Source organism: Picosynechococcus sp. PCC 73109 (assembly GCF_001521855.1).
In the GTDB taxonomy this organism is placed as follows: Bacteria; Cyanobacteriota; Cyanobacteriia; order Cyanobacteriales; family MRBY01; genus MRBY01.
The window spans coordinates 283284-340954 of sequence record NZ_CP013998.1 but is presented as its reverse complement, the minus strand read 5'-3'; the positions used below and the strand labels follow the sequence as shown (position 1 = coordinate 340954).

The following is a 57671-nucleotide window of genomic DNA, read 5'->3' as shown; positions in this document are numbered from 1 at the left end:
TTGAGGGCCTGTTGATTCCGCTTGCGTTCGATGGCGTAGAGAATTGAGCGGAGTAATGTCTCTTGGTCAAAGGCGATATTTTTTTTGATTAAATAATCCTGAGCCCCTTGGTGCACCGCTTCGAGGGCTAACTCGGCATCATTGGTATTCGTCAGCACCACAATGGGAACGTCCGGAGCAATGCCCATCAGCATCGGGAGGGAGCTGAGGCCTTGGCTGTCGGGCAAGCTCAAATCGAGCAAAATCACGTCAAAGGTTTGGTCTTCGAGACAGGCGATCGCCTTTTCGAGGTGGGCAAAATGCACAATATCGCACTGCACCATCTCAATATCTGCCAGTAGATCCCCTAACAATTCAGCTTCCGCCAAATTATCTTCAATGAGCAGAATATGTAGATCATCTAAGTGCATAGTTTAGTCGCGACAGTTGGGGAAGTCAGGCCAAATTCACTTGCAATCTCGCTTTTTCACCCCAGGCTTTTCCCTTGAAAAGTGGCCGTTACTCGCCTACTTGCATCGATATTAGGAATCCATATCCCTTCGATTTACAACTGGTGCTGAATTTTCACGAGGATGATTTTTCTGGGAAAGTCACTATCTTACAATAACCTATTTAGGCTTTCCCCCATTGGTTAGATATTGATTAGATATCGTCATACTTTGTTTTGCTAATCTCAAAATAATACGAAAACCAGCCAAGATAGCAGTGTGGTCTTAAAAATTAAACTTAGAAAATTAAAAACCTGCATTGACCACCGAATACACCAAGGTGCAATCTTTGCGGGTGAATACAGCTTTCCTTTGGGCATTCACGCCCGACGAACTTCTTAGCCAATGACCCAAGCAGTAGAAGCGACTACCATAGAAAACCAAAGGAGTGATTAAAATGTAAAGGAGTATGCTTACCCCTTTGCCAGAGTAAGTCACAGTTTAAATTGCACTCAATCACGTATAGAGATATAGCATCATGGGATTTTTAGATCGTCTTGGTCGTGTTGTTAAAGCCAACCTCAATGATATGGTCAGTAAGGCCGAAGACCCCGAAAAAATATTGGAACAGGCCGTTGCCGATATGGGGGAAAGTTTGGTGCAATTACGCCAGTCGGTGGCCCGGGCGATCGCCGCCCAGAAAAAAACTGAGCAACAGCTGATCAAAAACCAAACCGAAGCGACCACTTGGCAAAAGAAAGCAGAATTAGCCATTAAGAACGGTCGAGAAGATCTCGCCCGGGAAGCCCTAGTCCGGAAAAAAACCTTTGCGGACACCGCAGCAGTCCTCCAACAGCAACTGACCCAACAAAACGCCCAGGTGAAAACCCTCAAGGAAAACCTCCTTGCCCTAGAAAGCAAAATCCAAGAGGCCAAAACCAAGAAAGATATGCTTAAGGCCCGGGCCAACGCTGCGAAAGCGAATGCCCAACTCCAGAGCACCATGAACAACATCGACACCAGCAGTGCGATGAGTGCCTTCGAGCGGATGGAGGACAAAATCATGGAACTCGAAGCCCAATCTGAAGCAACCAACGTCTTGGGCAGTGCCAGTTTAGATCAAGAATTTGCCCAACTCGAAGCCTCCAATTCCATTGATGATGAGTTGGCGATGCTCAAAGCAGCTTCCCAAGAAGCACCAGCCCTAGAAGCGGCCAAGATGGTGGATGAAATGGAAGAAGTATCCGATACTCCCGTCGAAACTCCCGAACCAACGGATGCTGATTTTGCGGCGGTGGATGCTGAGCTGGAGGCCCTACGCACCCAAATGAAAAATCTTTAGGGTCTTGCCTTGAGGGGGGGGATCTTTATCCTGGTTTTTGGGTCTTGAAACCTTACAAACAGATTACTTGGCTGGGTAGAAGTCCAAAGAACTCCTACCTGGCTCACTTACGGAGTTTTGTGGCTGTTCGTAAATCCATTGATCCAGCGATCGCCGAAAACTGTTAACGTAAGGAACTGTCTTCATTTTGTAAGTAATCAAGGAGTTCACCCCCTGTGAGTGGCAGCGTTTTGGAAATTACCGATTCCCAGTTTGAGCAGGAAGTCCTCAACGTCAATCAAGATATCTTGGTCTATTTTTGGGCCAGTTGGTGTGGGCCTTGTCGGTTAGTTTCGCCTTCGGTCAGTTGGGCCGCCCAGGAGTATGGCGATCGCCTAAAAGTCGTTAAGCTCGAAGTAGACCCCAATCCGGAAGCCGTTGCCCAATGCCAAGTGGAGGGGGTGCCGGCCCTGCGCTTTTTTAAGGCCCAGAAGGTTGTGGCGAGCCATGAGGGGGCGATTACGAAGCAGGGTCTTAAGGATTTTGTTGAAGCCCAACTGTAATATTTTTCAGCGATTTGATTTGCCCCTATGCATTTTTCCCAGCGGTTATCACGGCTTTCGGCAAATGTGTTTGCAGATATGGACCGGGCCAAGGCCAAGGCGGTGGCGGCGGGTCGGGATTTAATTGATCTATCCCTCGGCTCTTCTGATCTCCCTGCTTCAGCGATCGCCACGGAAACCATTGCCCAGGCATTAACCGATTCCCAAACCCATGGGTATGTCCTCCACCGCAATACCCAGGCTTTTCGGGAGGCGATCGCCACTTGGTACACCGAGCGTTATGGGGTTGCTGTTGATCCGAATACCGAAGTCTTGGCACTGATCGGTTCCCAGGAGGGGACGGCCCACCTGCCGCTGGCCTTGCTCGACCCTGGAGACTATGCTCTACTGCCGGATCCGGGTTATCCATCCTATGCGGGTGGGGTGGCGCTGGCGGGTGGCGAAAGTTACTTTATGCCCTTCACCGCTGAACATCATTTTTTGCCGAAATTTGCGGCGATCCCCCAGGATATTTTGGCGAAAAGTCGTTTGATGATTCTCAGTTATCCCCACAATCCCACGACGGCGATCGCCACGCTCGATTTTTTTCGGGAAGCGGTGGCGTTTTGTCAGGCCCATGATCTGGCGCTGATCCATGATTTCCCCTACAACGACATTTATTTTGCTGGGGAAACGGCACCACCGTCAGTATTACAGGCCGATCCGGAAAAAACCTGTAGCATTGAATTTTTTACCTTTTCAAAGTCCTTTAATATGGGAGGCTTTCGTACTGCCTTTGCGGTGGGGAATGCCCAACTGATTGCGGCCCTACGCCAAATTAAGGCGGTGGTTGATTTTAACCAATACCAAGGGATTCTCAACGGGGCGATCGCCGCTCTCCAACGAGATCAAGCCACCATCGCGGAAAACGTACGCGTTTACCAAGACCGCCGGGATGCCCTCGTCGAAGCCCTCAATGACCACTGTTGGTCTGTACCCAAGCCTGGGGCGACCCTCTATGTGTGGGCCAAGTTGCCAGAAGCTTGGTCAGGAACTTCTTTGGAATTTTGTACCCAATTGGTGGCTCAAACGGGCATTGCCCTGTCGCCAGGATCGGGGTTTGGTAAAACAGGGGAAGGCTATGTCCGCTTTGCCCTCGTTCAGGAACCAGCGGTACTGCGGGAAGCCGTGCGCCGGATCCAAACATTCCTTTCGCCACAACCATGACATTGACGCAGGTCTGGGGTTGTCTACTCATCTTTACTTTAATCCCAACCCTCGGTGCAGTTTGTATTTTGCCCTGGGGCGATCGCCATCCCTCTAGGCAACTGTTGGGAGATTGTCTCCTGGGGATAATTGTGGTGCTCTTCACCCGGTATTTTTTCCCGTACCAATCCCCTTGGGAACTCATTAGTCTGTTGGCCTTGATGATGGGCCGCTATTGGCGCACCCAAGACCTGGCCTTTGCAGCGGTGTGGGGCGGTTTGTTACTCCATGATTGGCAGATTACGCCCATTGTCAGTTTTATTGGCTTGGTGGGCTTGACGGTATTTCGACAAATTCGCCTGGGGATCTGGGCCGTTTTAACCTTGATTTTTGTGGCTCTCACGATCCGCCACGGTGCGGTACCGGGCTATTGGGTCGCGGCGATCGCCCTGGGGGGACTCCTGGGCTGGTTAAGTCAACAGACAACAAATAGTCGGCAAGTTTGGCAAATTTTTCGGCCTGAATCCGGCTTTCTCTCCCTCGATCAGCGCCTCAGTAGCCCCCAAGTGGGCCAGGATGCGGCGACCCTCAGCCAATTGAAATATTTGGGTTATCCCGTTTTGCCGGGGTGGGTTCTAAAACCAGGGGATGATTTTAAACGACTGGTTGATTTACTAAAACCCAGTGGCGATCGCCCCTATATGGTGCGTCTCTCCAGCGAAAAAGTCCTTCCCAGATTTCAGATTCCCACGGAGCAACTCACCAGCCCAGAAGCCTTGGAAGTTGCCCTGGTGAATGGCTTTAGTCAAACGGCAGTGGGAAAACAAGCGCTGCTGGTGCAAGCCCAACCCACGGTGCAATGGTCGGGCATTACCTACAGTCGTCCACCGCTACCCTACACGCGCCAGGATCCGCTCACGGAAGTTGTCCAGGATTTTATTACGCCGCTCGTGATTGGGGAAGGCCAATTTTTGCTGTACTACGGATTGGATTCACCCCAGCCCCTGGGCGGGAAACCCTATGTTAACCACCCTCCCCTAGATATTTTGCAGGAAGTGGCCCACCTCAGTCGTCAGTTGGAACATCAACAGGGTAGTCCCCAGGCCCTTGAATGGTGTTTTACGGGCCAGGATATTTGGATTTTGCGAGTGCGGCCCATCTATCACCTCCATCCGGTCTGGACGAGGGAAGAGATTGCGAGCCATTTCCCCAAACCTTTGTCTCCTTTAAGTGCTTCTCTATTAGAGGTCACGGCACCAGGGGCGATCGCCAGTATCTACGCTGCCCTGTGGGAAGGGCGCGAAAGCCTCCAAAACATCGCCTTAATTTCCCACCATCGAGGGTATAGCTATCTCAACCGCAGCTTTTGGGAGCGGGTCTGCCGCCGGGAAAACTTTGAATTTAGCGATCTCCAATCCCGGTGGGGAGGGCTGCTGTTTGGTCTACGCCATCCTTTATTTTGTTACCGCTATTTGCGTTGGGATTGGCAATGGTACCCAGAGTTTCAGCAGGAAGCGGATCGTCTTTGTTACCCGCTGCTAAAAACGATCAAGATGATCAGCCGCAATGATCTTTCGACCCTCAGCCTGGCGGATTTGGTGCAAAATGTCGAGCAAATTACAGAGATGCTGGAACTCCTGCTCGGCTATTGGCTCCGGGGGGAAGTAATTCTGTGGCGTCGCCGTCTGACCACGGGATTATCCCATTTTCTGCCGCCGTTCCCCCCCAAATTCCAAGCTCTCAATCAGTTGGCCGTGGATATCCGGGGCACCCTCCGCACCACAGGGGAATCGCGCCAGGGGGCTGTTGAACCCTTTACACGGGCGGCTTTATTTGCCCAACTCGCAGAGCTGCCCGATGGTGAACATTTATTTGGTCGTTTAAATCAGTGGCTGAAGGAGCATGGGGATGGGGCAGATTTCCCTTGGGAGTTGGCCCAGCGGCGCTGGCGAGAAGATTTGGGGACGATCCGCCAACAATTAACGGATTTAGTGAACCAGCCACGCACCGCCATTTCTCCCCCTGACCTTAGCTCCGCCCAGCGCCAACTCCAGCAGATCTACTGTCAACAGGAAGTAGTAACGGGGCTTTGTGAAACGTTCTTGGCCCAGTTGCGCTGGCATTTTTTGGCGATCGCCCAGATTTGGCAAAACCAAGGTTATCTAGAGCAGCCCCAGGATATTTTTTGGCTCAAGCTCCCGGAGGTAAAGGCCTTAATTAATGCCCCCCAATCCCAGGAGTTTTCCCGCCTCCAGCTCAAAATTCAATATCGGCGATCGCAAATGAGTGTGAACCAAGAGCAGGGGCCTCCCCCAGAGATTATCTACGGTCAATTGACCACGAAAGAAGATGTTTCGAGTAGTTGTTTTTTACAAAAACTCCAGGGTCAAGCGGTGAGTAGTGGCTCGGTGATTGGCCGCGTCCATCGCTGTTTACCTGGGGAACGGGTCTCGTCCTGGAGTCCCAATGATATTTTGGTGACCACCTACATTGATGAACATTTTCTAGAGCATCTCAAGGAGGTCAGCGGCATTATCACGACCCAGGGGGGCATGCTCTCCCAGGGGGCAAGTTTGGCCCGTCAACACCAAATTCCGATGGTTGCCAATGTCACCATGGCCCTTGAGCTTCTCCAACCAGGCCAATGGGTACGCCTCGACGGTCGCCTGGGTCAGGTGGAACTTTTAGATCCAGAAGCCCTGTCTACGGATGCGAATTAGTTGCCCACGTAGCAGGTTACAATCGCTGAAGTTTTTTACTTAAAATCCTCCAATTTGCCCATGTCGCCCCTTGATTCTGTTCGTCGTTGGTACTACAGCTATGAGAAATTCCCGAAAACCACGGGGATCATTTCGGCGATCGCCTTGGGTCTCCTGGGGGGACTCGCTTTTTTTTGGCACCTTGGCGCTGTGGGCCTCGTGGATGAAACGGAACCCATGTTTGCGGATGCGGCCCGACGGATGTTAGCCACAGGGGATTGGATTACGCCCTATTACAACGATGCCACCCGCTTTGATAAGCCGCCCCTGGTGTATTGGCTGATGGCGATCGCCTACAAAATTGTTGGGGTGAATGCTTGGGGGGCTAGATTACCCTCTGCCTTTGCGGCCCTCGGTTTAATGGTCTTGGTTTTTGTGGTGCTGCGTCAGTTTGGTTTTGGCACAATAACGGCGGCCCAAAATCCCGAGGCCCCTAACACCCAACGCAAACTCTGGCTGGCAGCTTGGATCGGCAGTAGCTTAATCGCTTTGAACTTACAAACCATTGTCTGGGCGCGGCAGGGGGTCTCCGATATGCTCCTTAATGGTTGCTTTAGTGGGGGCTTGATTTGTTTTTTCTATGGTTATGGTAGCGGCGGACAGCCGATCAATCGCTGGTTACCCAATAGCTGGTACATGGCGGCTTACGCGTTATTTGCCTGTGCAGTCTTGACCAAAGGGCCGGTGGGGATCGTAGTGCCGGGACTCGTGATCATGCTCTTTTTGCTCTATGTCGGCAAGTTCCGTGAGGTACTGCTGGGGGAAGCGAAACCCTTGACTGGGGCTTTGATCTTCACGGCGATCGCCTTACCTTGGTTTGTCCTGGTGACCCTCCGCAATGGCCAAGCGTACATTGATAGTTTTTTTGGTTACCACAATTTTGATCGGTTTACGGGGGTAGTCAATGGCCACGATGCCCCGTGGTATTTTTACTTTCCAGTGGTATTGGTGGGGTTTTTGCCCTGGTCTGTGTATCTACCAGCGGCGATCGCCCGACTCAAGTTACATCGTCCGGCCCGTTGGCGTCAGGAGGCGCGTTCTACCCACCTTGCCGTCTTTGCAAGCATTTGGTTTGGGGTGATTTTTGGCTTCTTTACCATCGCCGTCACCAAACTACCGAGTTATACAATTCCCCTCTTGCCCGCCGCCGCAATTTTGGTGGCGTTGTTTCTCAGCCATGTTATTGAAACGCCCCGGCAACCCTCGACAGGATTCCGTTGGAGTGCGATCGCCAATGTGGGGCTGTTGCTGATTCTCAGCGGGTTTATGATCTATAGCCCCCAAGTCATTGGTTATGATCCTGCGGCCCCGGATCTGGCTACGACCTATGCCCAATCAAACCTTGCTTGGTGGGGCTTTGGGATTTGGCTCCTGGGGGCGGTTGTTCTTGCGGTTTGTGTGTGGCGATCTCGCCTGGGGATCTGGCTAGCTAATGGGGCGATTATGGTGGCATTTATTGTCCTTGTTTTACTACCTGCCAGCACTTTGCTGGATCAAGCTCGCCAAGCCAGTCTCCGGGAAATTGCCGATACCATTACAGCCCAGCAGCGGCCTGACGAAACAGTGATGATGGTGGGGTTTGAAAAGCCGAGCCTCGTCTTCTATACAGGCCAAGATATTCTCTTTATTGACGATGATAAAGAAGAGGAACTCGCCGCCATCGACAGCACCTTAACCCAGGCCAATTCTTCTTTTCTGTTGGTGGTGCGCACATCCACCCGCCCAGAACTTCCCCTAGGGGACAAAACCCTTGATCTCCTCCTGGAAAGATCGCCCTACGAACTGTTGCGGGTACAAAAATAATACTGGCGCTAAATTTCCGGTAAAATCTCAGCCTATTTTGACAAAAGATGTTACCGTAACCCCAAGCAAGCAAAAAATTAAGCTTATCTTTATAATTGTCCCATTATTAAAAGAAAGCTATCCTTTAACTTAAGCTTATTTCGATGTTGGTCGGTCTACTTTGGTTTCTAAACTCTCCCTTTATCTAGTTACACCTCCTGGTTTTCAACCCGGAAAAATTGAAGCTCAATTGACAGGCGATCGCTATCAGATCAAGCTCCTTGACTATGGCCAAAAAATCCTGGCATTTCTTGAGGCTAATAAAGAACAAATTGACTGCCTTGTAGTTGTTCAAGGAAAAGAAAACCAAGACTATTTTGAGCGCTTAACTCAGAGTGGAATTTTACTCCCCTGTGTCTTTCTTGGGCCGACCACCGCCTGTGAAATTTCCCAAGAAGATGTCTCCGAGCAGCTTTACCATAGTGCCGAAAAATACCTAGATTTTACCAATCTCGAAAACTTATCGTTGACCATCGACCAGGCGATCGCCCAATTTTTGCACCTCGCCCCAAGCTGTGCCCTGAGCGACAAACCCCAAGATCCCCACCACAGCGATCCCGATAAAACCCACCAAGCTTTTTTACTGTTACAACAGCGCCGTCTCGCCGAAAAATTACGGGAACGATTAGGCTATCTCGGCGTTTATTACAAACGCAATCCCAAATATTTTTATCGCAGTCTTTCCCCCGAAGAACAGCAAGAATTTCGGGAGCAATTTGTCGCCGATTATCGCGATATTGTCCTAAGCTACTTCAGTGGCGATCTCCCCACAAATCAAGCCATTGATCAATTTGTCAATCAGGCTTTTTTTGCCGATGTTTCTGTCTCCTATATCCTCGAAACTCACATGAAGTTAATGGACGAATTCGCCCAACAGCTCAAACTTGAAGGGAGAAGCGAAGAAATCCTTCTAGACTATCGCCTTACCCTCATCGATATCGTCGCCCACTTGTGTGAAATGTATCGCCGTTCTATCCCCCGTGAAGATCTACCTTTTGAACTTCTATTTCGGATAGACTAGGATGAAATCATTCCCCTCCACGACGCCTAGCACCTAACCCTATTCCTACCCACATCAGCCTTGTCTATGAACCTCCTAAAGAAAACTTATGTTTTAAAGCTTTATGTGGCTGGCAATACCCCCAACTCTGTCCGCGCCCTCAAAACCTTAAAAAATATTTTAGAAACCGACTTTAAAGGGGTCTATGCCCTAAAAGTAATTGATGTCCTCCAAAACCCCCAACTAGCCGAAGAAGATAAGATTTTGGCGACACCAACCCTCTCCAAAGTGCTTCCACCCCCCGTCCGTAAGATCATCGGTGACCTCTCCGACCGAGAAAAAGTATTGATTGGTCTCGATCTCCTTTACGAAGAGTTTTTAGAACGGGAAGAAGAGCTTTAAGAACAGGAGCACTTTCTAGTAGGATAAAGCCATTTGATTTCGTATACTTCCTTCGTCTCGTTGGATTATCAGGCTACGCCGTCCAAAAAAATGGCGTTTCAAGCGCTTGCTCTCCCTGCATTAGGACAACCTTAGTTAAATCTCTTCATTTTTTTATTTATATCTCCAGTCCCTAAGTCGTAATGAATCAGCCCACCTCCTCTAATAACGGTGCCATCAAAGGCGTCCAAAAAATCCGTACCCTCATCGAAGGTCTCGATGAGATTAGTCATGGTGGTTTACCCTCCGGCAGAACAACCCTAGTGAGTGGTACTTCGGGGACTGGGAAAACCTTACTGGCAATTCAGTTTCTTTACCATGGCATCAAGCACTTCGACTATCCAGGGCTTTTTGTCACCTTTGAGGAATCTCCCCGGGATATTATCCAGAACGCCCATAGTTTCGGCTGGGATCTCCAAAGTCTCGTTGATGAAGGTAAGCTCTTTATTCTCGATGCTTCCCCAGATCCCGATGGTCAGGAAGTAGTGGGTAACTTTGATCTCTCTGCTTTGATTGAACGGATTCAATACGCGATTCGCAAATACAATGCCAAGCTTGTTTCCATTGACTCGGTGACAGCGGTGTTTCAGCAATATGATGCCGCCCCCGTCGTCCGCCGGGAAATTTTTCGTCTGGTTGCCCGCCTAAAGCACCTTGCAGTCACCTCGATCATGACCACGGAAAGACTGGATGAATATGGCCCTGTAGCCCGCTTTGGGGTAGAAGAATTTGTCTCAGATAACGTGGTGATCCTGCGGAATGTCCTAGAAGGGGAACGGCGGCGACGCACCATCGAAATCCTTAAGCTGCGGGGAACAACCCACATGAAGGGGGAATATCCCTTCACGATCACCAACGATGGGATCAATATTTTCCCACTGGGGGCAATGCGTCTGACCCAGCGGTCTTCTAATGCACGGATTTCTTCTGGAGTGGAAACCCTGGATAAGATGTGCGGCGGCGGTTTCTTTAAAGATTCGATCATCCTAGCCACGGGAGCCACAGGAACCGGAAAGACTTTACTCGTAAGTAAGTTCCTCGAAGAAGGTTGTCGGCGCGGCGAACGGGCGATCCTGTTTGCCTATGAAGAGTCCCGGGCACAGTTATCGCGTAATGCCTCTTCCTGGGGGATTGATTTTGAGGAGATGGAACGCAAAGGGCTGCTCAAGTTACTCTGTTCCTATCCAGAGTCGGCGGGCCTGGAGGATCACTTGCAGATGATTAAGTCAGAAATTTCTGAATTTAAGCCGTCCCGGATTGCGATTGACTCTCTGTCGGCGTTAGCGCGGGGCGTGACCAATAATGCGTTTCGCCAATTTGTGATTGGGGTAACGGGCTACGCGAAACAGGAAGAGATTACGGGCTTCTTTACGAATACGACGGATCAGTTTATGGGGGCCCATTCGATTACGGAATCCCACATTTCGACGATTACGGACACGATTCTAATGCTGCAATATGTCGAAATTCGTGGCGAGATGTCCCGGGCGATCAACGTCTTTAAAATGCGGGGCTCTTGGCATGACAAGGGCATTCGGGAATACACCATCAGTGAAGGTGGGGCAGCGATTAAGGATTCTTTCCGAAACTACGAACGGATTATTAGTGGTTCGCCGACGCGGATTGCCGTGGATGAGAAGTCGGAGTTGTCGCGGATTATGCGGGGTGTTCAGGATAAGACCTTGCCGGAATAAACCCCTCTGCCTGACGGCATCTCCCCCAGGGGAGAATATTTTTGGGGGAAAAGAGGCGATCGCCTCTTTCTTTTTACGCAGATTTAATCCCGACTATTTTTATCGGGTATGATTGACGACAGTTTTGGAACTGTTTATTATGGCTTTCAATTAAGCATTCAGCATTCATGGAAACGGAGAAAACCCTAATGACGCAAGCAACCCTTGATACCGCCGTCGCCTCCCTCGACACCGCCAACTTCACCGCCCTCGCCTGTAAGGAATGTGGCGCTGAGTACGAACCCAAAGCCCTCCACGTGTGTGAGTTTTGCTTTGGCCCCCTCGAAGTGAAGTATGACTACGAGCAAATCGCCAGCAAAGTGAGCCGTGAAAGCATCGAAGCTGGCCCCAAGTCCATCTGGCGCTACAAAGAATTTTTGCCCGTTGCCGGAGAACCCATTGATGTGGGCACTGGCTTTACGCCCCTCCTCAAAGCGAACCGTTTGGCCCGTCGTCTCGGCATCAAGGAGCTTTACATTAAAAATGACGCGGTGAATATGCCCACCTTGAGTTTCAAGGATCGGGTGGTATCCGTTGCCCTGACCCGCGCCCGCGAATTAGGTTTCTCGACTGTTTCCTGTGCCAGCACTGGTAATTTGGCAAACTCCACAGCGGCGATCGCCGCCCATGCCGGATTAGACTGTTGCGTCTTTATCCCCTCCGATCTCGAAGCCGGAAAAGTCCTCGGCACGCTGATCTACAATCCCATTCTGATGGCCGTTCACGGCAACTATGACCAGGTGAATCGCCTTTGTTCTGAAGTTGCCAACTCCCACGGTTGGGGCTTCGTGAATATCAACCTCCGCCCCTACTACTCCGAAGGTTCCAAGACCCTCGGCTATGAAGTCATCGAACAACTTGGCTGGGAACTCCCCGACCACGTGGTTGCGCCCCTGGCTTCCGGTTCCCTCTTCACCAAGATCTACAAAGGCTTTAACGAATTTGTCAAAGTCGGTCTTGTTGAAGACAAAGCGGTTCGTTTCAGCGGTGCCCAAGCTGAAGGTTGCTCTCCCATTTCTCAAGCCTACAAAGAAGGCCGTGACTTTATTACTCCTGTGAAGCCCAACACGATCGCCAAGTCCATTGCGATCGGCAACCCGGCCGATGGTGTCTACGCCGTAGAAATCGCCAACAAGACCAACGGCAACATTGAAGATGTCACCGATGCTGAAATTGTTGACGGCATCAAACTCCTTGCTGAAACCGAAGGCATTTTCACCGAAACTGCTGGTGGCACTACCATTGCCGTTTTGAAAAAACTCGTAGAAGCAGGCAAGATTAACCCCGACGAGAAGACAGTCGTCTACATCACTGGGAACGGCCTGAAGACCCAAGAGGCAGTACAAAATGCTGCTGGTGAACCCCTCACCATCGAAGCCAACCTCGAAAGTTTCGAGCAGGCTCTTGATCGTGCCCGCACCCTTGAGCGTCTAGAGTGGCAGCAAACTTTGGTATAGTTGCTGTTCTAAATTGGGTCTTTTCTCATTGTCACTGCACGGTAGATCTGACCCAATCCCTGTTCCTTATCGTTTAGTTTTAAAAAAATTTGTCTGACTCAAAATGGTAATTAAAGTTTTAGTTCCAACTCCCCTCCAAAAGTTTACGAAGGATCAACCCACCGTTGAATGCGCTGGTTCTTCCATTAAAGAATTGCTCGATTCCCTAGAAGCAAACTGCCCCGGCATTAAGGCTCGCCTCTGTGATGAACAGGGCAATCCTCGACGCTTTTTAAACCTCTACGTCAATGAAGAAGATATCCGTTTTCTGAACGGTGTCGATACTGCTCTAAATGACGGTGATGAGGTCAGCATTGTACCCGCTGTGGCAGGGGGCTAAAGTTTCGAGTAATAACCATGAATGCTTTTGTCCGGGGGAAGAATACTTCCCTCGTTTTTTTATTTTTTGATTTGTTGATGACATTTGATTCGATTAAAAATAGGCTGATTTTTAGCTGACTTTATAAGCAAAAGTTGACCTTGAAATTAAAAATTGATCTCATAAAAAAGCCATAAATGCAAGAACGTCATGATACATTTAAATAATTGCATGGAGCAAGGTTATTAAAATCCAGCAATCCTATCGATCTTGATTGGAAGTTTTATGTCATCATTTCCCCGGCGGGCATCTATTCGATTAAAAAAACGTTCTAATACAGCAATTTTGAGGCGGTGGCGACGCAAATTTTATACGCTGCAACAGAGCCGTAGACATCAACCCAGCTTCTCCCGACAACATATTGGTTTGTCATTTTTAGGCAGTTTTATTGGTATTTCGACCCTGGCTTACATCTCGGTTTATAGTTCTTATCCTTTGATTGCGGCTCCCTTTGGGGCCACGGCCGTGCTGGTATTTGGGGTGCCGGATAGTCCATTAGCCCAGCCCCGCAACGTAATTGTGGGGAATGTAATTGGGGCTTGCAGTTGTGTGGTGTTATTTCACTTGTTCGGGGATGCTCCCTGGGTCATGGGTTTGGCGGTGGCAGTGACGATTAAGCTCATGCAACTGACCCGAACCGTCCATCCGCCTTCGGGGGCCGTAGCCTTAATTGGTATTTTGAGCCATGCGTCTTGGCAATTTATTTTGACGCCTGCTTTATGCGGTTCTGTGTTGATTGTGTGGTTGACGGTAATTTTTAGTCGTGTGGTGCCGGGGCGTCCTTATCCAAAACACTGGCTTTAGGTTGAACTTTAAAAAACGCTACTTTTGTTAGGCGAATGAGGGTTAGAGTTCGTTAAAAATGACGACGGATGTTTGGATTTGGCTCGAAATTTTTGTGGTGACATCGCCCACAGCTAGGCCTCCGGCGGTACGGTAACGGGTAGAGTGCAGAATGACAAGGTCGAAGTCTTTGGCGTCATGGAGAATTGCCTTGGCCACGTCGTGGTAACGGATAATCCGAATCTGCATTTTGGTGGTGATTCCGGCATTTTGCAGGGCATTTTCTAGGTCGGCTTTGAGTAGGTTGCGTTGGTCTTTGGTCATCCAGGTTTCGCACACATGGAAGACGGTGACTTCGGCTTGGTTGGCGATCGCCAAAAGTTCAGCAAATTGCACCATCTGTAAATTTTGAGCCGAGATCCCTTTAAAGGGCACCATAATCCGCCGCAAATTTTTCGGATCATCCAAGAGACGCACCACCGCCACCGGACAATGGGCCGACCAACAGACATTATGAATTAAAGTCCCCAGGAGCCTTGCTTTGAGACCTTCGGTTTTTCCCCAGCCCATCAAAATTAAGTTGGCATTTTCTTCCCGGGCCACGCGACTGATCCCGGCGGCCACATCGTCATCGATGCGAATTTTTGGTTGCATCGTAATTTGCAGTTGCTCCCCCTGGGCGATCGCCTCTTGGAGTAAGCTTTGACTCCGGTCGATCCCCATCATCACTGCCGGATCATCCATGTGGGCATGGCCCGTCACAATCGACACAGGCATCACAACCCCTTGACGAATGCGGGTTAAAAGCCCTGCTGCTTCGAGTAAATAGTCCTTGGTGCTGGGATTGGCAATGGGTACAACAATTTTGAACCGATCCGTCGATGGCGACACCGTAACCGTTGTCAGGGCAATATCCTTGCCACTACTGGGTAATAAACGACCAAAACGACGGGTTAACACCGGCCCCAGCATCGAAGTGACTAGCATCAGTACGATCACCGCATTAAATACCGATTCGCTGATCAGTCCCACCCGGAAACCAACCAAGGCCGCCGCCAGGGTTGCCGCCACCTGGGGGATCGACAACGACCACATCGTGAGGGTTTCAGCCCAGCTATAGCGATAAATCTGTTTGGCGATCGCCGCCGCAATAAATTTAGACAATAACAAGCCACCGACAATCGAAAACGTGAGGGGAAACTCATAGAGCAAATTATTAATAAATGCCGGAATATCGAGCAATAACCCCATCCCCACAAAAAAGAACGGAATAAATAGCGTACTGCCCACAAATTCAATTTTTTCCTCTACCGGGCTTTTGCCGACCACATCATTGACCGCCAAACCCGCCAAAAAAGCCCCCACAATTTTATCCACATTGATCACCTGGGCCCCCACTGACGCGAGAAAGACAGCCAGCAAAATAAATAAAAATTGATTGCCCTCTTCATCCCCATTGCGCTGGAAAAATTCTCGACCAAGCCAGGACAGACCGAAGAGTACCAAAGCTCCGTAGCCTACCAATAACGCCAGTTGCAAGACCAAAGAAGCCGTAGAAAAATCGCCCTGGTGAATCGACACACAGATCGCCAGCACCAAAAGAGCCGCAATGTCCGTAAAAATCGTCGCGCCAATCGTGACCGTTACACTCTCATTATTGAGAATCCCTAGCCGATTAATAATTGGGTAACCCAGCAACGTATGGGAAGCCAATAAAGATCCAATGAGAATTGCCGCATTCCAACCAAAATCAAAACTTAGGCCGACCACCGTTCCCATCGTTAACGGCACAATAAATGTCAGAAAACCAAAGCCAATGGAGCGATCCTGGGTTTTCCGAAACTCCGCCAAATTAATTTCCAATCCGGCCACAAACATCAGGTAAATTTTGCCCACTTCCGAGAATAAAACCATCGTTTCACTCTCTGAGTCGAGGAGGCCTAGGGCATTTTCACCAAGGATAATCCCTGCAAAGAGTAAGCCCACCAAGCCAGGTAAATTCAGCCGTTCAAAAATAGGGGGAATGGTCAGGGAGACCAACAGCAGCAGAATAAACGTAAAAATCGGATTTTCTGTGATGTATTGGATCGATTCGGCAACCATGGCAGTCCGAGAAAAAGGCTAGCCTCCCAGTGTAGCGGAAGAAGTTTATAACGGAAATAAATTGTCGATTTTATGGCAAAAACAGGGAATTTTGGCCCTTAAGCTTGCTCAAATTTCCCTACAGAGAGAAAAGGGCATCGCCGCTTTTAGGCCCAGGAAACGTTAAACTTGAAATAAATTGTTACATTTCAGAAAAATCCAAAATTATGGCTGCAACCGTTGAAATTTATACTTGGAGCACCTGTCCTTTTTGTATCCGGGCCAAGCATCTCCTCGACAGTAAACAAGTGGAATATACAGAGTATTGCATCGATGGCGATCGCCAAGCGCGGGAGGCCATGACAGACCGAGCCAATGGCCGCAGTAGCCTCCCCCAGGTTTTCATTAACAACCAGCACGTGGGTGGCTGTGACGATCTCCACGAACTAGAGTACCAAGGCAAACTCGACGATCTCCTGATGCAGGCGGCTTAGATTTGGCCAGCACTAATTTCCCCAACCCTCGGTTTCGGTCTGGGGGTTTTTGTTTGGTTATTTTTGGGCGTTCTGGCTCGTTAGCTCTGGATAACCCGCTTTGATCAGGGCTTCATCCCGAATTCGGCAGGAATCACATAAGCCGCAGGGATGTTCTCCCCCTTGGTAACAAGACCAAGTTTCGGCAATGGGAACCCCTAATTTCACTGCCTTTTGGATAATTTCTACTTTGGTATCAAGCACAAGGGGCGCAACCAATTGGGGCGCGTGACCTTCAATGCCAACTTTGGAAGAGAGATCCGCTAACTTCTGGTAGGCGGCGAGATATTCGGGGCGACAGTCAGGATAACCGGAATAGTCCACGGCATTGATCCCCAGGTAGATCGCTTCGGCTTGTTTTGCTTCAGCGAGAGAAAGGGCGATCGCCAAAAATACCGTATTACGACCGGGGACATAGGTCGAGGGAATATCCCCTATCTGGACACCACTTTGGGGAATCGCTTGGTTAACGTCAGTTAAGGAAGAGCCGCCCCACTGGGACAAATTCACATCCATGATGAAATGTTCGGTGATCCCTAAATGTTCGGCAATTTTCTGGGCGGCAACTAATTCTCGGCTATGTTTCTGACCATAGCGAAAGGAGAGAGCAAACACTTCATAGCCATCGGCGATCGCCTGGGCGGCACTGGTAGCCGAATCCAAGCCACCGGAGAGTAAAACAACAGCCCGTTTCATCTAGCGCACCCCCAAAAACTTATGGGTTTGCAGACCGAGACGCCATTCGGGGTGAGCCAAAATATAGTCGAAAATGAGACTCTGACTGGCGAGATTTTCCCATTGGGGTTGGAGATATTGCGGAATCTCTGCGGCAATTTTTTGGGCTTGGGTTTCGGCCCACTGGAAATCCGTGGCTTGGTCGATCACGATCTTTAATTCACTGACATGATCGTAAATTTCCGGCAATGGCGCTTTAAAAGGCTTTGGGGACAGGGTTAGCCAATCAAAATGACCGCTGAGGGGATGGGCACCGGAGGTTTCTAGGTGGAGCGGCAAACCCGTTTCTTTCAACCCAATCGTCAAAGGATAAAGGTCATGCATCAAAGGTTCCCCCCCCGTAATGACAATGATCTTCGGCTGGGCTTCTATCGCCTGTTGTTTGAGTTCGGCAACGGAAACTTGGGGATGACGTTTCGGATTCCAGGAGATTTTGGTGTCGCACCAGGGGCAACCTACATCACAACCGGCGAGGCGAATGAAAAAAGCCGCTGTGCCAAACCAAAAGCCTTCCCCCTGGATCGAATGAAAGGTTTCTACGACGGGATAGGTGACGGATGCAATCTCTAAAGAATCAGCGGAATCAAGCAAGGGTCGTGGTACGGTACGAAGGGCCATGGCCTTGGGCAACAAAAAATAACACAGGGTTACTACTGTATTCTAAAAGGCGATCGCCTGTCTCCGGGGCAAAATCCAGAGATCCCCTAGGAGATGCGATAAAGTAAGAATTTGCCTGCCGATTCTGTTTTGTGCGCCGTCACCATGGTTAAACCTGCTTCCACCGATACCACCGCTATTTTTCGCATCCTCGATGCCAACCTCGACCGAGCCAGGGAGGGACTGCGCATTGTTGAAGAATGGTTTCGATTTGGCCTGAACCATGCTGAACTGGCCGCCCGTTGCAAGGAAATGCGCCAAACCCTGGCCCAATGGCACCACGACGAATTGCGCGCCGCACGGGATACGCCCAACGATGTAGGCACCAGCCTCAGCCATCCCCAGGAAGAAAGCCGCACGGATCTTAATCATTTACTCCGGGCCAATCTTTGTCGGGTCGAAGAAGCGCTCCGGGTGCTAGAAGAGTACGCCAAACTCTACAAAACGGAAATGGCGATCGCCTGTAAACAAATGCGGTATCAGGTCTATACCCTCGAAAGTCAACTCTTTAGCCCCCAACTGAAACAACGTCTCGAAAAAGCACGACTTTATCTAGTGACTTCTCCCCACGAAAAACTGTTGGCAGTGACCGAAGCGGCCCTCCAGGGGGGCGTTGAAATCGTCCAATACCGCGACAAAGAGACTCCTGATGAACAACGGTTTGCCAATGCGATCGCCCTGAAAAAATTATGCGATCGCTACCATGCTTTATTCCTCGTCAATGACCGTGTGGATCTTGCCCTAGCCGTGGATGCCGACGGCGTTCACCTCGGCCAAACGGATTTACCCATTGCCACGGCCCGCCAACTCCTTGGCCCCGATAAAATTATTGGCCGCTCCACCACCAATCCCCAGGAACTCGAAAAAGCATTGAGTGAAGGAGCGGATTATGTGGGTGTTGGCCCCGTGTATGAAACCCCTACTAAACCGGGGAAAGCCGCTGCGGGTCACAGTTATGTCAGCCATGCCAGGGAAAATTGTCCTGTGCCCTGGTTTGCGATCGGCAGCATTGACACCGAAAATCTCGGCGAGGTTCTGGCCGCCGGAGCCGAACGGGTTGCAGTGGTGCGGGCACTGATGCAGAGTGAAGACCCGACCCTGACAGCTCAGTTTTTTGCGGCCCAATTACACCGCCAACAAACCCTACAAAACCTTGAGGAGGCCACGGCATAAATGATCGATGTTTGGGTGAATGGTGAACTAAAAACCATTGCGAGTGAGTTATCTTTACCTCGCTGTCTTGAGCAATTGGGCATGAATCCACGCCTTGTGGCAGTGGAATACAACGGCGAAATTTTGCACCGTCAGCGGTGGGAACATACCTTGATTCAAGCCGGCGATCGCCTAGAAATTGTCACCATTGTTGGTGGTGGTTGAGGCTGAAACCGTTACACTACAAAGCAACACACCTTCAACTCCTTGAGCGAAAAATGAGTCAAACCGTAAACTGTGCCGTTGAGTGCGTCAATGGTTGCATCCTAGGGGAAGACTGCCCCAACAAAGAATATGCGGCCCAAGCCAGCGAATTTGTGCAGACCGTCTCCATCGACAAAATGCACGAAATCGCCGAAGCGGCGCGCCTCAAGAAAATGATGGAACCCCCCAAATGGGTAATCCCCGACGAAATTTAGACTGCTTTTACCTTGGTTTTCCGGTTGAACCATGACCCAAACCATCGATCATGATTTGTTGTTTTAAGGAGTTGCTGACGACCTTTTTCTGGGATTTTCTCGCCCTTTTTGCGCCGGAAATCCTCGAAACAGCCGAGCAGAACTCCTTAACTTTTCTTACCCAAGAAGTTTTCAATGACCTACCTGGCCAAACGCGTCGCAATGTAGATATTGTGGCGAAACTTCACTTTCGCGGCCAAGAGACTTGTTTTCTCGTACACGTTGAAAATCAAGCAACCTCCCAAGCAGATTTTGCGGAACGGATGTTTCTCTATTTTGCGCGGTTGTACGAAAAGTATCGTTTACCCATTTACCCCATTGCCTTATTTTCTTACCGCTCTCCCCAGAGGCTAGAACCGGAAACTTTTTCGGTGGCTTTTCCTTCCAAGGAAATTCTCAGGTTTTCTTTCCAGACTATTCAATTGAACCGCTTGCCGTGGCGTGACTTTCTCCGCCAACCAAACCCCGTTGCGGCTGCGCTCATGGCAAAGATGAACTTTAGCTCGGAGGAACGCCCAAAGGTCAAGTTAGAATGTTTACGGATGATTGTGACGCTTCGTTTAGATTCGGCCAGAATTCATTTGTTGTCGGGTTTTGTGGATACCTATCTGAGGTTAAATATGGCAGAGCAGCAGGTCTTTGAGCAGGAACTACACCGCATTCAGCCCCAGGAGGAAGCCCAGGTGCTGCGAATTGTCACGTCTTGGATGGAAGAAGGTCTACAGCAAGGCCGCCAAGAAGAAGCTTGTAAAATAATCCTACGCTTCATTCAGCAACGCTTCCCGGAGCAAGTTTCAGGATTCGCCCCACAAATTCAGGCCCTGAATCTAACTCAACTGGATGCCCTAAGCGATCGCCTATTTGGGTTTGAGTCAGCCGCAGAATTAGAAACTTGGCTGCGGGAAAATCCCACTGAGGGCAACCCTACCTAACTACCGAGAATAAACAAACTCAATAGAGTGCCGCTGTTCCACAAACTATGGAGAAGCATCGGGGCCAAAAGGTTACGGGATTTAACATAAACGAATCCCAAAATAATGCCCAGGGTCATTAAAGGTAGGACTTCCGACAAACTCATGTGGGCGATCGCAAACAAAAACGCACTGAGAATAATGCTGCCCCACACTGGGACATAACGGGTTAGAGAAGGTAATAGAAAACCCCGGAACATAATTTCCTCAAAGAGGGGAGCCATCACCGAGGCCGTCAAAAAGAAGATGGTTAAAGCCACCTGATCCTGGGCTTTGAGGGCAAGAAACAGAATCGGATTACTGCCCCCCTGACCCTGCCAAATTTGTTGATTTAGTAGGGAAACGAGTAACACCAGCGGCAAGGCCACCATGTAGCCTCCAAATCCCCATACCGTCCAGTTATCCAGCCATTTCACCTGAAACCAGCCCTGGGGGAGGGGCCGAAATTCCCAAACCGAAGCCGCTAGAACGATTAAACCAGCGATCGCCATCAGTGAATAGGTGATGAGGGTATAAACAGCTTTTTCACGGACTGTCCAAGCGGTGGCATCGATGCTAAAGGCCTGGAGGGCGATGGGTAAAGCAAGGGGCAAAATAATTTGACCGACGAGAAAGAAGCCGACGATAAAAACCTGCCAGATAATTTCTCCATTCCAGGGGGTGTTCCAAGTCGCCTGATCATCAATGTGCAAAAGGGCTGCTTCCTGCTTCCGGAAAACTTGAACGCCCAAAAAGATGAGAAAACCCAAGCCAAAAAGACCCACACTAAAGGGCAAGACGGTAATGACCGTTAATTTTAAAAAAGCCCGTTGCGCATTCTGTTGAATTTGTTGTTGGAGTTGCTGTTGTGCCGGACGATCGTCTTGAATTTGGTATAGCTTTTGGAGATTTTGTTGCTCGAACCAGGTTTCAAGCTCTGTTTGGGTTAAGGCGTCTGGGTCAGTGGGAGCTTGGGAGTTGAGCCAGAGGGGCGCTAAAGTTTGAGCCAAACCATCAGATTCTTCTCCGGAAATGGCTTCCCATCGCTGTTGTGCTTGGTCGAACTTGCCGCGACTGGCGTACAAAATCCCGAGTCTGAGCTGGAGTTCATCGATCAAGGTGGCGGTTTCGGCGATCGCCTTTTTGGTCGCCTGGGTTTGAGCAGCGCTTGTTTCTGTGGAGTCTGTGAGGAGTTTTTGGCGGGCTTCACTACTACTGAGCACTTTTTTATACTGGGCGATCGCACTACTGTAGGGATCTTGCCCCGTCAGTTGAGTCACGAGGGTGGCGATCGCCTCAGGGGAGGTAGTAGCCGTGGAATTGGGATCGTACTCTGCGGCCTGAAGCACCAAGTTGGTTTGATACAGTTCGAGGCGGCCCTGGATCTGCGGTTCCTGGAAACTGGCCCACAACGAAGACAGGAGCGGCACCAGGGTAATAATCGTCAACAGAATTAAAATTACGCGCTTCACGTTAGCTACCCGCACAAAAACAGTGGATCTAGCCTAGCCTGTTGTTTCTCACGGAATCAATATTTAACGGTGGATAATTTCCCTGGCTGACTATGGTGAATGAAATCTGATTAAACTTGCTGCCAAATTTTGATCGTGCCATCGGAACCGCCCGCCGCGAGGGTACGCCCATCGGCAGTGAGGGCTAGGGACAGTAAACGTACATGATCTTCTTGGTCGGGAGTATTGAAATTTAACGTCGTCAAAGGCTCAGTGATGCCTAACTGCCAAATTTTAATCGTGCCATCGACGCTACTGCTCAGGAGAAAATGACCTTGACGACTAAACAGAAGCTGAGTAATGGGCTTTTCGTGGGCTTCGAGGGTAAAACAAGGCACTGTTTCTGGTAAAATCTCTAGATGATTGAGGTCCACTTGCCACAGATGAATCAGGCCATGTTCGCCAGCAGAAGCAAACAATTTACCGTCGGTGCGGATGGAGATCGCCGCAATGGCTGCGGGGGGATCATTTTTTAAACTACCGAGTAAGCGATGATCCGTGGTGCGCCAAAACTTGAGGATGCCCTCTGTGCCACCGCTGATAAAGAGGTTTTCTTGGGGGGCCAGGGCGATCGCCTGGATCTGATCATTGAGATCAAGGGTTTGTTGATAAACGCTACCATCCTCAAGTTGCCACTGGCGCAGGGTCTGATCGTGACTCCCGGTGATGAGTGTTTGTTGGCCTGTCAAAGCCATGGTATAAACGGCCCCTTGGTGTCCCTCCAGGGATTTTTGGAGCATGAGTTGGGGCACCGCTTGGCTTTGATCGAGGTGCCAAAGGTTAACTTCCGGTGAAAAACTACTACTGGCGATTGCCAATGTTTCTATTTGTTCTGTCTCCGCTTTGGCTCCGGTCACAGGGGGGGTGAATGCTAGATTTAAAAGACCCTGTTCGTGGGCGGTCACTTGGGAAATTTGCTTTTGATCGTCTACGCGCCAGAGTTTCAACTGATGATCCCAACTGCCACTCGCGAGGAATTTTTGATCGGCACTAAAGACTAAAGCACTCACACAATCTCGGTGGGCTGGGATAGTAGCGACTAACTGCCATTGCTGCTTGAGTTGCGGTGCTGCGGGTGGTTCTGGAGCGGGGAGTGTTTCCGTGGCCCAAGGATCGGCGATCGCCTCTGGTTTTAGATCATCGGCAACTGCCTGGGCGATGGCTGGAGATGTTGCGGCTGGGGTAGGTTGCTGCCGTAAAAATTCCTGTTCTAAATTCGTGAGTCGTTCATCCAAAACAGCTTCATTGAGATACTGCACCACATTGGTTAGGGCTTTTTCTAAACTGCGCAGATAGGTTTGCATTTCTCCATCTGTTTCGATTTGGGCCAGGCTGGCATTGATTTGGCTCGCTTGGCGGATTTGTTCGGTGAGGGGTTGCAGTTGCCCTTGAAACTGACCTTGTAAACGTTGCTCAAGGCTGCGCACCATGCCCAGGATTTGTCGCCGCTGGTGTCGTTGATGGGCAATGCGGTTAAAAAAATTTAGCCCTAGGGTGATCCAGAGCAGGAATATGACTAATGAAGCTGTCGAATTACCGTCGCCTTGAATCACATCCCAGATCCACGCCAAGAAAACCAGCAGCAGCAAACCCAATTCTGCAAATTCCAACCATTGCTGCTTTTTTCCCATCAAAACATGACCCTCCTCACGGGTGCGTTCGCCTTATCATAACCTCAACATCATGCGGGCGATATTAAAGTAAATCAAAACCCCAATCACGTCCACCGCCGTTGTAATAAAGGGTGCCGACATTAGGGCCGGGTCTAACCCTAGGTATCGGAACAAAAATGGTAGCGAGGAGCCAGCCACCGATGCCAGCACGGCGATCGCCACCAAACTGATCCCCACCGAAATGGCCACCGCCAGATTTCCCTGGAGAAAGTAGGCCCAAACAATCACAACAATCCCCAGGATCGCCCCTAACAATGCCCCGGCGATCGCCTCCCGTCCGACTACCTTCGCTGGCCCTAGATCGTTTAAATCTTCCGTATTCAGACCCCGAATTACCACCGTTGAAGACTGCGCCCCCACATTTCCCCCAGTCCCCGTCAAAAGCGGAATAAATGCCGCCAAAATTACCACCTGTTCCAAGAGCGACTGCTGGGAGCTAATAATCCAGCCCGTAAAGGTATTCGTAATCAGCAACACAAACAACCACACAACCCGCTGTCGAGCTACTGTCCACAGATTCATTTGGAAATAATTATCACCATCCGTTTGCAGCCCCCCCAACGCATAGATATCTTCTGTGGCTTCCCGTTCAATAATGTCGATCACATCGTCCACCGTAACGACCCCCACCAGACGATCTTCTCGATCCACCACAGGTAAAGCGAGTAGGTCATACCGTTGAATCGTTCGCGCCACTTCCTCTTGGTCAGTATCTGTATGAACCGAGACCACATCCCTGGTCATAATCTCTGACAACGGTAAATCTGGCTCTGAAACAACGAGATCCCGTAGGGAGACAATGCCTACCAGTTGCCGGGACGCGTTAGTGACATAGAGGTAGTAGATAATTTCCGATTTGCTGGCCTGTTGCCGAATCCGCTCGATGGTTTCTGAAACGGTGAAGGTTTCTTTGAGGGAAATATACTCCGGGGTCATTACCCGGCCAGCGGTATCTTCCTCATAACCGAGCAAAAGATTCGTCGCCTGTCTTTCTTCGGGGCTGAGCTGTTCTAGGAGCTGCCGTACCACCTTCGCCGGTAATTCATCGAAAAGACGCACCCGGTCATCGGGGGACATTTGATCCACGACTTCCCGCACTTCCTGGCGCTTAAATTTTTGAATGAGGGCCTGCTGCACCGATGAATCTAAGTATTCATAGACTTCGATGGCCTCCGCTTTAGAAAGCAGACGGAAAGCAATGACCTGCATCGATTCTGGTAAATCTTCGATCGCCTCGGCAATGTCAACGGGTTGTACGGGCACAAGTAGCGATTTAGCCCCTTGCAAATTATTCGATTCCAGCAAAAGCAACAATTGGCTTCGGACCAACTGGCGCAGCTCAGTATGTTTAGCGGATGTAGTCATCTTGATGGATCGTTTTGCCTCGGAATGTGCGGCCAACAACAGCCTGGGTACCCAGAACAAAGCTTAAAGGAAGGGTGACTCTGCGATTATCTAAGTAAAAGTGCTCAGGCTATCAAAAAAAGGAGAAAGCGCTTCATAAAACTTTATTTATTCTACAAAACAAGTGCCCCCCAAAACTTGTGTTTATTTTTTTGACTGTGCTAGCCTAGTATTGTTGGGAATCAAAAGAATTCGAAAGTACTCGGTTACGGTTTTGTCTCGTTTGGTATTGTGTTTGGTTACGACAGTATTGACAGAAAATCTCCCCGCCCGATACGACTACGAACTCTCCTTCCCCGATGCACAGATTAAGTCATCTTTAAGGAGACAATTTTTATGTCAATTTATGTTGGAAACCTGGACTACGCCGTAGAAGAAGACGATCTTCGTGAAGTCTTTAATGACTACGGTAAAGTAAAACGCGTTTATCTTCCGGTAGACCGTGAAACCCAAAGAAAGCGTGGCTTTGGCTTTGTGGAAATGTCTAACGATGAAGAAGAAGATAAGGCGATTGAAGCCCTCGATGGTGCGAGCTGGATGGGCCGCGACATGAAGGTCAATAAAGCAAGACCCCGCACCAACAGCCGCTAAATATCATCTCTGCGTTGGCATGGGATGTAATTTCTAAGAAACGACCCATGCTCCCAAACAACATGAATTAAATTCAGTGAGGCCACTAGTTTTGTATCTAGTGGTTTTTTTGATCGCCACGATTCGAGAACAGCAACAAAAAAACTCCCCAGACTTTCCGAGAGAGTTTTTTGGCGATCGCCTGGATTATTTGGGAAAATTACACAGTGATGGCAGCCTTTTGGTTGAGTCGATCAAGTTGTCGCGTCAAGAGACTGAGGAATAGTCCCACATCGGTGACCACGCCGACGGATTCTACCGAGCCGCGATCGCTTAGTTTTGTGACTACCGCAGGATTAATATCGACACAGACCATCTTCACCCCGGCAGGAGTCATATTGCCGACGCCAATGGAATGGAGCATTGTCGAAAGCATCAAAACCATATTGGTGCCTTCTAGCAAGCGAGCATATTCTTCCTGGGCGCGAATCAGATCCATTTCTGTATCCGGGAGAGGGCCATCATCACGAATAGATCCGGCTAAACAGAAGGGTACATTGTTTTGGACGCATTCATACATTACCCCCTTTGTAATAAGCCCCTGGGCCACGGCATTGGCGATACTGCCACAGCGACGAATGGTATTGATTACCTTGAGGTGGTGACGGTGGCCCCCACGCACAGGGACGCCTTTATTCATATCAACGCCGAGGGAAGTGCCCATCATTGATTGTTCAATGTCGTGGACGGCGATCGCATTACCACCGAGCAAAGTATGGACATAGCCCTGGCGAATTAAATTGGCGAGATGTTGCGCCCCCCCGGTATGGATCACCACTGGCCCAGCCGTGACCGCAACTTTTCCACCTTGGGCGCGGATTTTATGGAGTTCCCAGGCAATTTGCTCAACGACCAATTCCACACGGCGTTCACTCGAAACCCCGGCCCCCATGAAGCTAAATTCTTGTTTTTCGGCGCTGGGACGAGCGGTGGTTTTATGGTTGGTGCGAATCCCGTCGATGCCCACAACAACTTTTTCTCCCACCTGGAGATCCCGCAACAGACGACAGCGGGCATTAATAGTGCCGTTGCTCTCACTAATGGCGATCGCCCCGTCCATCCGTTGGTGGGTCACCTTAACCCATTGGCCTTTAATCCTGACCTCCGTGGGGTAGATATTCGTCACATAAAAATCATCGGGGGCGACTCCCATTTGCTTCATGGTTTCTAGGTGCGCATCCTGAATATCTTCTGCCGAAGCACTGATCGCGCCCATTTCAATAAGGGCGGACATAATGTCCTCCATGGTGGTGGGAGAGGGTGCGGATACCCGTACATTAGCCGATGACGTATTTTTTCGCTCGATGCCGAGGTTGAAATTTAATACTTTTGCGCTGCCGCCCTGTTCATTGATTAAATCCAAGGCTTGGTTCAAAATACCCGCATCGAGGAGGTGCCCTTCGAGATGAATAATCCGACTATCCACCGGAGCATTGGCTTGGGCGGTTTCTTGAATCGGTTCTGTGGTTTTTAGGGTTAAACATTTTGCGGCTCCCCCTGCCTTGAGAAATTCCGTGAGGGACGTTTGTCGCACCTGAAAGCCCTTGGTGGCGATCGCCGTTTCGAGTTCTGGGCTGATTTTATTCATGATGATCACATCATCGACATTGACCGCATTGCAGGCAAAATTCACCGCATCTGGTTCGGGGACAACAATACGCTTCTCCGCCGGAATCCGCCGCTCAATTAGGGCATTGGAGTAAGTATCAAAGGCGGGAGGATAGTAGAGGAGATAACCGCCGCTTAGGGGACAAAAGCAAGTATCGAGGTGATAAAAGCGGGGATCGATCAGGCGTAGGGATAAAACTTCCACATCGAGCCATTGGGCAATGTAGGCGTGGGAGTCGAGTTCAGAGCGAAAACCATAACCAGCCCATAGCGCTCCAGAATCCCGGTCAAAGAGGGCATCGCCTGCCCCTTCAAAGGGCAAATCCTGGGGCAGCTCATAGACCTGGAAACCATTTTCCGCAAACCATTGCTTAAAGTAGGGTTCTTCCCCTTGGCGCTCTGGGTGATAGAAACGACTGAGAATCGCTTTTTGACCCAAGACCAGACCGGCATTGGCCGTAAAAACCATATCTGGCCAGCCCTGGGCAGGGGGCACGAGATCAACAACGGCATACTCTTTGATGATTTGATGTAGGGCCTGCCACTGTTCAATGGCTTGAGCTTGGGACGATTTGTGGACGTTTCCTTCCATCCAAGGGTTAATGACATAGTCCACCTCGTAATAGTCGGGGGCACACATCAAAATGCGGGTTGGGTTGGTCATGGTCAATTTAAAAGCTGAATGGTTTAGGACTAATCATGCAACGGGAAAAGCGAGCGAATTGTATTGATCGGTACGGTACAAAACTCTGTTTTCTGTGGCGCGAGTTTAATTCTATGGGGTCGCTAGAACCACCGCAAATTAAGTTTTTCGAGTTTTTAGGCTTTGGGGGCAATCGCCCTATTCTTATATTGCTAAATGCTGACAAAAATGCCTTGGATACTGGCAATATTTGACGATTTTGTTGGCCTTTAAAGGATTATTTTGTCATGAAAATTTGACATAAAACTGTAGCGGCGATCGCCTTTGGACTAGGGCCGAGATGTTAATTTATATATCAAAACCTTGAAAAGGACTTTTATTCAGGGAAATTTAAGGGTAAGCACCCCCCTAATATTTTTCAGGAGAGTCGCCATTATGACCACCGCCAAGCAGTCCAAGAGCCAAGGTTCCTTTGACTCCCTAACCGAAACCGCTAGCAACGATGAGCTTGCTGTGTTTGATCCGGATGAAACAACCCTCCGGAATGGTCAGACCACAGATTTAGTGAGGCTGTATCTGCAGGACATCGGGCGCGTACCGTTACTCGAAAGAGATGAGGAGCTAACGGAAGCCCGCAAGGTTCAAAATTATATCCAGCTTTTGGAAAAACGACAAGAGGGGGCAGAAGCAGGCGACGAAATTTTGGCAGAATTTTTGAGTTGTATCAATGTCCATGACCGCCTAGCCATTGAGTTGGGTTGCCGCCCTTCCCTTAATCGCTGGGCCCAGGAAATGGACCTAGAGCGAGCCGTATTGCGGGATATCATTCGCCAGGGTAAACAGCGCTGGGCCGAGCAAGTGGGCTTAAGCGTTAAAGAACTTGACTCGATCCTCAAGGCTGGGGCCAAGGCAAAAGAGCACATGATCCAGGCCAACCTCCGTTTGGTGGTTTCGGTGGCAAAAAAATACCAGAACCGCGGCCTCGAACTTTTAGACCTTATTCAAGAAGGAACCCTCGGTTTAGAACGGGCGGTGGATAAATTCGACCCGACAAAAGGCTATCGCTTCTCGACCTATGCCTACTGGTGGATTCGTCAGGGCATTACCCGGGCGATCGCCACCCAAAGTCGCACCATCCGTCTCCCGGTCCACGTCACCGAAAAACTCAATAAAATCAAAAAAGCACAGCGGCAAATTTCCCAAACCCAGGGTTGTACCCCCAGCTTAGACGACGTAGCCCAGGCCCTAGAGATGACCCCAGAGCAGGTGCGAGAGGTCTTACAAAAGGTTCCCCGTTCCGTCTCCCTCGAAATTCGCGTCGGCAAAGACCGGGACACAGAGTTAGGCGATCTCCTAGAAACCCAAGATGCTTCCCCCGAAGAAAATCTTGTGCGGGAGTCTCTGCAACGTGACTTGCATAACTTACTGACAGAACTCACCGACCGGGAACGGGAAGTCATTCAACTGCGCTATGGTCTAGGCGATGGTAAAACCTACTCCCTCGCAGAGATTGGCCGAATGCTAGAGCTTTCGCGGGAACGGGTGCGCCAAATTGAGGCAAAGGCTCTCCAGAAACTCCGCCAGCCCAAACGCCGCAATATTATGCGGGATTACTTGGACACATTGTCCTAAACATCAATGAGCCATCCCAAGAGGATGAGGCGATGATCTAGGGTTCCCTGACTCTGGATCTTTTTGATGTTCAGTTTTTTTACGACTAGTTCAAAATCTAGATTTTTTTCTTGGATGCTTTCTCTAAAAGAGTTTGGGAAAGAGGTAGACGAAAATTTAGTCAACCACAACGAAAAAAGACCACAAAAAAGGGGCATTGCCGCCCCTCGATTGAACAGTGTTTGAGAAGTTGAAATTAAGCAGCCGTCTTTAGACGTGCATAGAAAATACCGCGAATTCGGACTTCTTCGGGATCTTCTGCACCCATGTCAGTGGATGAAGTTTGCTCGCTTTCAAAGGTGCCGGCAATTTCACCAGTTTTCTCGTCGATTTTGGCAATTTGCAGGGAAATTTCACCAGTGCGAGATTCGTACTGCTTGATGTTGGCGCGGGTTAGCTCTTCTTCATCGGCTTGGGAAGGTAGAGCGACAGCGTTGTCATAACCGCTAGCAGTACCACGGGCCTTGGGATCAAGGAATACAGCACCACGATAGGGGGGAACCCGGAATTCACCGATAAAGTCAGTGGAAGTGTTGATGGAGTCAGACGGGGTAGAGGTCTGGGCCACTAGATTTTTAATGGTGAAGAGGAAAGGTACTTGGTCACCACCGGGCAACTGAACCGTAATCGGTTGGAAATCGATACCGTCTTCTTCTACCAGGGTAAGGAGCCCTTCGCTATCGGCTTTGATCTTCCCGGTCATTTGTTCGAGGGAAGAGGTGTAGCGGGTAAGGGGCTTACCTTCGATGAATTCAGCTTCACGACGCTTGTTGAGGGGCTCTTCCTTAACAAAGTAGGTTTGAGGCTCTAAGCAGAGGTCAGAGAATTCAATTGTTTCATTGGGGGCAATGGGAATTGTTCCCCGGGTGAAGTTCGCGATTTGGGGGCAGGAGTTCGCGAGTCCTGTATTGAGAATTTCGTCGTATGTTAGTTGCTTCACATCGACGGTCGCAGCATCGGGCGCTTCACTACAAGCAGTTAGCACGCCGATACACAGAGCCAGAATGGCTGCTAATAACGAACGTAACTTCATGATTAACCTCTTTTTGTCAATCTCAGGGCGGAACTAATCTTGTCCGTTCCACTTAATTTTTTAAAAGTCTGGGATCTAATAGGGACAAGCTATCCGGTTTTATATCGGTATCTACTCTACCAAATTGGGATCCTTTAGTGGTAATGAATCCTCATCTTACCTGGGCGATCGCCTTGGGTTTTTTACGGCAACCAGGGATATTGGCGGAAATTTGGCGATCGCTTTTCCAAAAAAGCCTGCTTCCCTTCTCTACCCTCTTCTGTCATGTAATAAAGCATAGTGGCATTCCCCGCTAGCTCCTGGAGGCCCGCTTGCCCGTCACAATCAGCATTCAGCGCCGCCTTAAGACAGCGAATCGCAATGGGGCTTTTACTCAACACTTCCCTGGCCCACTGCACCCCCTCAGCCTCTAGCTGGGCGACAGGAACCACCTGATTTACCAAGCCCATTTGCAGCGCTTGCTGGGCATCATACTGGCGACAAAGAAACCAAATTTCCCGGGCTTTTTTTTGTCCGACAATGCGCGCCATGTAACTCGCCCCAAATCCACCGTCAAAACTGCCTACTTTTGGCCCCGTTTGCCCAAAAATTGCATTATCTGCGGCAATCGTTAGATCACAAAGAAGATGCAGTACATGGCCGCCGCCGATCGCGTAGCCCGCCACCAAAGCGATCACCACCTTGGGCATCGAGCGAATCAGTTTCTGCAGATCCAGCACGTTTAGGCGCGGTACCCCGGCTTGATCGACATAGCCGCCTTCCCCCCGCACCGATTGGTCGCCACCAGAGCAGAACGCATACTTCCCATCGGTATGGGGGCCAGCCCCCGTGAGCAGGATGACACCGATGTCTTGATCTTCCCGGGCATCGCAGAAGGCCTCATACATTTCAAAGATTGTCTGGGGTCGAAAGGCATTGCGCTTGTGGGGACGATTAATCGTGATTTTTGCAATCCCATCTAACTTTTGATACAAAATATCTTCGTAAGCTTTGACGGCTTGCCAAGCAAGAGATTCCATAATTTTTCATAGACAATGACTGCCCGTCATCTTATCCCATTCCCCCACTGCTAAGGTTCACTGGCTTTGTGAAAGATGTGTCCCGACGGAGGCTCACACTCTTTTAAAGGGCCGACAAACTTAATATTTTTTTGTTAACCTTTACTTAAAAGTACGGAAAACCCGAAACTGTTTTTGACTATTTTTCGGTAAAAACTTAAATTAGTCTTAAGCATGTTTAGGATCAAAGAAAAAGGTAAGAGAATATTCTTGGGATCAACTCAATTGCATTTAAAAGCTTTTTAATGAAACTTCAAACGACCCTCAAAATCACCGACCTTAATTTTTTTAGAATTCAGGACAAAGCTATGGATTGTTCATATTCGCTCCCCTGTCCGAACTGTGGCGCTCCAGCTCTGCGTCGTTATTTACACAACTCTAGCCTGCGGGAAACAACTTGTGAAACCTGCGATTATTTAATGGTGAGCTGTGAAGAAACCGGTAATGTTGTCGAATCCTATGCCCCTGGCCTTTATAGTTTCTAGGGCCGCTTAATGGTCGATAGTCCCTTGGCGATCGCCAATCACCCGTAAACCTTTTTTAAAGACAAAATCTTTCCCCAGGAAAATTTTTAGAATCCTGTAATGAACTCTCAAGCTTCAACACCTTGGGAGCCTCTTTCCCAGAATATTCTCTACCACTTCTTTGGATCCGACAATCAAAATCCTAGTCATTTTTCACTCTAATTCTCACTCTTACCTGTCAATTCTTTTGCAACAAAGTGATTTTTAACTAGGAGAGATGATTGTTCGCTTTCGTGAAAATGAAGCTAGTTCATCGAGTTGCTTTTACGTGAATCTACACACGAACTGAGTCACCAGCACCAAGCCCAAAATTCAGCCTCCAGAAAGATTGACGTCTGGTGGTCGCTTTTTTGTAAGAAAATGCAAGCAATCAGTTATCCTAGACTGACACATTTAAGTTTTGGCAATCATTAAGGAGTAAGAGTGGACATTCAAATTGGTCGTGGCAAAACAGCTCGTCGTGCTTACGGATTCGATGAGATTGCCCTCGTTCCGGGCGGTCGTACCCTAGACCCTGAACTGGCAGATACCAGTCTCGAAATTGGTGGAATTAAGCTAAATATCCCAATTTTAGCCAGTGCAATGGATGGCGTTGTCGATGTAAAAATGGCAGCGCTGCTTTCTGATTTGGGTGCAATGGGCGTATTGAACCTTGAGGGACTCCAAACCCGTTATGAAGACCCCAACCCAGTCCTTGATCGGATCGCCGCAGTTGATAAAACCGAGTTTGTCGGCTTAATGCAAGAGCTCTATTCCAAGCCGATCCAACCGGAGCTAATCCAGAAACGCATCCAAGAAATCAAGGCTCAAAACGGCCTCGCTGCAGTGAGTCTTACCCCTGTCGGTGCCACCAAATATGGCAAAATTGTCGCTGATGCTGGGGCCGATATTCTCTTTATCCAAGCAACGGTAGTTTCTACTTCTCACCTATCTCCTGAAGGGATTGTCCCCCTAAACTTGCACAAACTTTGTTCTGAACTGCCCATTCCAGTTGTCCTGGGGAACTGCGTTACCTATGATGCAGCGTTGGAACTGATGCGTGCAGGGGCAGCGGCCGTGCTCGTGGGGATTGGCCCCGGAGCGGCTTGTACTTCCCGTGGTGTCCTTGGAGTTGGTGTCCCCCAGGCAACCGCAGTTGCTGATTGTTCTGCGGCCCGCGATGATTATGAGAAAGAATCTGGCCGCTATGTGCCGATCATTGCCGATGGTGGAATTGTTACTGGTGGCGATATTTGTAAATGTATTGCTTCTGGGGCAGATGCAGTAATGATTGGGTCTCCCATTGCCCGTGCGGCGGAAGCACCGGGTCGCGGTTTCCACTGGGGGATGGCTACACCTAGCCCTGTACTACCCCGGGGAACCCGGATTAATGTGGGGACAACTGGCACGATTACCCAGATTATGACGGGGCCAGCGAAACTTGATGATGGAACCCATAATCTCTTGGGCGCTCTCAAAACAAGTATGGGAACCCTCGGCGCCAAAAATATCAAGGAAATGCAACAGGTAGAAGTAGTAATTGCTCCTTCGCTGTTGACGGAAGGGAAGGTTTACCAAAAAGCCCAAAAACTGGGCATGGGTAAATAGGCTCGGCAATAATTGCTGATTTTCGGCCTGGAGGTTTATTTAGCTTTTTGAAAAGTGAGCCTTCGTTTCAATCAAATCCATCAAATTAACCGAAAGAAAAGGGAATGTTTTTCAACACTCCCTTTTTTCTTGTTCTGGTAAAAAATTATTCGGCTGAGATGAATATTGTTTAACCGATCCCAAGGTACTGGGCCTCCGCTTCTAACTGCTGCACGAGGTGGTCATTGCCGGAATTCCGGGCGGCTTCGAGGCGATGCTGCAAATTTTTCTTGAGGTTTTCGCGGTGGGTTCGTTTAATTTGCTTGACGATTTGCTGTTGAACGTTTCTAAACATGATCTTCTCGCTGGGGATAATTGGCTATTTTTAGAGTAACAGGCTTCAGATTAAACTGTATCAAATACTACAAAATACTTAAAGCATGATGGCGATCGCCTTAGTGACAGATTTCGGTTTACAGGACGGCTATGTGGGGACAATGAAGGGAGTCATGGCGGCGATCGCCCCCCAAGCCCTAGTGATTGATCTCAGCCACAATATTCCGCCCCAGGATTTGTGGGCTGGTCGCTTTTGTCTGTTGAGTGCAGCGCCTTATTTCCCGCCGGAAACAATCTTTGTGGGCGTTGTGGATCCGGGGGTCGGCACTAACCGCCAGGCGATCGCCGTGGCATTGAACCAAGGTTATTTTGTGGGGCCGAATAACGGTCTAGGGAGCGGCTTGTTTGCAGATGATGCTATTGTTGCGGCGGTAGAACTCGATAATCCCCAGTATTGGCGATCGCCTCTGAGGGAAAACCTGAGTCAAACTTTCCATGGCCGGGACATTTTCGCGCCAGTGGCAGCCCATCTTTCCCTGGGCGTTCCTTTATCCAAGCTGGGTCGTCCCCTCAAATCAACAGAAATCATTCGTTTAGATGTTCCACCCTATCAGAGCAATGGCAAGTCCTACACCGGGATAATCCAGCATATTGACCACTTTGGGAACTTGATTACCACCATTCCCAATACTGTATGTGCAGATAATCAGGGCCAAGCAACGTTAGCGGGTCAACAAATTCCCCTGGTTTGTACCTATGGAGATGTGCCGAAAAATCATCCCTGTGCCTTGATAGGAAGCCATGGTTGGTTAGAAATCAGTGTAAATCAAGGTAATGCCCAACACTTTTTTCAGGTGCAACGGGGCGCAATGGTTCAATACCAAATTTGCTAAATATTTAAGTTAATTAGTCTCTGATAACCCACAAAAAAGAAGCAATAAAAAAGGAAAGCTTTATGTTAAAAAACTTTCCTTTACATCAGGGATTAGATTTGCCGATGATCCAAATAATAACTATTGTCTAAAAGCCATTAAATGAACCTTGAAAAAAATCAACTATTCTTTGCCAAGGCGCGGTTGGATTACACCATAACCACCGTGGTTGCGGATATAGATCACATTGATGGCATTTGTGTCTTTGTTCAAGAACATATAGAAGTCATGGTCTACCAACTGCAACTGCTCTAAAGCCTCATCAATGGTCATGGGGGGCATCGCAAAATACTTCATCCGTACCACTTCGGAGGGAAGCTCTGGGGCGCGATCGCCAATGAGATTATCTGGCACCGGATCCTCAGGTAACACTTCACTGGTTTTTTCCTGAACGTGGGTTTTCTTGCCGAAATTTTTCTCTTTATATTTGCGGAGTTGGCGGGCGATTTTATCAGAAACAAGGTCAATGCTGGCGTAGAGATTTTCACTGCCTTCCTGGGCGCGAATCACTGTACCATTGGCGTAAACAGTAACTTCAGCTTTATGCTTGTCGGTAATGCGAGCATTGTTAGCAACAGACAAGTGCACATCTACTTTTGTGGCGAAGGTTTGAAAGTGCTTGGTTGCTTTTTCAAGCTTGCTTTCAACATAGTCATGGATCGATTCAGTTACTGCAATGTTGTTGCCTTGGATCAATAGCTTCATAGTCTCTGGTTACTCCATCTGAATGGATAAAACAAGTTTACTTTGTACACAATTTACGAATGAAATCTAGATTTTAAGCCTAAGAAAATTCGCAATGAAATGACTGGTGTAAACAAGAACTTGTTGGTGAAGTGTTTCGTTATTCTAGCAAGGTTTCTTCAAGGCGAAAAACTATTGTGGTGGCGTCATATATAGATCCGTCCGTTTAATATTACGCAACACTTCTACAAGTATTAGCGTAGGTTTGAATACTAGAGAAACTTTTTTTGATGAGATAAACAAACTGAAAATTAAGCGGTTTTTAGTTCTTTTGGAGAAAATTAGTTGCTGACAACTTATTGACTGGGAATTTTTGGGATTTATCTCTTTCTCTCTATAGTTTTAATTGTAGGTTTTGCCTTTGGGCCTTGTCAATTTATCTTTTTTGAAACATTAAGAAAGCCAGGAAGCTTTTACAGTTCTTAACTCTTTGCTATGGTGAGGACAATATCTAACATTGTTTTGCCAAAAGGCGATCGCCCCTTGATGACTTTTAATGTTTTGTCGGATCCCTTGACATTGCGTCATATCAATTCACACCTTTTCCCCCCTTGTCTATTTTATCAAGGGGGAATTTGGCCTTACACCGAAGCTTGGGCACAGCAACAACAACTGGTGGAAGCACGCCTACGGGATGGGCAGTTGAGTGATGTTTTACTGCTGCTGGAACACTTTCCGGTCTATACCCTAGGGACAGGTTCAAAGCTGGATTTTGTGAAATTTTCCCCGGAAACCGCAGACGTAGAATTGCATCGGACAGAACGGGGCGGCGAAGTGACGTACCATTGTCCGGGACAATTGATCGGTTATCCGATTTTGAATTTGCGTCGCCACCAACAGGATCTGCATTGGTATCTGCGGCAATTGGAAGAAGTCTTAATTCAGCTTTTGGCGCGCTATGGCTTGGTGGGAGAACGAATTCCTGGACTAACTGGGGTGTGGGTCGAGGGTCATAAGGTGGCAGCCATTGGCATCAAGGTGAAGCGCTGGATTACGATGCATGGGTTTGCCCTGAATGTTTGCCCGGATTTGGCGGGATTTAAACGGATTGTTCCCTGCGGCATTGGCGATCGCCCAGTGGGGAGTTTGCAGCAGTTTTTACCGGATATTACCTTAGCCCAGGTGCGCGAAGATTTACCGAAGATTTTTGGCGAAGTTTTTCAGTTAGAGATGATCAAGCAGCAGGATCTCCTAGGCGAAGCAGGCAGCAATCCAGAACAGACCATCGACGAGGAGGGTACTGACTACGGCTCCGGCGAAACTCCAGTAGGGAATTTGGGGCTGACGGAAGGCCCACCAACTAATGCCGATCAATAAATTCACTAGAACAATCGCCCAACTGATGCCCCAGAGGGTCTGCATCTGGGCCAAGGCCGCCTGGAAAATAGGCATCACAAAATCCGGCTCAGCATACATGAGCTTGCGCCAGTAGGGGATCAAATCCGTGAGATAAAAGTAAATGTCGGTGATCGCCGTACCAAGGAGGGAGCCCAGGTAAAACAGATGCCCCACCAAGCCTCGTTTTTGCCACAGACCCCACAGGGCAAAGGGTAGGCCAATAGCTTCCACCGGAAGATGTAAAAAGGGTTCGTAGCGCAACCAGCCCCAATAGATGGCTCCGGCTAACCAACTCCAGCTAAACCCCCAGAGGAGATCACCCCAAATTTCGGTATTTTCTCGCTGCCGGAGGCCACAGGCGATCGCCACCCAGAGGAGAGTCAAGGCCAAACTCAGCCAGGGAGCCGTCCTGACCAGGGGGGCTTGGAAAAAAACAGGCACAGAAACCAAGAAGCCCGATGCGAGGCAAATTAGCAGGGGAATATTGCGGCGGAGATCCTGTTGTCGCTTGAGAACATACACTGCACCGACAGAGAAAAGAGGATGGTTCAGCAAAACAAAGTGGTTTGTAACAATAACTTGTAAATATTTATTAATGAATTTTAACTTATGACTCCCGATTTTCTCATAAAGAGGACGGGAAATTTGCCTGATTTTGCCATTTCTGAGGGGCGATCGCCGAGGATTTAACCTCCGAGTGGGGAATCCCCAGGCCGGATTTTTCTAAAAGCTAGTCAAGGTCAACCAGATTGACTAGAGTAGTTGAGGCAGATTTACCCGACGCCCAAGGGAAGCGACATCAATGCTCAAAAAAAAGCAACAACGGCACTGGTTTGAGTTCAGCAGTATGGTGGCCCTCGGCTTGGTTCTATTTTTGTTGATTAGCTTTTGGCATCTGCGCATCAATGCCGCCACGCCCGAAAATACGTTGGCGATCGCCCCGGTACAGTTCAATTGGTTCCAAGGGATTATTTTAGGATTAGTGCAAGGCTTAACCGAATTCATCCCCATCAGTAGCACTGCTCACCTCAAGGTGATTCCCGTGGCCCTCGGTTGGCCCGATCCAGGGGTGGCTCTCACCGCCGTGATTCAACTGGGGAGCATCGTCGCTGTACTGGGTTATTTCTGGCAAGATTTACGGCAGGTCATTGGTGGGGCCTGGCAAGCTTGGCAACAAAAAGATTGGCAAAAACAAGAGTGGCGCATGTTTTGGGGCATTGTGTGGGGGACTTTCCCGATTCTTGGCGTGGGTCTGCTGCTCAAAATTTTTGTGCCTAACTATGACGCGTCACCGTTACGCAGCTTAACCGCCATTGCGATCGCCTCCATTGTGATGGCGATTTTGTTAGCGATCGCCGAACGTTATCCCCGGCACCAACGCGCCTTTGACCAACTCAGCCTCAAGGATGGTATTCTCATGGGCTGCGCCCAAGCCCTCGCTGTCATCCCCGGAGTGTCGCGGTCTGGTTCGACAATTACAGCGGGCCTGTTTATGAATTTAGACCGGGCTACGGCAGCGCGTTTTTCGTTTTTGCTAGGGATTCCGGCTATTACCATTGCTGGCCTTGTGGAATTCCAAGGATTAGTGAGTGGGGGATTAACAACAGTGCCACCCCTCACCCTAATTGTCAGTCTGATTTCTTCAGCGGTGTTTTCCTACTTGGCGATCGCCTGGCTGATCCAATTTCTCCAAAAACACCAAACCTGGGTTTTCGTCTGGTATCGATTAGGCTTTGGTATGATCATCTTGGCATTAACCCTGCTGCGTTAACCCATGAGCGTCTCCACCATCAAGCCCGCCCAAATTTGCCATGTTGTCCCCGATTCCATTGCCGCTGAAATTGGTTTTGAGGCTGGTGATGCCATCGTTTCTATCAATGGGATGAAGCCGAGGGATCTCATCGATTATCAATTTCTCTGCGCCGACGAATACCTCGAATTAGAAGTCCTCGATGCTAAGGGGAAATCCCATCACCTCGAAATCGAAAAAGACTACGACGAAGACCTGGGTTTGGAGTTTGACAACGCCCTCTTTGACGGTTTGATCCAGTGCAATAACCGCTGTTCCTTTTGCTTTATCGACCAGCAGCCCCCTGGCAAACGCCAAAGCCTCTACTTAAAAGATGATGACTATCGCCTCAGCTTTCTCTATGGCAGTTATCTCACCCTGACCAACCTGCCCGAGCGGGAATGGCAACGCATTAACCAAATGCGCCTCTCGCCCCTGTTTGTGTCCGTCCATGCCACTGAGCCGGAGATTCGTCGGCAACTCCTCAAAAATGACCGCGCTGGGGAAATTCTCACGCAACTCCAATGGTTTGCGGATCATCGCTTACAAATCCATGCCCAGGTCGTCGTTTGTCCTGGGATCAACGATGGGCCTCATTTAGAAAGAACATTGCGGGATTTGGCTGAATTTCACGGGGGAGACTTACCCGCTGTGATTTCGGCAGCGGTGGTACCGGTCGGTTTAACTCGTTTTCGCCCTAATTTGGCGGAACTGAGCCCCGTTGATCAAGCCAAAGCCCAGGAAGTGATCGCCCAGGTGACAGCGCTTCAGGCAGAGTTCCGGGAACGGTTTCAAACGAATTTTGCTTGGCTGGCCGATGAGTGGTTTCTCATTGCACGGGCAGAACTGCCGCCGGAGTCCCATTACGAAGACTATCCTCAACTGGGGAATGGGGTGGGTTCGATTCGCCAGTTCATCCGGGATTTTCTCAACACCGCCGATGAGACTTTACCGCCGGCGATCGCCAAACCCAAACACTTTACCTGGGTCGTAGGGAATGCCGTAGAACAAGCCTTTGAACCCCTTGTCGCGCGTCTAAACCAAGTGGAACATTTAACAATTACCCTGGCGGCCTTAAATAGTGACTACTGGGGCCAAGCCATTACCGTTACCGGACTGCTTACGGGAGAAGACTTGATCAAAAAACTGGCTGGCCGAGATTTTGGCGATGGCATTTTGCTCCCGACGGTGATGCTTAAGCACGATGAAGCCAAATTCCTCGATGATAAAACGGTGGCAGAAGTGGCGATCGCCTTAGAGACCCCCATCTATGCTGTAGAAAATGTCTTAGATTTGATGAACCGCTGTTGTCAAGATTAACAGTTCACAAAGAAGATTATCGAAACATTAAGAATTAAATGCTTCTTCAATAAATAGAGTATGTTTGCTTTTCTAATAAAAGAGGAGGCCGATGCCAGCAGGTAGCATTTACAAATGGTGCTGCTCGTTTTTGGTGCTCGGTTGCATAAAGCTGGCCCTATGAATATTGAAGCGCTTCTCAATGACTATGCCTTGGGACAGAGGTTATTTCCCAGGGAACGGTTTACTGCCGCAAACTTGACTGGGTTAGACCTAGCCCATGCCAACTTTACCGGAGGAAATTTTGTTTCTGCCTCCCTCGCAAGGACGAATTTGCACCATTGCCATCTACGTCAGGCCAACCTCAAGCGAGCTTTTTTATACGGCGCGAACCTTAGCTATGCCAAATTAGACCAAGCCGATTTGACTGGCGCGGATCTCACGAAAGTTAATCTCCAGGGGGCGACCTTAACCCAAGCAACCCTAAATCACGCCCAGCTCAGTGGGGCCATTATGCGCTGGGCTACCTTTTTCATGGCAGATCTCCAAAACGTGAATCTCTGTGGCGCCAATTTAACGGGGGTCAATTTTCGCGGGGCCAATTTAACAGGAGCGGATCTCAGTTGGAGTAATTTGAGTGAGGCGAAGCTCAGTGGTGCGATTTTGCAGGAAACAAATTTACAAGGCATACAGTTACAGGCCGCCTATCTCAATGGTGTTGATTTTCGGCGGCAGGATTTTAGCGGTCTCAATTGTGCTGGAATTCTTTTCTGCGGTGGAAAAGGCCACGATATGAATTTGGTGGGAACCAATTTAACTGGAGCCAAACTGCGTTTTACGAGTTTTGTCCGGGCTAATTTCTCACGGGCATCTCTGCACCAAGCTGATTTCCAACAGGGAAATTTAAGCTTTGCCAACTGTCAATCTGTAGAGGCGATCGCCAGTAATTTTCAGCAAGCAGAATTAGTTTCGACGGATTTCCGGCATGCCCAACTCCAAAGGGCCGATTTTCGGGGCGCAAATCTCCGGGGAGCCAATTTCGCCCGTGCTGACCTCCGGGGAGCCAAGTTTCAGGGCGCTAAACTAAATCAGACAAATTTCCAAGGGGCTGTTTTTGAATTCGATCCCCGCACGCAGACTCTCCTTGCTTCGTAAGGGAAAGTACAAGATCAAAATTATCCCAAAGCGGACTATAATCCTGGGGAACTTGTTACGTTACAAAAGTTAATGGACGCCCAAACGATTGTATTTTGCGACTTTGACGGCACAATCACGACTGTCGATACCTTCGGCGATGCCCTCGGTAAATATGCACCGGAAGTGGCCGCTGACATTCTTCCGGGCTTGTATAACCGCAAGATTACGCTCCGGGAAGGGGTACGCAAAATCCTCGAAGCGATTCCCTCAGAGCAATTTGCTGCTTTTGTCGGCGAGGTGGATGATAAGCCTGTGCGTCAGGGCTTCAGTGATTTTCTTCAGTTTTTAGGCGATCGCCAAGTGCCGATTGTGGTGGTATCCGGTGGCCTTGTGCCAATGGTGGAACGGGTTTTAGCGCGTTCTGGCACCGATGGCAAACCCCTGCGCGATCACATTGAAACGGTTGCCGCGATGAATATTGATACCTTTGATCCCTATTTCAAAATTATTGCGCCCTTTGAAGGGGGGACGGAGATGGTGGAAAAAGTGCAGGTGATGGGGAAGTACAAATACCAAAAGGCGATCGCCATCGGGGATTCCCTAACGGATATCAATATGGCCCTCAAAGCAGATTTGGTTTTTGCTCGCGATCGCCTCCAGCAATATCTGGATGAAGAAGGCAAAACTTACGTGTCTTGGGAAACCTTTGATGATATCCGCCATTACCTCGAAACCAACGGTTTTCCGGCCTAGTAAGCGCCTTTGCCAAAAAAGACGATCCGCACCGTTTCTAGCAGAATATCGAGATCGAGGTTCAAAGACCAATTGTCGATGTAATACAAATCTAGCCGTGCCGCATCATTAAAATCCTCTAGATCTGAGCGGCCCGAAATTTGCCAAAGTCCTGTAATCCCCGGTAATACCTGATGGCGGATATGGTGCCATTCGTCAAACCGTTCCACATCCCGCAATGGCAAGGGACGCGGCCCCACCAGACTCATCTGACCCAGTACCACATTAATTAATTGGGGCAACTCATCAATACTGGTGCGGCGGAGAAATTTACCAAGCTTGGTAATGCGGGGATCGTCTTTAATCTTGAACAATACCCCATCTTTCATTTGATTTTGCGCTTCTAGTTGGGCCTGCAACTGGGGCGCATCGACGACCATTGTCCGAAATTTCCACATCTTGAAGGGTTTGCCATTGAGACCCGCCCTCGGTTGCCGAAAGAAAATTGGCCCTGGTGAATCGAGACGTATGGCGATCGCCACTCCAACCAGCAGCGGTGAGATCAGCAAAAGACCGAATCCTGACCCCAGGAAATCAAACCAGCGTTTCAGGCGATAATCCCAACACAATAACAATGGCGTTTCGATGCGGAGGGTGGGAATTCCCGCGAACATTTCCGGTAAACCTCGCCGATAAAGCATTTCCCGACTGGATGGCATCAAACGAATCGCAATCCCCGCACTGCGCAAATGCCAAAACAAATGGGAAGCTAATTCCGTTTCCGGCAAGTCTTTGACTAAAACCTCCTGGGCGCCTGACTGACGAATTTGGGCAATGGTGGCCTGGGTGCCGGCCATGGAAGCAAGGGCAGCACCAACAATTTTGTAATGGGGACGTTTTTTGATCACCCGTTTGAGGCAGTCCAACTGTTTTGCCGGTGCCACCAAAAAGACATTCACCGGCGGTGCTTGGCGATCAAACTGCCGTAGGATGAGGGTCAGAATAAAGCGAAAACCTACGACAAAGGCAATGCTGAGAAACCACGCCGTAATAAAAAGTGAACGGGGCGGATCCAACATTGGATTGTGAAAATAACTGCCGACTAAAAACAAACCATAGACCAAGGTGATGATCCAGGCGGCGCGAGTGTAGTTCTGGGGAGCCGGAGGGAGGCGATAGAGATGATTTCCAAAGAAAAAACAGAGGGTGACAATGGCAAAAATCCAGAACAGACTGGGAATATCGAGCCACACCCACCAGACCAGATCCGCCGGAATCGGTGAATAAAAATTATTAATGTAGTCCGCGAGTTGCCAGGCGATCGCCAACCCCAACAGATCACTACCCACCAGCAATAAACCCCTTTTCCAGCGGCCTTGGGCAGTTTTTAACCAGTGGAGCGGATGAATCGCGCGGATATCCTGGGTGGGAAGGGAAAACGGAGACTTGGGCATGGATCGAGGCCATCAACTGGCAATACAAAGAAAAATACTTAAAATCCCTCAGGGGTGGGCAGAATCTGAAAAGAATTAGGGCGATCGCCGCCGGAGCAGTTGCCAACCAAACAGCAAAATAAACGCCCCATTGTGGATGAGATAACGTTTCCAGAGGCGACGGGGTTCTTGGAGCAGTCGATAAAGCCACTCCAAACCCAGGGGCCTCAACCAGTGGGGGGCCTGGGAAACCGTACCCGCATGGAAATCAAAGGCAGCCCCCACCCCCAACAAAACGGCATTAAGGTGAGGGCTATTTTCAGCCATCCATTTTTCTTGCTTCGGGCAACCCAAACCGACGAAAACCAGCTTCGCGCCAGATTGTTCGATGCGCTGTCTTGTGGCGATCGCCTCGGCGGAGGTTGGCGGCCGAAAAGGGGGTGCTTCTACTCCGGCAATTTGCAAATCAGGAAATTTTTCTAAAAGATTTTGCTGCAATTTTTCCAGGGTTTCTGGGCGACTGCCGTAGAGATACACCGGAAGTTTCTCCTGGGCAGCCATAGCGCAACAATGGAGCATTAAATCCGGCCCATAAACCCGGGTCGCCTGGGGATAACCCAACCACCGCAACCCCCAAACTAACGGCATTCCGTCCGGTGTCGTCACCAGGGCTTGGTTGATGATTTTTTGAAACCCTCGATCCCAGTAGCCCGTCATCACCATGTGTACATTGGCGATCGCCCCATAGCCGAATTTTCCCTCGCGGATCGCCGCCGCAATTTCAGCCCAAGTCCGTTGATAGTCTAGGCAATGCACCCTTGTTTTTAGAATGTGTCGCTGGGGAATATCCGTCATCAAAGCCATGGCGATCGCCCGCAAATATCAACGCTTATTCTAAGATGAGAATTACCAGGCAAAAACCTGACCCTTGGTCAAAAAACGTAAACTTTCACCCTCCCACCGTCCCGTTATGACCCTGCTCAAAGCCGTTTTATTTGAAATCAACGGAGTCTTTCTGAACGATACGGCCCTCCAATTTGAGCTGATCGATGACATTTTGCTGGCCGAAAATCTTCGACCCACCGACCGCCTTTATCGTGATAGTAGCCTGGGCAAAAGCGATCGCCGCTGCCTCAAGGAAAATCTTGCACTCCGGGGGCGGGTATTCTCCGAGGCGCAACTGGATAGTCTCATTCAACAAAAATCTGCACTTTACCAAAGCAAATTAAGGGAAATAAAGCCGTTCCCCCTCTATGAAGACGTTTTTCCCCTAATTTCGGCGATTAAACTCAAAAATATTCCCGTGGGGATTGTAACGGGCTATTGTCGTGCCGATGCCGAATTTATTCTCCAGCAAGCGCAACTTGACCAAGCTTTTGATGTGATTGTCACCGCCGATGAAGTGAAAACGTTTAAACCGAACGGAGATGGTTATCGCCAGGCGATCGCCCAACTGAACCAGAAATTTCCTGACGCTCAAATTCAACCGGAAAATTGTCTCGCCGTTGAAGATAATTTCCATGGTATCCAAGCCGCTAAATCCGTCGGTATTCCCGTGGTTGGCGTCGCCCATACCTATCCATTTCATATGTTGCAGCGTTGCAGTAACTGGTGTGTGGACTACCTGAGCGATCTAGAACTCGAACGCATCGATCCCAGTCTTGCGCCCCCCGCAGAGGTGCTAAAATAATTTTTCGTTCTGGGGAATTAGCTCAGTTGGTAGAGTGCTGCGATCGCACCGCAGAGGTCAGGGGTTCGAATCCCCTATTCTCCATCCCCCAAAAAACTTGCCTACAATGGGAGCATTCCGCCGCGAGAGGTCGTGACAATGGCTACCGTAACCCTTGATCTCCAGCCCGTTTTGACCCTGACCCAAGGCCAATTTGCCCAGCTCTGTCAGGCGAATCCCGATGCCAAATTAGAACGCACAGCCCAAGGAGAACTTGTGATCATGGCCCCCACTGGTGGTGAAACTGGTAGAGTCAATTTTGAACTCAATGGCCAGCTTTGGTACTGGAATAAACGTTTCGGTTTCGGCAAATGTTTTGACTCTTCGACGGGCTTTGTTTTGCCCAATGGTGCGACGCGATCGCCAGATATGTGTTGGGTCGAAAAGTCCCGCTGGGATAGCCTCACCCCAGAACAACAGCAAAAATTTGTTCCCCTCTGCCCTGATTTTGTCGCCGAATTGCTCTCGCCCAGTGATCTGGTGCAACAGACCCGTCAAAAGATGCAGGAATATTTAGCCAATGGTTGTCGGTTGGGCTGGCTCATTAACCAAGGCGATCGCCAAGTGGAAATTTATCGTCCTGGTCGAACCGTGGAAATTTTAACGACCCCCAAACAGCTTACCGGAGAGGATATTTTACAGAATTTTATTTTAGATCTCAGTGATTTATGGTGATAGCTTCCCCACAAAAAAATTGGTTTTGCAGCACCTTTAACCGACCCTTTTTAGAAAGTGTGGCACCATAGAAGCAATCATCATTGAGATAATGAGAGAAAACACCAACCATGCCGACTATCACCTTCGGAAATCAAACCATTACCTGCAATCAAGGCGATAATTTACGTAAAGTTCTGCTCGCCAACAAAATTAGTCTTTACAATGGCAATGCAAAAACTATCAATTGCCATGGCCTTGGTACCTGTGGCACCTGTGCCGTCGAAATTACTGGCCCTGTCTCAGCCCAGAGCTGGAAAGAAAAAACACGCCTCTCTCTCCCGCCCCATAACCCAGACAAAGAACGGCGTCTGGCCTGCCAAGTTAGCGTGGAAGGGGATATTACTGTCAAAAAATATGATGGCTTCTGGGGCCAGGGGGATACTGTGGTCAGTGACTGATTGCAACCTTGATTAATATTGATAAAAACCAATTAACTTGGGCGGCGAGACTGGGAAAAACTTAGTCTTTTTCTTTTTTAAAGCGCCTTGACTTATCTTGAAAAGGTTAAAAATATCTTAAATAAAGATAAGAAAAAAATATTGTCTTTTTAGGCAACATCAAGCTTGTTTTTCTTGATGTTTTTTCATTAAACAGAAGTGAAAGGTAAGGATATATTTCATTTCTGTAAAGGGCTCATTTTAAGTCTTTTAGGATCGAGGTGTACGGAGAGGGATGATTAAGGAGTTTTTATCGTTATGGTTAGCACTCTTAACACAGCTACGGCTTCTGATGCGAGAACCGAAGCGCTCGTTTTGTGGTTTGAGGAGGTTGGTTCCCTGGATGTGGGTCTGGTTGGCGGCAAAAATTCTTCCCTTGGGGAAATGATTCAGCAGTTACAGCCCCAGGGGGTCAACGTTCCAGGCGGATTTGCGACGACGGCCCATGCCTATCGGCATTTTGTTAAATCTGCGGGCTTAGAGGAAAAGTTGCGGACATTGTTTGCAGATTTAGATACGGATGATGTGGCAAATCTTCAGGCACGGGGGCGGCAGGCACGGGCTTTGATTTTAAATACGCCGTTCCCCCAGGATCTCCAGGTGGCGATCGCCTCTGCTTACAAAAAAATGTGTGAGCGCTATGGGGCTAAATCTGATGTCTGTGATCGCTTTGAGGGGGCAGACAAACAAGCCTGCGAAGACAGTGCCCACAACGTCGATGTGGCGGTACGTTCCAGTGCCACGGCAGAGGATTTGCCGGAAGCCAGTTTTGCGGGACAGCAGGAAACTTATCTGAATGTCCACGGTGTCAAGGGCGTTCTCGAAGCCTGCCATAAATGTTTTGCGTCGCTGTTTACGGATCGGGCGATCGCCTACCGGCAGCACAACGGCTTCGATCATTTTGAAGTGGCCCTATCCGTCGGTGTCCAAAAAATGGTGCGCTCCGACCTCGCCACCTCCGGCGTAATGTTTTCTATCGATACCGAAAGCGGTTTTAAAGATGCTGCATTTATCACCGGCGCCTATGGTTTGGGTGAAAACGTGGTGCAAGGTGCAGTCAACCCCGACGAATTTGTCGTCTTTAAACCGACCCTCAAGGATGACTACAAACCGATTCTCGAACGACGGCTCGGTAGCAAGAAGATCAAGATGATCTATGCCGACGGGGCAAAACTCACTAAGAACATTGATGTGCCCGAAGAAATGCAGAATCAGTTCTGTGTGAGCGACGAAGACATTTTAACCCTGGCTCGCTGGGCGACTACCATTGAAGAACACTATTCCAACGTTCGCGGTCAATACACGCCGATGGATATTGAATGGGCAAAAGATGGGTTAACGGGTGAACTCTTTATCGTCCAAGCTCGTCCGGAAACGGTGCAATCCCAGAAAGCCGCCAACGTGATCCGCACCTACAAGCTCCAAGAAACAGGTAGCGTCATTGCTCACGGTCGCAGTGTTGGGGAAATGGTCGGTCAGGGGGAAGCCAACGTCATCCTCGATGTGGATCAAATTAAGCTCTTCAAACCCGGTCAAGTGCTGGTCACCCGCCGCACCGATCCCGATTGGGAACCGATCATGAAAAAAGCCTCGGCGATCGTCACCGACCAAGGCGGACGCACCTGTCACGCCGCGATTATTGCCAGAGAAATGGGGATCCCTGCCGTGGTGGGTTGCGGTGATGCTACGACCTTGGTGAAATCCGGTCAAGACGTAACCGTCTCCTGTTGTGAAGGGGAAGACGGCAAGATCTACGAGGGTCTGCTGAAGTTTGAAGTGGAAGAAACATCCCTTGAGAATCTGCCCACCACCAAGACCAAAATTTTGATGAATGTGGGTAACCCCGAACAGGCTTTTTCGCTGTCGCCTTTACCTGCCGATGGTGTGGGTTTAGCTCGCCTTGAATTCATCATTGCCAACCACATTAAAGCCCACCCGAAAGCCCTGATTCACTTTGATGAACTCGAAGATCTCATGGTGAAAAAAGAGATCGCCGAACTCACCCATCTCTATGACAATAAAGCCGATTTCTTCGTGGACAAATTAGCCAGTGGCATTGCAATGATTGCCGCCGCATTCTATCCGAATCCGGTTGTGGTCAGAATGTCCGACTTCAAATCCAATGAGTATGCAAATTTACTCGGTGGTCGTCAATTTGAACCGACAGAAGAAAACCCAATGATTGGGTGGCGTGGTGCATCCCGCTACTACGATCCCAATTATTCTGAAGCGTTTGGTTTGGAATGCGAAGCCTTTAAGATTGCCCGCAATGAAATGGGTCTGACGAATATTATTCTGATGATTCCGTTCTGTCGCACCCCCGAAGAAGGTCGTAAAGTGTTAGCTGAATTGGCAAAACATGACCTCCGCCGTGGGGAAAATGGACTGCAAGTTTACGTGATGTGCGAATTGCCTTCTAACGTGATTCTCGTGGATGAGTACAGTGAAGTCTTTGACGGTTTCTCCATTGGCTCCAACGACCTCACCCAATTAACGTTAGGTTTGGATCGCGATTCTGCGCTGGTTGCCCACATTTTCGATGAATGGAATGAAGGGGTGAAACGCATGGTACGCATGGCGATCGAAGGGGCGAAAAAATATGGTCGCAAGATTGGTATCTGTGGTCAGGCTCCCTCTGATTATCCTGAATTTGCGGAATTCCTTGTTGAATTGGGCATTGATTCTATCAGTTTGAACCCTGATTCTTTACTGAAAACTAAGTTGGCGATCGCCGCTTTAGAACAAAAACTTGGCCGCTAGATTCCTAGATTAAATCCCTTGTCTTTCCCTTCTCCAATCACTAAATTGGGGAGGGGATTTTCCTATGGCCCAATGCTGTGGCCTAATCTGCGTTACCCGTCGTGTCGGTCGTTATCATTGGAATTGTCCACCCTTGCAACGAGAATTTTTTAACCCCAATGACAGACGCAAAAAACGTTTTAGGAACTGCCCTCCAGCCTTGCAGTACCGACCCCTTAACTGGATTTTATCGAGATGGCTGCTGCACCACTGGCGCGAATGATTTTGGCCGCCATGTGGTCTGTGCAAAAATGACGCCAGCTTTCTTGGAATTCACCAAAAACCAAGGCAACGACTTGAGTTCCCCCGTGCCCCAATACCATTTCCCTGGCCTCAAACCTGGCGATCGCTGGTGTCTCTGCGCTGCCCGCTGGCAAGAAGCCTTTGAGGTCGGTGTTGCGCCCCCAGTTCACCTCGAAGCCACCCATGCAAAAGCCCTGGAGATTGTTCGCCTCGAAGATCTACAGCACCATGCCTTGGTTTCCTAACGGAGCTTGGATTACTGCCTCCAATTCAGGCCAGTCTCTGCCCCTAAACCAAGGGCCGATTACCCCAAATTTTCTCAAACAGTTGAAGGAACATCTTTTCAGGGGAGTCGGCATTTATAATGAACATCGGTTCGCCATTCTGTTTCACCCCTAGCGGCACAATCTCACCCACCATGAAAATTGCCAAGAACATTACCGAATTAGTAGGAAAAACGCCCCTTGTGCAGTTAAATCGTATTCCTGAGCAGGAAAATTGTGTTGCCCAGGTTGTGATCAAATTAGAAGGGATGAATCCAGCCGCCTCCGTTAAAGACCGCATTGGCGTCAACATGATCGAAGCTGCTGAAGCCGCTGGGGAAATTACCCCCGGTAAAACGATTTTGGTGGAACCGACTTCCGGGAATACAGGCATTGCCCTAGCGATGGCCGCCGCCGCCAAAGGCTATCAGTTAATTTTGACGATGCCAGAAACCATGAGTATGGAGCGACGGGCCATGCTCCTCGCCTATGGGGCACAACTCGAACTGACCTCTGGGGACGCGGGCATGAGTGCTTGTATCACCAAAGCCCAGGAAATCGTCGATACCCTGCCCAATGCCTATATGTTGCAGCAGTTTAATAATTTGGCGAACCCTGATGCCCACCGCAAAACTACAGCCCTCGAAATTTGGGAAGATACAGAAGGGAAAGTCGATATGATCATTGCGGGAGTTGGTACCGGTGGCACAATTACCGGAATCGCCGAGGTGCTAAAGAAATATAAGCCCGAATGCCAGGCGATCGCCGTTGAACCAGCCAATAGCCCCGTACTTTCTGGTGGTAAACCCGGCCCCCACAAAATCCAAGGCATCGGCGCGGGTTTCGTCCCCAGTGTGCTCAATCAAACCATCATTGATGAAGTGGTGACGGTGACCGACGAAGCCGCGATCAATTTTGGCCGTCGCCTGGCCAGAGAAGAAGGTATTTTATCGGGCATTTCAACGGGGGCCGCCCTCTGTGCCGCGATCAAGGTTGCCCAACGTCCAGAGAACAGCGGCAAACTCATTGTTGTGATCCAACCAAGCTACGGGGAACGGTACCTGAGTACTCCCCTTTATCAGGATCTCCCTGCCAACGTGATTCATTCGGTTTGAACTCGTTTTTTCACACAATAAAAGCCCCCTACATCGCTAGAGGACATAGGGGGTTTTTGGTTTTTATTGAATGATTGACTGGCTCAATCGAGACGAATCATTTACTTAATAAACAGCATTTCCTGGTAGGTAGGCAGGGGCCAGAAGCTGTCTGGGAGTTCGTTTTCTAGCAGGTCTGCATAGCTGCGAACCTCATCCATCAGAGGACGAATGGTGCTCGCGCAATAGTGCATATGCTCTTCTGTAGAAGCAAAATCTTCTTTTTCAAAGGCAGCACTGAGCTTTTCGGTGGCAGCCATCAGGTCATTGGTGAGACTAGAAACGGTTTCTGCACTTTTCTTCTCGAGGGAAATGCCGAGATTCACAAGGGCAGTGATGGTACCTGACAACTTAGACAGGTATTCTACAGCAGCAGGATAAACCATGGTTTTTGCCATGTTCATCACCAGCTTGGCTTCCACTTCGATGGATTTGATGTACTGCTCGGCGTACACTTCAAAGCGGCTTTCAAGCTCCACGGGGGTCAAGACTTTGAGTCGGTCAAACAATGCTCCAACTTCTGCTTCCTTGAGCACAGGCAGGGCATCCGCCGTCGTGGGTAGGTTACGTAAACCGCGCTCTTCAACGGCCATCCGGTGCCATTCTTCAGAGTAGCCATTGCCACCGAAGATCACAGAACCATGTTCGTTCATGATTTCCTTGAGAACTGTGAGGATGGCTTCGCTGATTTCTAATCCCTTTGCTAATTCACTCTCAAGGCGATCGCCAATCCACTCTAGGGAATCGGCCAAAATCGTATTGAGTGCCACCAAAGGCCCAGACACAGACTGGCTAGAGCCCACAGCTCGAAATTCAAAGCGGTTCCCGGTAAAGGCAAAGGGAGAAGTCCGGTTGCGATCGCCCGCATCTTTAGTCAGCTCAGGCAGTACCGCCACACCGAGATCCATAACGCCTTTCTTCTTCGACTCAGAAACAGTGCCGTTTTTGATTTGCTCAAAAACTTCCTCCAACTGAGAACCGAGGTACACAGACATAATGGCTGGGGGGGCTTCATTGGCACCGAGGCGGTGGTCGTTACTGGCATTAGCAATTACCGCCCGCATCAAAGGTCCAAACTTATGAACACCACGGATTACCGCCCCACAGAAGACGAGGAACTGAGCGTTGTCATGGGGAGAATCGCCCGGATCCAGCAGATTACCCTGGGTTGCATTCCCCACAGACCAGTTCACGTGCTTACCAGAACCATTGATCCCGGCAAAGGGTTTTTCGTGGAGCAAGCACATAAAACCGTGCTTTTTCGCCGTGGTTTTGAGGGTGGTCATGATCAACTGTTGGTGATCACTGGCCACGTTTGCCGCTTCAAACACAGGCGCAATTTCAAATTGACCCGGTGCCACTTCATTGTGACGGGTTTTTGCGGGGATACCGAGCTTATACAGTTGCGCTTCCACATCCTGCATAAAGATTTGTACCCGCTCAGGGATGGCCCCAAAGTAATGATCATCAAATTCTTGGCCCTTAGCCGGAGACTTACCAAAAAGGGTACGACCAGCCAAGAGAAGATCCGGACGTTGGTGGGCGAAGTTAGAGTCAACGAGGAAATATTCCTGTTCTGCCCCACAACTGGAATTGACCCGGGCGATTTCGGTGTGACCCAACAATTTTAAAACTTTCTGGGCTGCCTTATTCATGGCATCGATGGAGCGCAGTAGGGGCACTTTTTTATCGAGTGCTTCCCCAGTCCAGGAGACGAAAACGGTAGGAATACAAAGGGTCGAACCATTTTCGGTTTCCATGATGTAGGCCGGACTGGTCACGTCCCAAGCCGTATAACCCCGTGCTTCAAAGGTGTCACGGATCCCACCGTTGGGGAAAGAAGAACCATCGGGCTCCCCTTGTACCAGTACCTTACCGGAAAATTCGGAGATGACTTTTCCATCGCTCTGGACAGAGACGAAACCATCGTGTTTCTCTGCGGTGAGGTTGGTCATCGGGTAGAAGACGTGGGCGTAGTAGAGAGCGCCCTTAGACATCGCCCAATCGCGCATCGCTGTGGCCACAGCATCGGCCACGGAAGGGTCTAGTTTTTCACCAGAAGTGATGGTGTTTTTGATAGATTTAAAAACGGCCTTTGGGAGACTGGCCTGCATCTTACTCAGATCAAAAACATTAGTAGCCCAAGCTTCTTCGAGCTTAATGGGCGGTTCACACTTGATGGGGGTACGATTGGTAATTTGCTGAATCGCTTGAACACGGGCGGCGTTTCCAGTCATAGGTTTTTCCGTAGATCTAACCGCACCATACTACCCAAGACTAATCCTAAAAACAGATAAGATCTATACAGAAATCGAATTCACTTTTGTTTTTTTCATCTGCTTTTTGGGGGATTTTTCCAGGCCCAATACCATTGGATCACAAGTTTTTCTAATTCTACCCAAACAAAGAGTAGGGTACTGACCCCCAAGCAAATTAACAGTTGCTGGCCAGAGAGACGTTGGGTGTCGAAAAACAGCCGTAGGGGTTCGACATAGATCAGCATGAGTTGGAGGATTGTTGTGGCGGCCACGGCAATAATTAGGTAGGGATTCCTTAGGGGATTACTGGTTAGGGTCAGTTGGGTGCGGGAACGGACGGCGATCGCATGGCCCATTTGAGACAAGCAGAGGGTCGTGAAGACCATGGTTTTCCAATTATCGGGGTGGGCATTGTAGCTATAGGCCATGAGGGCAATGCTAATCACGGAGAAAATCAAGCCAATGCGCAGAATATAAGCGCCTAGCCCCCGCGCAAAAATGCTTTCTTGGGGATTAAAGGGACGGCGTTGCATCACGTCAGGTTCAGCGGGTTCGATGGCGAGGGCCAGGGCGGGCAAACCATCGGTGACAAGGTTCATCCAGAGAATTTGCAGGGGAATGAGGGGCACTTCCGATAAACCGATTAAGGGAGCAGCGGCAATGGTAATTACTTCGCCAATGTTGCTACCGAGAATGTATTGGATAAAGTGACGAATATTCGTGTAAACGACCCGGCCTTCTTCGGTGGCGGCGACAATGGTGGCAAAATTATCGTCAAGGAGCACCATGTCACTGGCTTCTTTACTGACATCAGTGCCCGTGATGCCCATGGCAATGCCAATATCAGCTTGCTTGAGAGCGGGGGCATCATTAACCCCATCTCCGGTCATGGCGACAAATTTACCGCGACTTTGGAGGGCCTGGACGATGCGCAACTTATGTTCTGGGGCCACCCGTGCATAGATACTCACGGTTTCGACCATGGCTTCTAGATCAACCTGGGAAAGTTTACTAAGCTCTAACCCTGTGAGAGCCTTGGCGTCTGGGGTCGCAATGCCCAGTTGTTGGGCGATCGCCTGAGCCGTAAGTTGGTGATCACCGGTGATCATCACGGGCCGAATCCCGGCGGCACGACATTTCGCCACGGCCTCTTTGACTTCCGGACGGGGCGCATCCATCATCCCCACTAGGCCCAGCCAAACCATTTCCTGTTCCGCATTTACCTCAGCTTGGGCTTCTGGTACATGGGTTAAGCAACGTTGGGCAAAGCCCAAAACCCGTAAACCTGCCTGGGCCATTTCATTGTTGCGCTGGAGAATCGCGGCCCGGTCTTCTGCTTGGAGGGGAAAAATACCTGTGGCGGTTTGGTAGGTTTGACAGCGCTCCAGCACCAACTCCGGCGAACCCTTGCAGCAGAGCAAATAAGCTGCCGTTGATTCAGCTTGGTCAGGGTTTGGCATGGCGCAAATAACGCTCATACGTTTGCGTTCCGAGGAAAAGGGAAATTCTCCCAAGCGGGGCCATTCTTTCTGGAGAGCTTCAGCAAATAGATCCCCTTTGCCAGCCAGGCTCAGTAAAGCCCCTTCTGTGGGGTCGCCAATAATCAGCCAATCCCGGTCGTCTTGTTTTAAAACGGCATCATTGCAGAGGACACAAGCCCGTAATAATTGCTGCACTTCGGGATGTTGAGTTGGATTGAGGCTTTGATCCTGGGACAAAAATTCGCCAATGGGGGCGTACCCTTCCCCGGTAACCCGGAGGGACTGGTCTTGGGTTTCTAGGCGCTGTACCACCATTTTGTTCTGGGTAAGGGTACCAGTTTTATCGGAGCAAATGGTATCGACAGAACCAAGGGTTTCAACGGCAGGTAGTTTTCGGATCAGAGCCTGGCGTTTCACCATGCGCTGGGTGCCAATGGCGAGGGTAACGGTGATGACAGCGGGCAGACCTTCTGGGACGACGGCCACGGCCATACTCAGGGAAACTTCGATTAATTCTTTGATGCGACTAAAATTACCCACCTGGAGGCTACCGAAAACCACCACCAAAATCACGAGGATAAGTGAGCCGGTGACTAGAATTTTGCCGAGGTGGGCCATCCGCTTTTGGAGAGGGGTTTGGCTAGCTTTGACGCTTTGGAGCATTTGGGCAATCTTGCCGAGCTCGGTGCTCATTCCAGTGGCAGTGACCAAGATCTTGCCCCGGCCTTGGAGGACTTCTGTGCCTGAAAAAACCATATTTTGGCGATCGCCTAGGGGCGTATCCGCTGCGAGCCCTACCGGACAAATCCTTTTGGTGACGGGGTTGGCTTCTCCGGTTAAGGCTGACTCGCGCACTTGGAGCTGGGCCGCTTCGAGGACGAGACCATCGGCACTGAGTTGGGAACCAGCTTCGATAAACATCAGATCCCCGGGCACCAACTGGGCCGCTTTGACTTCAGAAAATTGCCCCCCACGACACACCCGTACCTGGGGAGAAGACATTTTTTTGAGGGCGGCCAGGGCTTTTTCGGCGCGACTTTCCTGCATGAATCCCAACAGTCCATTGAGAACCACAATGGCCATAATGGCGATCGTATCCTTGAAGGGAACCGTTCCTTCCGGTAAGGCATTGGCACGGAGTTCTACAAAATCAATTACTCCAGAAATTAGGGCCACGACAATCAACATGATCAGCATCACATTTTTAAACTGATCGAGGAAAATTTCCCAAGTATTACGCCCCCGACCAGCTTCGATTTCATTGGGGCCATAAAACTGTTGACGTCGTTCTACCTCTGGCCCTTCTAGGCCCTGTTGTTCATCCGTTTGAAATACTTGGAGGACATGGGCGATCGCCTGATGGTGCCAAGGGGCGGCTGGGTCTGGTAAAGAAGTCTTTTCGTGGAGATCACTCACAATCACAATCCAAAAAAAATATCGCTCAAATATTATCCGTAATCATAAAGGTTATCGCTCGAATATTGCTTTAAACTGGCAAAAATTATGAATTTTTGTTATACTATTAGTAACGGCCATTTTTCGACAGTAGCAAGACAAAATGTAACGGCTTTTGGCGAGAGTCAAGCAGGCAATAGAAGTTGTGAAATAATAAAAGTAAGGGACTTTGTATTCTGTATCAGAATTGATTTTTCACTAAATTTTTTGGGGCAATAATCGACTGTGACGTCAGCTCCAATGATGTGAACAAGTACCCGCCGAAAGCCGATGACCTAGGCAACAAAAAGACCGTCGAAAAACTGGCTCGGTTTTGTGCAAAATTGGCAGGAGGAAATAAAATATGAAACGCCTATTATTAGCCCTCGCAACCCTCACAATGCTCTTGGCGATCGCCAAGCCAGCTAGGGGCGAAAACCCAGACCACGTCAAACGTCTGTTGGAAACGGGTGCCTGCCAAGGCTGTAACCTCATTGGCGCGGATCTCAGGGAAGCGCACTTAATTGGGGCCGATCTGCGGGATGCGAATCTCAGTTATGCCAACCTCGAAGGGGCCAACCTCGAAGGAGCCGACTTAACGGGCGCGAACCTTTATGGGGCCGACTTTACCGATGTTTTTCTGACTAACGCGGTCTTAAACTATGCGCGAATTAACCGGGTAAATTTCACCGCAGCACGGATGTATGACACCCATGTTTTTGGGGCTGTGATGGAAGATTTAACCTTAACCGATGCAGAATTGTTTAATACCGATATCAGCGTTGGTGGTAGCTACGAAGACTTTGAATTGCCCGAACAACAATAAAGAGTAATCTGCTATTGTCCTTTCAAGACTGATCGGCGAAAGGCACCATGGCAAGCTCCCGAATATTTTCTCAGAAAGATTTTTATCTACTCGGCATTTGGGTGGGGTTAGGAACGTTATTGCGCTTCTGGAACCTCACCCTTAAGTCTGTGTGGGGAGATGAGTGGGCCACTTTAGTATTCAGCTTGGGCCACGGTTTCCGGGAGATTCCCTTAGACCAGTTGATTGCGGCAGATCTTCTCCTGGCACCACTCCGCTATGAAACTGGCACGAATCTTGCGACAGTCAGCGAGATGCTCCTCAGTGAGAGTAACCATCCGCCTTTATACTACTGGCTGACCCACCTCTGGCTCGATTTGTGGAGTACAGACGGGGAATTAATCAGTATTTTTGTGGGGCGATCGCCGGCTGCTTTTTTTGGGGTTTTACTCATTCTGGTGGTGTTCGGGGTGAGTACTTGGGTTTTTAAAAATAAATGGGCGGCCCACGGTGGGGCGATCGCCATGGCCCTGTCCCCCTACGCCGTTTATCTTTCCCAGGAGGCCCGTCACTATACCCTGGCCATGATTTGGATGACCCTTTCCTACGGTTGTCTAGCCAAAATAATCCAGGCCCAACAACGGTCGCACAAAATTCCGTTTCAAGTGTTATTAGGGTGGCTAATTGTTAATACTTTAGGGGTAGCCAGTCATTATTTCATGGTGTTATCGCT

At 49.5% G+C, this 57671-nt stretch carries 50 protein-coding genes, 1 tRNA gene and 1 pseudogene (2 of these 52 cut by a window edge); 35 read left to right on the top strand and 17 right to left on the bottom strand.

Features of this window, described 5'->3' with window-relative positions:
* Positions 1–410 carry the start of an ATP-binding protein gene (locus AWQ23_RS01630; protein WP_062431940.1) on the bottom strand. 763 nt of this gene lie to the left of the window's left edge, so 410 of the gene's 1173 nt are visible here — the first part of the coding sequence; the start codon lies at positions 408–410; its stop codon lies off the left edge, out of view.
* 556 nt (positions 411–966) lie between these two features.
* Between AWQ23_RS01630 and AWQ23_RS01625 the strand changes: the two genes are divergently transcribed.
* The 11 genes from AWQ23_RS01625 (at position 967) to AWQ23_RS01575 (ending at position 13951) form a co-directional block, all read left to right on the top strand.
* The gene (locus tag AWQ23_RS01625) at positions 967–1770 is read left to right on the top strand and encodes a PspA/IM30 family protein (RefSeq protein ID WP_012305928.1); all 804 of its coding nucleotides are present in this window, start codon (positions 967–969) and stop codon (positions 1768–1770) included.
* A gap of 215 nt (positions 1771–1985) precedes the next feature.
* Positions 1986–2312, top strand: a complete 327-nt coding sequence (locus tag AWQ23_RS01620; protein ID WP_012305927.1) for a co-chaperone YbbN — start codon at positions 1986–1988, stop codon at positions 2310–2312.
* Positions 2313–2339: 27 nt separating this feature from the next.
* Entirely contained in the window at positions 2340–3518 is a 1179-nt protein-coding gene (locus tag AWQ23_RS01615) for an LL-diaminopimelate aminotransferase (RefSeq protein ID WP_062431938.1), read from the top strand.
* Positions 3515–6217: a PEP-utilizing enzyme gene (locus AWQ23_RS01610; protein ID WP_062431936.1), complete on the top strand. Its 2703-nt coding sequence runs from the start codon at positions 3515–3517 to the stop codon at positions 6215–6217. The genes AWQ23_RS01615 and AWQ23_RS01610 overlap by 4 nt, the downstream gene beginning before the upstream one ends.
* Before the next feature lie 60 nt (positions 6218–6277).
* Positions 6278–8059, top strand: a complete 1782-nt coding sequence (locus AWQ23_RS01605; protein WP_062431934.1) for a glycosyltransferase family 39 protein — start codon at positions 6278–6280, stop codon at positions 8057–8059.
* Between the two features lie 160 nt (positions 8060–8219).
* Positions 8220–9119: a circadian clock protein KaiA gene (locus tag AWQ23_RS01600; protein ID WP_062431932.1), complete on the top strand. Its 900-nt coding sequence runs from the start codon at positions 8220–8222 to the stop codon at positions 9117–9119.
* A gap of 66 nt (positions 9120–9185) precedes the next feature.
* A complete protein-coding gene (gene kaiB, locus AWQ23_RS01595) occupies positions 9186–9500 on the top strand; it encodes a circadian clock protein KaiB (RefSeq protein WP_030006078.1) in 315 nt (104 codons plus the stop codon).
* A 182-nt stretch (positions 9501–9682) separates the two neighbouring features.
* Complete coding sequence (gene kaiC / locus AWQ23_RS01590; RefSeq protein WP_012305921.1) at positions 9683–11233, top strand: circadian clock protein KaiC; 1551 nt, start codon at positions 9683–9685, stop codon at positions 11231–11233.
* Positions 11234–11421: 188 nt separating this feature from the next.
* The gene (gene thrC / locus AWQ23_RS01585) at positions 11422–12729 is read left to right on the top strand and encodes a threonine synthase (RefSeq protein ID WP_062431929.1); all 1308 of its coding nucleotides are present in this window, start codon (positions 11422–11424) and stop codon (positions 12727–12729) included.
* Positions 12730–12832: 103 nt separating this feature from the next.
* Complete coding sequence (locus AWQ23_RS01580; protein ID WP_062431927.1) at positions 12833–13108, top strand: MoaD/ThiS family protein; 276 nt, start codon at positions 12833–12835, stop codon at positions 13106–13108.
* 324 nt (positions 13109–13432) lie between these two features.
* The gene (locus tag AWQ23_RS01575) at positions 13433–13951 is read left to right on the top strand and encodes an HPP family protein (protein WP_232308940.1); all 519 of its coding nucleotides are present in this window, start codon (positions 13433–13435) and stop codon (positions 13949–13951) included.
* Between the two features lie 42 nt (positions 13952–13993).
* Here AWQ23_RS01575 and AWQ23_RS01570 read toward each other — a convergent pair whose 3' ends face one another.
* On the bottom strand, positions 13994–16033 hold the full coding sequence (locus tag AWQ23_RS01570; RefSeq protein WP_062431926.1) for a cation:proton antiporter: 2040 nt from the start codon (positions 16031–16033) through the stop codon (positions 13994–13996).
* A 206-nt stretch (positions 16034–16239) separates the two neighbouring features.
* On the opposite strand from AWQ23_RS01570, the gene grxC reads away from it, so the two are divergent.
* Complete coding sequence (gene grxC / locus AWQ23_RS01565; RefSeq protein WP_062431924.1) at positions 16240–16506, top strand: glutaredoxin 3; 267 nt, start codon at positions 16240–16242, stop codon at positions 16504–16506.
* Between the two features lie 57 nt (positions 16507–16563).
* Here the strand turns inward: grxC and queC are convergent, their stop codons facing one another.
* Both queC and AWQ23_RS01555 read right to left on the bottom strand, forming a co-directional pair.
* Complete coding sequence (queC, locus tag AWQ23_RS01560) at positions 16564–17241, bottom strand: 7-cyano-7-deazaguanine synthase QueC (RefSeq protein WP_062431922.1); 678 nt, start codon at positions 17239–17241, stop codon at positions 16564–16566.
* Positions 17242–17898 carry a 7-carboxy-7-deazaguanine synthase QueE gene (locus AWQ23_RS01555; protein WP_062436443.1) on the bottom strand — a complete coding sequence of 219 codons (657 nt, stop codon included), beginning with the start codon at positions 17896–17898 and terminating at the stop codon, positions 17242–17244.
* Positions 17899–18042: 144 nt separating this feature from the next.
* Between AWQ23_RS01555 and AWQ23_RS01550 the strand changes: the two genes are divergently transcribed.
* Genes AWQ23_RS01550 through AWQ23_RS01535 form a run of 4 tightly spaced genes read left to right on the top strand, consistent with a single transcriptional unit; the run spans position 18043 to position 20539 of the window.
* Positions 18043–19110 (top strand): thiamine phosphate synthase, encoded by a 1068-nt coding sequence (locus AWQ23_RS01550; RefSeq protein ID WP_062431920.1) that lies wholly within the window; start codon positions 18043–18045, stop codon positions 19108–19110.
* Entirely contained in the window at positions 19111–19314 is a 204-nt protein-coding gene (gene thiS, locus AWQ23_RS01545) for a sulfur carrier protein ThiS (RefSeq protein ID WP_012305912.1), read from the top strand. It begins immediately after the preceding gene.
* Between the two features lie 53 nt (positions 19315–19367).
* A complete protein-coding gene (locus tag AWQ23_RS01540) occupies positions 19368–19568 on the top strand; it encodes a hypothetical protein (protein WP_012305911.1) in 201 nt (66 codons plus the stop codon).
* A gap of 50 nt (positions 19569–19618) precedes the next feature.
* The gene (locus AWQ23_RS01535; protein WP_232308939.1) at positions 19619–20539 is read left to right on the top strand and encodes a DUF4351 domain-containing protein; all 921 of its coding nucleotides are present in this window, start codon (positions 19619–19621) and stop codon (positions 20537–20539) included.
* On the opposite strand, the gene AWQ23_RS01530 is transcribed toward AWQ23_RS01535, so the two are convergent.
* The 3 genes from AWQ23_RS01530 to mgtE form a co-directional block, all read right to left on the bottom strand.
* On the bottom strand, positions 20536–22029 hold the full coding sequence (locus AWQ23_RS01530; protein WP_232308938.1) for a type II CAAX endopeptidase family protein: 1494 nt from the start codon (positions 22027–22029) through the stop codon (positions 20536–20538). The genes AWQ23_RS01535 and AWQ23_RS01530 overlap by 4 nt on opposite strands.
* A gap of 110 nt (positions 22030–22139) precedes the next feature.
* The gene (locus tag AWQ23_RS01525; protein WP_062431916.1) at positions 22140–23699 is read right to left on the bottom strand and encodes a WD40 repeat domain-containing protein; all 1560 of its coding nucleotides are present in this window, start codon (positions 23697–23699) and stop codon (positions 22140–22142) included.
* A gap of 36 nt (positions 23700–23735) precedes the next feature.
* On the bottom strand, positions 23736–25106 hold the full coding sequence (gene mgtE, locus AWQ23_RS01520) for a magnesium transporter (RefSeq protein ID WP_012305907.1): 1371 nt from the start codon (positions 25104–25106) through the stop codon (positions 23736–23738).
* 375 nt (positions 25107–25481) lie between these two features.
* Here mgtE and AWQ23_RS01515 point away from each other — a divergent pair, with 375 nt between their 5' ends.
* Positions 25482–25736: an RNA-binding protein gene (locus AWQ23_RS01515; protein WP_012305906.1), complete on the top strand. Its 255-nt coding sequence runs from the start codon at positions 25482–25484 to the stop codon at positions 25734–25736.
* A 199-nt stretch (positions 25737–25935) separates the two neighbouring features.
* Here the strand turns inward: AWQ23_RS01515 and AWQ23_RS01510 are convergent, their stop codons facing one another.
* A complete protein-coding gene (locus tag AWQ23_RS01510; protein WP_062431914.1) occupies positions 25936–28047 on the bottom strand; it encodes a TIGR00300 family protein in 2112 nt (703 codons plus the stop codon).
* Between the two features lie 414 nt (positions 28048–28461).
* Between AWQ23_RS01510 and sigC the strand changes: the two genes are divergently transcribed.
* A complete protein-coding gene (sigC, locus tag AWQ23_RS01505; protein WP_062431912.1) occupies positions 28462–29658 on the top strand; it encodes an RNA polymerase sigma factor SigC in 1197 nt (398 codons plus the stop codon).
* 235 nt (positions 29659–29893) lie between these two features.
* Here sigC and AWQ23_RS01495 read toward each other — a convergent pair whose 3' ends face one another.
* Together AWQ23_RS01495 and menB are read right to left on the bottom strand one after the other, a co-directional pair.
* Complete coding sequence (locus AWQ23_RS01495; protein ID WP_012305903.1) at positions 29894–30730, bottom strand: photosystem II manganese-stabilizing polypeptide; 837 nt, start codon at positions 30728–30730, stop codon at positions 29894–29896.
* A 182-nt stretch (positions 30731–30912) separates the two neighbouring features.
* Positions 30913–31749, bottom strand: a complete 837-nt coding sequence (gene menB, locus AWQ23_RS01490) for a 1,4-dihydroxy-2-naphthoyl-CoA synthase (RefSeq protein WP_030006063.1) — start codon at positions 31747–31749, stop codon at positions 30913–30915.
* Between the two features lie 347 nt (positions 31750–32096).
* On the opposite strand from menB, the gene AWQ23_RS01485 reads away from it, so the two are divergent.
* Together AWQ23_RS01485 and AWQ23_RS01480 are read left to right on the top strand one after the other, a co-directional pair.
* Entirely contained in the window at positions 32097–32273 is a 177-nt protein-coding gene (locus AWQ23_RS01485) for a hypothetical protein (RefSeq protein WP_041443725.1), read from the top strand.
* Between the two features lie 462 nt (positions 32274–32735).
* A complete protein-coding gene (locus tag AWQ23_RS01480; protein WP_012305900.1) occupies positions 32736–33899 on the top strand; it encodes a GuaB3 family IMP dehydrogenase-related protein in 1164 nt (387 codons plus the stop codon).
* A gap of 169 nt (positions 33900–34068) precedes the next feature.
* Here AWQ23_RS01480 and AWQ23_RS16120 read toward each other — a convergent pair whose 3' ends face one another.
* The gene (locus AWQ23_RS16120; protein ID WP_012305899.1) at positions 34069–34233 is read right to left on the bottom strand and encodes a hypothetical protein; all 165 of its coding nucleotides are present in this window, start codon (positions 34231–34233) and stop codon (positions 34069–34071) included.
* Between the two features lie 85 nt (positions 34234–34318).
* Here AWQ23_RS16120 and AWQ23_RS01475 point away from each other — a divergent pair, with 85 nt between their 5' ends.
* Entirely contained in the window at positions 34319–35107 is a 789-nt protein-coding gene (locus tag AWQ23_RS01475) for an S-adenosyl-l-methionine hydroxide adenosyltransferase family protein (protein WP_062431908.1), read from the top strand.
* A 162-nt stretch (positions 35108–35269) separates the two neighbouring features.
* Here the strand turns inward: AWQ23_RS01475 and hpf are convergent, their stop codons facing one another.
* Positions 35270–35851, bottom strand: coding sequence for a ribosome hibernation-promoting factor, HPF/YfiA family (gene hpf / locus AWQ23_RS01470; protein ID WP_012305897.1), 582 nt, complete (start codon positions 35849–35851; stop codon positions 35270–35272).
* 567 nt (positions 35852–36418) lie between these two features.
* Here hpf and lipB point away from each other — a divergent pair.
* Positions 36419–37063: pseudogene (lipB, locus tag AWQ23_RS15670) on the top strand (lipoyl(octanoyl) transferase LipB); the annotation flags it as partial.
* Positions 37064–37081: 18 nt separating this feature from the next.
* Here lipB and AWQ23_RS16290 read toward each other — a convergent pair.
* On the bottom strand, positions 37082–37711 hold the full coding sequence (locus AWQ23_RS16290) for a DUF3120 domain-containing protein (protein ID WP_315862676.1): 630 nt from the start codon (positions 37709–37711) through the stop codon (positions 37082–37084).
* A 319-nt stretch (positions 37712–38030) separates the two neighbouring features.
* Here AWQ23_RS16290 and AWQ23_RS01460 point away from each other — a divergent pair, with 319 nt between their 5' ends.
* From AWQ23_RS01460 to AWQ23_RS01445, 4 genes are all read left to right on the top strand, one after another.
* Positions 38031–38999 (top strand): undecaprenyl-diphosphate phosphatase, encoded by a 969-nt coding sequence (locus AWQ23_RS01460; RefSeq protein ID WP_062431904.1) that lies wholly within the window; start codon positions 38031–38033, stop codon positions 38997–38999.
* Between the two features lie 3 nt (positions 39000–39002).
* Complete coding sequence (locus AWQ23_RS01455) at positions 39003–40337, top strand: TIGR03279 family radical SAM protein (RefSeq protein WP_062431902.1); 1335 nt, start codon at positions 39003–39005, stop codon at positions 40335–40337.
* A 159-nt stretch (positions 40338–40496) separates the two neighbouring features.
* Positions 40497–41471 (top strand): pentapeptide repeat-containing protein, encoded by a 975-nt coding sequence (locus tag AWQ23_RS01450; RefSeq protein ID WP_198158678.1) that lies wholly within the window; start codon positions 40497–40499, stop codon positions 41469–41471.
* 72 nt (positions 41472–41543) lie between these two features.
* Positions 41544–42206, top strand: a complete 663-nt coding sequence (locus AWQ23_RS01445; protein ID WP_062431897.1) for an HAD-IB family phosphatase — start codon at positions 41544–41546, stop codon at positions 42204–42206.
* On the opposite strand, the gene AWQ23_RS01440 is transcribed toward AWQ23_RS01445, so the two are convergent.
* On the bottom strand, positions 42203–43639 hold the full coding sequence (locus tag AWQ23_RS01440) for a sugar transferase (protein ID WP_062431895.1): 1437 nt from the start codon (positions 43637–43639) through the stop codon (positions 42203–42205). The two genes, AWQ23_RS01445 and AWQ23_RS01440, sit on opposite strands and share 4 nt — an antisense overlap.
* Before the next feature lie 75 nt (positions 43640–43714).
* Positions 43715–44482 carry a WecB/TagA/CpsF family glycosyltransferase gene (locus AWQ23_RS01435; RefSeq protein ID WP_157072179.1) on the bottom strand — a complete coding sequence of 256 codons (768 nt, stop codon included), beginning with the start codon at positions 44480–44482 and terminating at the stop codon, positions 43715–43717.
* Positions 44483–44588: 106 nt separating this feature from the next.
* Here AWQ23_RS01435 and AWQ23_RS01430 point away from each other — a divergent pair, with 106 nt between their 5' ends.
* The 7 genes from AWQ23_RS01430 to cysK all read left to right on the top strand — a co-directional run bounded on the left by AWQ23_RS01430 (position 44589) and on the right by cysK (position 50921).
* The gene (locus AWQ23_RS01430; RefSeq protein WP_062431893.1) at positions 44589–45308 is read left to right on the top strand and encodes an HAD family phosphatase; all 720 of its coding nucleotides are present in this window, start codon (positions 44589–44591) and stop codon (positions 45306–45308) included.
* An 11-nt stretch (positions 45309–45319) separates the two neighbouring features.
* Positions 45320–45392 (top strand) — tRNA-Ala (locus AWQ23_RS01425).
* A 54-nt stretch (positions 45393–45446) separates the two neighbouring features.
* The gene (locus tag AWQ23_RS01420) at positions 45447–46022 is read left to right on the top strand and encodes a Uma2 family endonuclease (RefSeq protein WP_062431891.1); all 576 of its coding nucleotides are present in this window, start codon (positions 45447–45449) and stop codon (positions 46020–46022) included.
* A gap of 110 nt (positions 46023–46132) precedes the next feature.
* Complete coding sequence (locus AWQ23_RS01415) at positions 46133–46462, top strand: 2Fe-2S iron-sulfur cluster-binding protein (protein ID WP_012305886.1); 330 nt, start codon at positions 46133–46135, stop codon at positions 46460–46462.
* Positions 46463–46759: 297 nt separating this feature from the next.
* Positions 46760–49261, top strand: a complete 2502-nt coding sequence (gene ppsA / locus AWQ23_RS01410) for a phosphoenolpyruvate synthase (protein WP_062431889.1) — start codon at positions 46760–46762, stop codon at positions 49259–49261.
* 158 nt (positions 49262–49419) lie between these two features.
* The gene (locus AWQ23_RS01405; RefSeq protein ID WP_030006051.1) at positions 49420–49788 is read left to right on the top strand and encodes a DUF2237 family protein; all 369 of its coding nucleotides are present in this window, start codon (positions 49420–49422) and stop codon (positions 49786–49788) included.
* 173 nt (positions 49789–49961) lie between these two features.
* Positions 49962–50921 carry a cysteine synthase A gene (gene cysK / locus AWQ23_RS01400; protein WP_012305882.1) on the top strand — a complete coding sequence of 320 codons (960 nt, stop codon included), beginning with the start codon at positions 49962–49964 and terminating at the stop codon, positions 50919–50921.
* A 101-nt stretch (positions 50922–51022) separates the two neighbouring features.
* On the opposite strand, the gene AWQ23_RS01395 is transcribed toward cysK, so the two are convergent.
* Positions 51023–53197 (bottom strand): glutamine synthetase III, encoded by a 2175-nt coding sequence (locus AWQ23_RS01395; protein ID WP_030006049.1) that lies wholly within the window; start codon positions 53195–53197, stop codon positions 51023–51025.
* 95 nt (positions 53198–53292) lie between these two features.
* Positions 53293–56121: a cation-transporting P-type ATPase gene (locus tag AWQ23_RS01390; protein WP_083500675.1), complete on the bottom strand. Its 2829-nt coding sequence runs from the start codon at positions 56119–56121 to the stop codon at positions 53293–53295.
* Positions 56122–56497: 376 nt separating this feature from the next.
* Between AWQ23_RS01390 and AWQ23_RS01385 the strand changes: the two genes are divergently transcribed.
* Both AWQ23_RS01385 and AWQ23_RS01380 read left to right on the top strand, forming a co-directional pair.
* Positions 56498–56959 (top strand): pentapeptide repeat-containing protein, encoded by a 462-nt coding sequence (locus AWQ23_RS01385; protein ID WP_062431887.1) that lies wholly within the window; start codon positions 56498–56500, stop codon positions 56957–56959.
* 47 nt (positions 56960–57006) lie between these two features.
* Positions 57007–57671 carry the 5' portion of a glycosyltransferase family 39 protein gene (locus AWQ23_RS01380; RefSeq protein WP_062431885.1) on the top strand. The gene runs 1048 nt beyond the window's last position, so 665 of the gene's 1713 nt are visible here — the first part of the coding sequence; the start codon lies at positions 57007–57009; the stop codon falls past the right edge of the window.

Bases quoted from the DNA above. Each gene is read 5' to 3' on its own strand.
- AWQ23_RS01455 (WP_062431902.1), top strand. From the start codon at position 39,003: ATGAGCGTCTCCACCATCAAGCCCGCCCAAATTTGCCATGTTGTCCCC.
- AWQ23_RS01570 (WP_062431926.1), bottom strand. From the start codon at position 16,033: ATGGTTGCCGAATCGATCCAATACATCACAGAAAATCCGATTTTTACG.
- kaiC (WP_012305921.1), top strand. From the start codon at position 9,683: ATGAATCAGCCCACCTCCTCTAATAACGGTGCCATCAAAGGCGTCCAA.
- queC (WP_062431922.1), bottom strand. From the start codon at position 17,241: ATGAAACGGGCTGTTGTTTTACTCTCCGGTGGCTTGGATTCGGCTACC.
- AWQ23_RS01555 (WP_062436443.1), bottom strand. From the start codon at position 17,898: ATGGCCCTTCGTACCGTACCACGACCCTTGCTTGATTCCGCTGATTCT.
- AWQ23_RS01605 (WP_062431934.1), top strand. From the start codon at position 6,278: ATGTCGCCCCTTGATTCTGTTCGTCGTTGGTACTACAGCTATGAGAAA.
- AWQ23_RS01395 (WP_030006049.1), bottom strand. From the start codon at position 53,197: ATGACTGGAAACGCCGCCCGTGTTCAAGCGATTCAGCAAATTACCAAT.
- AWQ23_RS01580 (WP_062431927.1), top strand. From the start codon at position 12,833: ATGGTAATTAAAGTTTTAGTTCCAACTCCCCTCCAAAAGTTTACGAAG.
- AWQ23_RS01450 (WP_198158678.1), top strand. From the start codon at position 40,497: ATGAATATTGAAGCGCTTCTCAATGACTATGCCTTGGGACAGAGGTTA.
- ppsA (WP_062431889.1), top strand. From the start codon at position 46,760: ATGGTTAGCACTCTTAACACAGCTACGGCTTCTGATGCGAGAACCGAA.
- AWQ23_RS01615 (WP_062431938.1), top strand. From the start codon at position 2,340: ATGCATTTTTCCCAGCGGTTATCACGGCTTTCGGCAAATGTGTTTGCA.
- AWQ23_RS01435 (WP_157072179.1), bottom strand. From the start codon at position 44,482: ATGGCTTTGATGACGGATATTCCCCAGCGACACATTCTAAAAACAAGG.
- AWQ23_RS01415 (WP_012305886.1), top strand. From the start codon at position 46,133: ATGCCGACTATCACCTTCGGAAATCAAACCATTACCTGCAATCAAGGC.
- hpf (WP_012305897.1), bottom strand. From the start codon at position 35,851: ATGAAGCTATTGATCCAAGGCAACAACATTGCAGTAACTGAATCGATC.
- menB (WP_030006063.1), bottom strand. From the start codon at position 31,749: ATGGAATCTCTTGCTTGGCAAGCCGTCAAAGCTTACGAAGATATTTTG.
- AWQ23_RS01430 (WP_062431893.1), top strand. From the start codon at position 44,589: ATGACCCTGCTCAAAGCCGTTTTATTTGAAATCAACGGAGTCTTTCTG.
- sigC (WP_062431912.1), top strand. From the start codon at position 28,462: ATGACCACCGCCAAGCAGTCCAAGAGCCAAGGTTCCTTTGACTCCCTA.
- AWQ23_RS01445 (WP_062431897.1), top strand. From the start codon at position 41,544: ATGGACGCCCAAACGATTGTATTTTGCGACTTTGACGGCACAATCACG.
- AWQ23_RS01475 (WP_062431908.1), top strand. From the start codon at position 34,319: ATGATGGCGATCGCCTTAGTGACAGATTTCGGTTTACAGGACGGCTAT.
- AWQ23_RS01420 (WP_062431891.1), top strand. From the start codon at position 45,447: ATGGCTACCGTAACCCTTGATCTCCAGCCCGTTTTGACCCTGACCCAA.
- AWQ23_RS01535 (WP_232308939.1), top strand. From the start codon at position 19,619: ATGATTTGTTGTTTTAAGGAGTTGCTGACGACCTTTTTCTGGGATTTT.
- AWQ23_RS01610 (WP_062431936.1), top strand. From the start codon at position 3,515: ATGACATTGACGCAGGTCTGGGGTTGTCTACTCATCTTTACTTTAATC.
- AWQ23_RS01525 (WP_062431916.1), bottom strand. From the start codon at position 23,699: ATGGGAAAAAAGCAGCAATGGTTGGAATTTGCAGAATTGGGTTTGCTG.
- AWQ23_RS16120 (WP_012305899.1), bottom strand. From the start codon at position 34,233: ATGTTTAGAAACGTTCAACAGCAAATCGTCAAGCAAATTAAACGAACC.
- AWQ23_RS01460 (WP_062431904.1), top strand. From the start codon at position 38,031: ATGCTCAAAAAAAAGCAACAACGGCACTGGTTTGAGTTCAGCAGTATG.
- AWQ23_RS01540 (WP_012305911.1), top strand. From the start codon at position 19,368: ATGAGTCAAACCGTAAACTGTGCCGTTGAGTGCGTCAATGGTTGCATC.
- AWQ23_RS01385 (WP_062431887.1), top strand. From the start codon at position 56,498: ATGAAACGCCTATTATTAGCCCTCGCAACCCTCACAATGCTCTTGGCG.
- thrC (WP_062431929.1), top strand. From the start codon at position 11,422: ATGACGCAAGCAACCCTTGATACCGCCGTCGCCTCCCTCGACACCGCC.
- AWQ23_RS01440 (WP_062431895.1), bottom strand. From the start codon at position 43,639: ATGCCCAAGTCTCCGTTTTCCCTTCCCACCCAGGATATCCGCGCGATT.
- AWQ23_RS01510 (WP_062431914.1), bottom strand. From the start codon at position 28,047: ATGACCAACCCAACCCGCATTTTGATGTGTGCCCCCGACTATTACGAG.
- mgtE (WP_012305907.1), bottom strand. From the start codon at position 25,106: ATGACTACATCCGCTAAACATACTGAGCTGCGCCAGTTGGTCCGAAGC.
- AWQ23_RS01485 (WP_041443725.1), top strand. From the start codon at position 32,097: ATGGATTGTTCATATTCGCTCCCCTGTCCGAACTGTGGCGCTCCAGCT.
- AWQ23_RS01625 (WP_012305928.1), top strand. From the start codon at position 967: ATGGGATTTTTAGATCGTCTTGGTCGTGTTGTTAAAGCCAACCTCAAT.
- thiS (WP_012305912.1), top strand. From the start codon at position 19,111: ATGATCGATGTTTGGGTGAATGGTGAACTAAAAACCATTGCGAGTGAG.
- AWQ23_RS01495 (WP_012305903.1), bottom strand. From the start codon at position 30,730: ATGAAGTTACGTTCGTTATTAGCAGCCATTCTGGCTCTGTGTATCGGC.
- AWQ23_RS01405 (WP_030006051.1), top strand. From the start codon at position 49,420: ATGACAGACGCAAAAAACGTTTTAGGAACTGCCCTCCAGCCTTGCAGT.
- AWQ23_RS01515 (WP_012305906.1), top strand. From the start codon at position 25,482: ATGTCAATTTATGTTGGAAACCTGGACTACGCCGTAGAAGAAGACGAT.
- grxC (WP_062431924.1), top strand. From the start codon at position 16,240: ATGGCTGCAACCGTTGAAATTTATACTTGGAGCACCTGTCCTTTTTGT.
- cysK (WP_012305882.1), top strand. From the start codon at position 49,962: ATGAAAATTGCCAAGAACATTACCGAATTAGTAGGAAAAACGCCCCTT.
- AWQ23_RS01550 (WP_062431920.1), top strand. From the start codon at position 18,043: ATGGTTAAACCTGCTTCCACCGATACCACCGCTATTTTTCGCATCCTC.
- kaiB (WP_030006078.1), top strand. From the start codon at position 9,186: ATGAACCTCCTAAAGAAAACTTATGTTTTAAAGCTTTATGTGGCTGGC.